53 protein-coding genes, 3 pseudogenes and 1 riboswitch (2 of these 57 cut by a window edge) are annotated in these 56810 nt (G+C 67.4%); of the genes and pseudogenes, 40 read left to right on the top strand and 16 right to left on the bottom strand.

The window, feature by feature from the left end:
- The 11 genes from pspM to NC4_RS32915 all read left to right on the top strand — a co-directional run.
- On the top strand, positions 1 to 674 hold the end of the coding sequence (gene pspM / locus NC4_RS43540) for a phage shock envelope stress response protein PspM (protein ID WP_245722100.1). 697 nt of this gene lie to the left of the window's left edge; only the last 674 of its 1371 coding nucleotides appear in the window; its start codon lies off the left edge, out of view; the stop codon is at positions 672 to 674.
- A 243-nt stretch (positions 675 to 917) separates the two neighbouring features.
- The gene (locus tag NC4_RS32955) at positions 918 to 1856 is read left to right on the top strand and encodes an NADP-dependent oxidoreductase (protein WP_067546640.1); all 939 of its coding nucleotides are present in this window, start codon (positions 918 to 920) and stop codon (positions 1854 to 1856) included.
- A 150-nt stretch (positions 1857 to 2006) separates the two neighbouring features.
- On the top strand, positions 2007 to 2180 hold the full coding sequence (locus tag NC4_RS41225) for a hypothetical protein (RefSeq protein WP_169814918.1): 174 nt from the start codon (positions 2007 to 2009) through the stop codon (positions 2178 to 2180).
- A gap of 187 nt (positions 2181 to 2367) precedes the next feature.
- A complete protein-coding gene (locus NC4_RS32950) occupies positions 2368 to 3489 on the top strand; it encodes a sugar ABC transporter substrate-binding protein (protein ID WP_067546637.1) in 1122 nt (373 codons plus the stop codon).
- Between the two features lie 83 nt (positions 3490 to 3572).
- Positions 3573 to 4346, top strand: coding sequence for an ATP-binding cassette domain-containing protein (locus tag NC4_RS32945; protein ID WP_067546438.1), 774 nt, complete (start codon positions 3573 to 3575; stop codon positions 4344 to 4346).
- Between the two features lie 53 nt (positions 4347 to 4399).
- Entirely contained in the window at positions 4400 to 5824 is a 1425-nt protein-coding gene (locus NC4_RS32940; RefSeq protein WP_067546435.1) for a sugar ABC transporter permease, read from the top strand.
- A gap of 25 nt (positions 5825 to 5849) precedes the next feature.
- Positions 5850 to 7001 (top strand): ROK family transcriptional regulator, encoded by a 1152-nt coding sequence (locus NC4_RS32935; protein ID WP_067546432.1) that lies wholly within the window; start codon positions 5850 to 5852, stop codon positions 6999 to 7001.
- 101 nt (positions 7002 to 7102) lie between these two features.
- Positions 7103 to 7816: a PIG-L deacetylase family protein gene (locus NC4_RS32930; protein ID WP_067546429.1), complete on the top strand. Its 714-nt coding sequence runs from the start codon at positions 7103 to 7105 to the stop codon at positions 7814 to 7816.
- A gap of 172 nt (positions 7817 to 7988) precedes the next feature.
- The gene (locus tag NC4_RS32925; RefSeq protein ID WP_067546634.1) at positions 7989 to 9158 is read left to right on the top strand and encodes a glycosyltransferase; all 1170 of its coding nucleotides are present in this window, start codon (positions 7989 to 7991) and stop codon (positions 9156 to 9158) included.
- A gap of 60 nt (positions 9159 to 9218) precedes the next feature.
- Complete coding sequence (locus NC4_RS32920) at positions 9219 to 9410, top strand: DUF3046 domain-containing protein (protein WP_067546631.1); 192 nt, start codon at positions 9219 to 9221, stop codon at positions 9408 to 9410.
- A gap of 137 nt (positions 9411 to 9547) precedes the next feature.
- Positions 9548 to 10144 carry an aminoglycoside 3'-phosphotransferase gene (locus NC4_RS32915; RefSeq protein WP_157555369.1) on the top strand — a complete coding sequence of 199 codons (597 nt, stop codon included), beginning with the start codon at positions 9548 to 9550 and terminating at the stop codon, positions 10142 to 10144.
- 5 nt (positions 10145 to 10149) lie between these two features.
- On the opposite strand, the gene NC4_RS32910 is transcribed toward NC4_RS32915, so the two are convergent.
- A complete protein-coding gene (locus NC4_RS32910; RefSeq protein WP_067546426.1) occupies positions 10150 to 10671 on the bottom strand; it encodes a CGNR zinc finger domain-containing protein in 522 nt (173 codons plus the stop codon).
- A 153-nt stretch (positions 10672 to 10824) separates the two neighbouring features.
- Between NC4_RS32910 and NC4_RS32905 the strand changes: the two genes are divergently transcribed.
- The 3 genes from NC4_RS32905 (at position 10825) to NC4_RS32895 (ending at position 12703) form a co-directional block, all read left to right on the top strand.
- Positions 10825 to 11277 carry a VOC family protein gene (locus tag NC4_RS32905; RefSeq protein WP_067546423.1) on the top strand — a complete coding sequence of 151 codons (453 nt, stop codon included), beginning with the start codon at positions 10825 to 10827 and terminating at the stop codon, positions 11275 to 11277.
- A gap of 77 nt (positions 11278 to 11354) precedes the next feature.
- Positions 11355 to 12239, top strand: coding sequence for a pyridoxamine 5'-phosphate oxidase family protein (locus tag NC4_RS32900; protein WP_067546626.1), 885 nt, complete (start codon positions 11355 to 11357; stop codon positions 12237 to 12239).
- 11 nt (positions 12240 to 12250) lie between these two features.
- Positions 12251 to 12703 (top strand): nuclear transport factor 2 family protein, encoded by a 453-nt coding sequence (locus NC4_RS32895; protein ID WP_067546420.1) that lies wholly within the window; start codon positions 12251 to 12253, stop codon positions 12701 to 12703.
- A 153-nt stretch (positions 12704 to 12856) separates the two neighbouring features.
- On the opposite strand, the gene NC4_RS32890 is transcribed toward NC4_RS32895, so the two are convergent.
- Positions 12857 to 14236: an MFS transporter gene (locus NC4_RS32890; RefSeq protein WP_245722099.1), complete on the bottom strand. Its 1380-nt coding sequence runs from the start codon at positions 14234 to 14236 to the stop codon at positions 12857 to 12859.
- A 130-nt stretch (positions 14237 to 14366) separates the two neighbouring features.
- Between NC4_RS32890 and NC4_RS32885 the strand changes: the two genes are divergently transcribed.
- From NC4_RS32885 to NC4_RS32855, 6 genes are all read left to right on the top strand, one after another.
- Positions 14367 to 15389 (top strand): Lrp/AsnC family transcriptional regulator, encoded by a 1023-nt coding sequence (locus NC4_RS32885; protein WP_067546413.1) that lies wholly within the window; start codon positions 14367 to 14369, stop codon positions 15387 to 15389.
- Positions 15390 to 15549: 160 nt separating this feature from the next.
- Positions 15550 to 16587, top strand: coding sequence for a recombinase RecA (recA, locus tag NC4_RS32880; RefSeq protein ID WP_067546410.1), 1038 nt, complete (start codon positions 15550 to 15552; stop codon positions 16585 to 16587).
- A 591-nt stretch (positions 16588 to 17178) separates the two neighbouring features.
- Positions 17179 to 17817: a recombination regulator RecX gene (gene recX, locus NC4_RS43535; protein ID WP_439957579.1), complete on the top strand. Its 639-nt coding sequence runs from the start codon at positions 17179 to 17181 to the stop codon at positions 17815 to 17817.
- Between the two features lie 155 nt (positions 17818 to 17972).
- A complete protein-coding gene (locus tag NC4_RS32865; protein ID WP_067546401.1) occupies positions 17973 to 19196 on the top strand; it encodes a cytochrome P450 family protein in 1224 nt (407 codons plus the stop codon).
- A 59-nt stretch (positions 19197 to 19255) separates the two neighbouring features.
- The gene (locus NC4_RS32860) at positions 19256 to 19885 is read left to right on the top strand and encodes a hypothetical protein (RefSeq protein ID WP_157555368.1); all 630 of its coding nucleotides are present in this window, start codon (positions 19256 to 19258) and stop codon (positions 19883 to 19885) included.
- Between the two features lie 229 nt (positions 19886 to 20114).
- Complete coding sequence (locus tag NC4_RS32855; RefSeq protein WP_067546396.1) at positions 20115 to 20417, top strand: DUF6342 family protein; 303 nt, start codon at positions 20115 to 20117, stop codon at positions 20415 to 20417.
- 214 nt (positions 20418 to 20631) lie between these two features.
- On the opposite strand, the gene NC4_RS32850 is transcribed toward NC4_RS32855, so the two are convergent.
- The 5 genes from NC4_RS32850 to NC4_RS32830 form a co-directional block, all read right to left on the bottom strand.
- Positions 20632 to 20913 (bottom strand): hypothetical protein, encoded by a 282-nt coding sequence (locus tag NC4_RS32850; protein ID WP_067546392.1) that lies wholly within the window; start codon positions 20911 to 20913, stop codon positions 20632 to 20634.
- A 156-nt stretch (positions 20914 to 21069) separates the two neighbouring features.
- Complete coding sequence (locus NC4_RS32845) at positions 21070 to 21972, bottom strand: amino acid ABC transporter permease (RefSeq protein ID WP_067546388.1); 903 nt, start codon at positions 21970 to 21972, stop codon at positions 21070 to 21072.
- Complete coding sequence (locus NC4_RS32840; protein ID WP_067546385.1) at positions 21969 to 22649, bottom strand: amino acid ABC transporter permease; 681 nt, start codon at positions 22647 to 22649, stop codon at positions 21969 to 21971. Before NC4_RS32840 ends, NC4_RS32845 begins: the two co-directional genes overlap by 4 nt.
- Before the next feature lie 95 nt (positions 22650 to 22744).
- Complete coding sequence (locus tag NC4_RS32835) at positions 22745 to 23578, bottom strand: glutamate ABC transporter substrate-binding protein (protein ID WP_067546383.1); 834 nt, start codon at positions 23576 to 23578, stop codon at positions 22745 to 22747.
- A 31-nt stretch (positions 23579 to 23609) separates the two neighbouring features.
- Positions 23610 to 24338, bottom strand: coding sequence for an amino acid ABC transporter ATP-binding protein (locus NC4_RS32830; protein WP_157555380.1), 729 nt, complete (start codon positions 24336 to 24338; stop codon positions 23610 to 23612).
- A gap of 280 nt (positions 24339 to 24618) precedes the next feature.
- Between NC4_RS32830 and miaB the strand changes: the two genes are divergently transcribed.
- Together miaB and NC4_RS32815 are read left to right on the top strand one after the other, a co-directional pair.
- On the top strand, positions 24619 to 26148 hold the full coding sequence (gene miaB, locus NC4_RS32825; protein WP_157555379.1) for a tRNA (N6-isopentenyl adenosine(37)-C2)-methylthiotransferase MiaB: 1530 nt from the start codon (positions 24619 to 24621) through the stop codon (positions 26146 to 26148).
- A gap of 483 nt (positions 26149 to 26631) precedes the next feature.
- On the top strand, positions 26632 to 27213 hold the full coding sequence (locus tag NC4_RS32815) for an Rv2732c family membrane protein (RefSeq protein WP_067546620.1): 582 nt from the start codon (positions 26632 to 26634) through the stop codon (positions 27211 to 27213).
- A gap of 61 nt (positions 27214 to 27274) precedes the next feature.
- Here the strand turns inward: NC4_RS32815 and NC4_RS32810 are convergent, their stop codons facing one another.
- Together NC4_RS32810 and NC4_RS32805 are read right to left on the bottom strand one after the other, a co-directional pair.
- Positions 27275 to 28060: a phosphatase gene (locus NC4_RS32810; RefSeq protein WP_084529996.1), complete on the bottom strand. Its 786-nt coding sequence runs from the start codon at positions 28058 to 28060 to the stop codon at positions 27275 to 27277.
- Positions 28061 to 28660: 600 nt separating this feature from the next.
- Positions 28661 to 30085, bottom strand: coding sequence for a DUF349 domain-containing protein (locus tag NC4_RS32805; RefSeq protein WP_067546372.1), 1425 nt, complete (start codon positions 30083 to 30085; stop codon positions 28661 to 28663).
- 174 nt (positions 30086 to 30259) lie between these two features.
- On the opposite strand from NC4_RS32805, the gene NC4_RS32800 reads away from it, so the two are divergent.
- From NC4_RS32800 to NC4_RS32770, 7 genes and pseudogenes are all read left to right on the top strand, one after another.
- Positions 30260 to 31045, top strand: a complete 786-nt coding sequence (locus tag NC4_RS32800) for a class III extradiol ring-cleavage dioxygenase family protein (RefSeq protein WP_067546369.1) — start codon at positions 30260 to 30262, stop codon at positions 31043 to 31045.
- Entirely contained in the window at positions 31042 to 31962 is a 921-nt protein-coding gene (gene miaA, locus NC4_RS32795) for a tRNA (adenosine(37)-N6)-dimethylallyltransferase MiaA (protein ID WP_245722098.1), read from the top strand. The genes NC4_RS32800 and miaA overlap by 4 nt, the downstream gene beginning before the upstream one ends.
- A gap of 12 nt (positions 31963 to 31974) precedes the next feature.
- Positions 31975 to 32790, top strand: coding sequence for a TrmH family RNA methyltransferase (locus tag NC4_RS32790; protein WP_067546362.1), 816 nt, complete (start codon positions 31975 to 31977; stop codon positions 32788 to 32790).
- Between the two features lie 5 nt (positions 32791 to 32795).
- Positions 32796 to 33713, top strand: a complete 918-nt coding sequence (gene dapF, locus NC4_RS32785; protein WP_174566912.1) for a diaminopimelate epimerase — start codon at positions 32796 to 32798, stop codon at positions 33711 to 33713.
- Positions 33714 to 33775: 62 nt separating this feature from the next.
- Positions 33776 to 35278: a GTPase HflX gene (gene hflX / locus NC4_RS32780; RefSeq protein WP_067546359.1), complete on the top strand. Its 1503-nt coding sequence runs from the start codon at positions 33776 to 33778 to the stop codon at positions 35276 to 35278.
- Positions 35279 to 35641: 363 nt separating this feature from the next.
- A pseudogene (locus tag NC4_RS32775) lies at positions 35642 to 37399 on the top strand (alpha/beta hydrolase).
- A 77-nt stretch (positions 37400 to 37476) separates the two neighbouring features.
- Positions 37477 to 38355 carry a lysophospholipid acyltransferase family protein gene (locus tag NC4_RS32770; protein ID WP_067546356.1) on the top strand — a complete coding sequence of 293 codons (879 nt, stop codon included), beginning with the start codon at positions 37477 to 37479 and terminating at the stop codon, positions 38353 to 38355.
- A gap of 14 nt (positions 38356 to 38369) precedes the next feature.
- Here NC4_RS32770 and NC4_RS32765 read toward each other — a convergent pair whose 3' ends face one another.
- On the bottom strand, positions 38370 to 40448 hold the full coding sequence (locus NC4_RS32765; RefSeq protein ID WP_067546353.1) for a M13 family metallopeptidase: 2079 nt from the start codon (positions 40446 to 40448) through the stop codon (positions 38370 to 38372).
- A gap of 304 nt (positions 40449 to 40752) precedes the next feature.
- On the opposite strand from NC4_RS32765, the pseudogene NC4_RS32760 reads away from it, so the two are divergent.
- Positions 40753 to 41889, top strand: a pseudogene (locus NC4_RS32760) (acyl-CoA dehydrogenase family protein).
- On the opposite strand, the gene NC4_RS32755 reads toward NC4_RS32760, so the two are convergent.
- A complete protein-coding gene (locus NC4_RS32755) occupies positions 41861 to 43057 on the bottom strand; it encodes an MFS transporter (RefSeq protein WP_169814916.1) in 1197 nt (398 codons plus the stop codon). The pseudogene NC4_RS32760 and the gene NC4_RS32755 sit on opposite strands and share 29 nt — an antisense overlap.
- A gap of 53 nt (positions 43058 to 43110) precedes the next feature.
- Here NC4_RS32755 and NC4_RS32750 point away from each other — a divergent pair, with 53 nt between their 5' ends.
- The 6 genes and pseudogenes from NC4_RS32750 to NC4_RS32730 all read left to right on the top strand — a co-directional run bounded on the left by NC4_RS32750 (position 43111) and on the right by NC4_RS32730 (position 48352).
- On the top strand, positions 43111 to 43761 hold the full coding sequence (locus NC4_RS32750; protein ID WP_067546350.1) for a FadR/GntR family transcriptional regulator: 651 nt from the start codon (positions 43111 to 43113) through the stop codon (positions 43759 to 43761).
- Between the two features lie 39 nt (positions 43762 to 43800).
- Positions 43801 to 43970: riboswitch (M-box (ykoK) riboswitch) on the top strand.
- Between the two features lie 214 nt (positions 43971 to 44184).
- Positions 44185 to 45465 (top strand): annotated as a pseudogene (gene mgtE, locus NC4_RS32745) (magnesium transporter); the annotation flags it as partial.
- 70 nt (positions 45466 to 45535) lie between these two features.
- Positions 45536 to 45652 (top strand): magnesium transporter, encoded by a 117-nt coding sequence (locus NC4_RS44895; protein ID WP_369690811.1) that lies wholly within the window; start codon positions 45536 to 45538, stop codon positions 45650 to 45652.
- Between the two features lie 57 nt (positions 45653 to 45709).
- On the top strand, positions 45710 to 46645 hold the full coding sequence (locus NC4_RS32740; protein ID WP_067546347.1) for a glycoside hydrolase family protein: 936 nt from the start codon (positions 45710 to 45712) through the stop codon (positions 46643 to 46645).
- Between the two features lie 258 nt (positions 46646 to 46903).
- Positions 46904 to 47929 carry a lipase family alpha/beta hydrolase gene (locus NC4_RS32735; RefSeq protein WP_067546344.1) on the top strand — a complete coding sequence of 342 codons (1026 nt, stop codon included), beginning with the start codon at positions 46904 to 46906 and terminating at the stop codon, positions 47927 to 47929.
- Positions 47930 to 48001: 72 nt separating this feature from the next.
- Positions 48002 to 48352: a hypothetical protein gene (locus NC4_RS32730; protein ID WP_439957577.1), complete on the top strand. Its 351-nt coding sequence runs from the start codon at positions 48002 to 48004 to the stop codon at positions 48350 to 48352.
- Here the strand turns inward: NC4_RS32730 and NC4_RS32725 are convergent.
- From NC4_RS32725 to NC4_RS32715, 3 genes are read right to left on the bottom strand one after another with little or no spacing between them, the layout of a single operon-like run.
- Positions 48349 to 49485 (bottom strand): 2Fe-2S iron-sulfur cluster-binding protein, encoded by a 1137-nt coding sequence (locus tag NC4_RS32725; protein ID WP_067546338.1) that lies wholly within the window; start codon positions 49483 to 49485, stop codon positions 48349 to 48351. The genes NC4_RS32730 and NC4_RS32725 overlap by 4 nt on opposite strands.
- A 12-nt stretch (positions 49486 to 49497) precedes the next feature.
- Positions 49498 to 50985, bottom strand: coding sequence for a phytoene desaturase family protein (locus NC4_RS32720; protein ID WP_067546335.1), 1488 nt, complete (start codon positions 50983 to 50985; stop codon positions 49498 to 49500).
- The gene (locus tag NC4_RS32715) at positions 50982 to 51398 is read right to left on the bottom strand and encodes a nuclear transport factor 2 family protein (protein WP_067546324.1); all 417 of its coding nucleotides are present in this window, start codon (positions 51396 to 51398) and stop codon (positions 50982 to 50984) included. Before NC4_RS32715 ends, NC4_RS32720 begins: the two co-directional genes overlap by 4 nt.
- 122 nt (positions 51399 to 51520) lie before the next feature.
- Between NC4_RS32715 and NC4_RS32710 the strand changes: the two genes are divergently transcribed.
- The 3 genes from NC4_RS32710 to NC4_RS32700 all read left to right on the top strand — a co-directional run bounded on the left by NC4_RS32710 (position 51521) and on the right by NC4_RS32700 (position 53615).
- On the top strand, positions 51521 to 52108 hold the full coding sequence (locus tag NC4_RS32710) for a PadR family transcriptional regulator (protein ID WP_067546321.1): 588 nt from the start codon (positions 51521 to 51523) through the stop codon (positions 52106 to 52108).
- Between the two features lie 85 nt (positions 52109 to 52193).
- On the top strand, positions 52194 to 52769 hold the full coding sequence (locus NC4_RS32705) for a hypothetical protein (RefSeq protein WP_245722097.1): 576 nt from the start codon (positions 52194 to 52196) through the stop codon (positions 52767 to 52769).
- 96 nt (positions 52770 to 52865) lie between these two features.
- A complete protein-coding gene (locus tag NC4_RS32700; protein ID WP_067546318.1) occupies positions 52866 to 53615 on the top strand; it encodes an MBL fold metallo-hydrolase in 750 nt (249 codons plus the stop codon).
- 4 nt (positions 53616 to 53619) lie between these two features.
- On the opposite strand, the gene NC4_RS32695 is transcribed toward NC4_RS32700, so the two are convergent.
- Both NC4_RS32695 and aztA read right to left on the bottom strand, forming a co-directional pair.
- Positions 53620 to 54315, bottom strand: coding sequence for a potassium channel family protein (locus NC4_RS32695; RefSeq protein WP_084529993.1), 696 nt, complete (start codon positions 54313 to 54315; stop codon positions 53620 to 53622).
- Between the two features lie 37 nt (positions 54316 to 54352).
- A complete protein-coding gene (aztA, locus tag NC4_RS32690; RefSeq protein WP_067546315.1) occupies positions 54353 to 55030 on the bottom strand; it encodes a zinc ABC transporter ATP-binding protein AztA in 678 nt (225 codons plus the stop codon).
- 51 nt (positions 55031 to 55081) lie between these two features.
- On the opposite strand from aztA, the gene aztB reads away from it, so the two are divergent.
- A protein-coding gene (gene aztB, locus NC4_RS32685) for a zinc ABC transporter permease AztB (protein WP_067546312.1) crosses the window boundary here: on the top strand, positions 55082 to 56810 show its 5' portion. The gene runs 272 nt beyond the window's last position; only the first 1729 of its 2001 coding nucleotides appear in the window; the start codon lies at positions 55082 to 55084; its stop codon lies off the right edge, out of view.

The following is a 56810-nucleotide window of genomic DNA, read 5'->3' as shown; positions in this document are numbered from 1 at the left end:
GGCGGGCGCGGCGGCGGAGTCTGCGGTTGGGGACCGCGTCCGGGCTGACCACCGCGGGAACCGTTGGCCTCGTGTTGATTTCGGCTCCGGCCTGGGCGGTGATCGTGGTCGGCGGCGGAGCGGTGGCCCTGGTGACCGGGACGGCGGTGACCGTCCGGCGGTACCTGGAGTTGCGCAAGGAACCGTTGCCGCAGGCGTCGTTCGTGCCGAAGAAGTTGCCGCCGGTGCGATCTGCCGCACGGGCGGCGATCAGCCGGTTGGTGCGGGCCGAGCGGGCCTTGCACGGGCTGGGCGGTCGGATCGCCAAGTCCGGGCGACTACCCGCCGATGATTTGATCGACACCCTGGACACGGCGTCGTCCGGCGCCGCCGCGCTGCATGCCCTTGCCGCCGATGTGGTCGCCATGGAACGGGCTGCGGAGGTATTGGGCTCGGCGAAAGCGCCACTGGTCGAACACGTTCGGGCCGCCTCGGTCCGTCTGGACGACGGTGTCGTGGAATTCGAGGGCATGGTCGCGGCCGCTGCCCGGGTGCTCGCCGTCCCCGAAAGCGCGGCGGTGGCCGACGATCTCGGCTGGGCCATGGTCGGCCTGCGCGACGCGGCCGACCGCCTCGACGGCTGGGCCCAAGCGCTGAGCGATCTCGCCGACGACCGCTACCGCGCCAATCCGTGAGCCGGACTAGCGGTAGCCGTTCATATTGGCCCATTGGTCGACCGAACCGATGAGTAGGCCGGTGGTGGCCGCCGCGCGGAGGATGGGGACCAGGACGCTCCAGGCCAGGTACTCGGTATCCATCGTGACCTCCTGTTCGGCCGAAATGTATCCAGTCTGCGCGTTGGGCGCTCGGTGTGAAGTGGGATCGGCTCAACCATGGGCGAACTGGGCGGGTTCGGGGCGGGCGTAGGCTGTGGCGGTATGACCGCAGCTGTTGTCGCCACCGCTTACGGTGGTCCAGAAGTGTTGTCACTCATCGAGGTTGCGGTGCCGCCGCCGGGGGAGGCTACCGTCGAGGTGCGCGCGGCGGGGGTGAATCCGTTCGATTACAAGCGCTTCAGTGGCGCGTTCGGCAGTGATCCGGCCGCGCTGCCCATGCGATTGGGCGGGGAGGTGTCCGGGGTGGTGACCGCGGTGGGCGGGGACGCGACCGGGCGCGCCGGGGCGATCGCGGTGGGGGACGAGGTGCTCGCCCGGGTGGATGGCGGGTACGCCGGTGCGGTGAATGTCGCGGCTACGAAGGTCATCCCGAAACCGGCGGAGGTGAGCTGGGAGGTCGCGGCCGGGCTGCAAGCCGTCGGGGGCACGGCGGTGCATCTGGTCGCGGCGACGAAGGTCGGGCCGGGGGACACCGTGCTGGTACACGGTGCGGGCGGCAGTGTGGGCTCGCTGGCCGCCCAGCTGGCGGCGGCGCGTGGTGCCACGGTCATCGGCACCGCCTCTGCGGCGCACCATGATCGGCTGCGGGGATACGGCGTACTGCCGGTCGCCTATGGTCCGGGGCTCGCCGACCGGGTGCGCGCGCTGGCGCCGGAGGGCGTCGACGTCGCGCTCGATACCGTCGGCACTGATGAGGCCGTGGCGGTCTCGCTCGAACTGGTTCCCGACCGCTCCCGGATCGCCACCATTGTCGCGTTCGGCGCGGCGGCGGAGCACGGGTTTCAGGCGCTCGGCTTCGCACCCGGGGCGGATCCGGGCGTGGAGATCCGCTCGAACGCCTGGCGCGAACTACTGGAGCTGGTCCGCGCGGGCAACCTCGACCTCGTGATTGCCGCGACCTACCCGCTGGCCGAAGTGGCTGCCGCGATCGAGTTCGTCATGGCCGGGCATGCTGGTGGCAAGGTCGTGCTGCTGCCCTGATTGGTTGACCATCCTGACCGCCGACCTCGGGGACAACCCTGAACTTACCCCGATTTCGCCGCTGACCCGGTGCTTTTCCGGTGCGACGGCGGCAGTATGGATGGTGTCGGATCGCGCTGACGGCGGTTCGAGACCTACGGGAGGCATTCAATGCTTTGGAAGATCATCGGCGTCGTCGCGCTCGTGTGGATCGCGTTCGCGATCATCGGCGCGCTGATCAAGGGTCTGTTCCCGATCCTGATGATCAGCGCGGTCGTATTCGGCCTGTACCTGCTGTACAAGGCGGTGTCCAACTCGGACAAGACGACGATCGGCAAGTTGTAGCCGCGTTTCGCAGGGGCCGTGCGGTGTCAAGGACACCGGACGTCCCCTGCGCATGTCAGTCGAACCGGTTTGCCTGATTTGCCCTCCGGCCCGACCCGTGTCGCATATGTTGTTGCCCACAACATATCGATAAGCGGTCGTCACAGTCGTATCCGTGACACGACCGCGGCTCGGGAAGGTCACCGTGATGAGGACGAAACGCCCGCTCTTCTACGCCGCCGTGGCGCTGGCACTGTCCGGAGCAATGACGCTCACGGCATGCGGGTCGAACACCAGCAGCAATGACAAGTCCGATTCACCCTCCGGTGGCGGCGGCCCGACCGTGGGCGTGATCCTGCCGGAGACCGCCACCTCGGCCCGCTGGGAATCCTTCGACAAGCCCATGCTGCAACAGGCCCTGCGCGCCGAGGGTTTCGACGCCGATGTGCAGAACGCCCAGGGCGACGTACAGAAGTTCACCACCCTCGCCGACGGCATGATCGCCAAGGGCGTGAAGGTCCTGATCATCGCCTCCATCAATAGCGAGGTCGGCAGCGCGGTCGCGTCCAAGGCCAAGAAGGCGGGCATCCCGACCATCGACTACGACCGCCTCAACCTGGGCGGATCCTCGGACTACTACGTGTCTTTCGACAATGTGAAGGTCGGTGAACTGCAGGGCCAGGCCCTCGCCGACGCCCTGAAGTCCAAGCCGGGCGCCGAGGTCATCGAGATCGAGGGCGCGCCGACCGACAACAACGCCACCCTGTTCCACCAGGGCCAGCAGAACATCCTCAAGCCGCTCTACGACGCGGGCACGCTCAAACTGGTGCGCTCCCAGGCCATCGACGGCTGGGACAACCAGAAGGGCGGCACCACCTTCGAGCAGATCCTCACCGGCAATGGCGGCAAGGTCGACGGCGTGGTCGCGGCCAATGACGGCCTCGCGGGCGCGGTCATCACCGTGCTGAAGAAGAACGGCCTCAATGGCAAGGTCCCGGTCACCGGCCAGGACGCCACCGCCGAGGGGCTCAAGGCCGTACTGCGCGGCGATCAGTACATGACCGTGTTCAAGCCGATTCTGGGCGAGGCCCAGGCCGCCGCCAAACTCGCCGCCGCCCTGGCCAAGGGCGACAAGGCGGCCGCGGACGCACTGGCGGTGAACGTGAGCCAGGATCCCAAGGGCAAGCGCGACGTGAAATCCGTTCTGCTGCAACCACAGACGGTGACCCGCGCCGACGTGAAGGTCGTGACCGACGCCGGTTTCGTGAAGGCGGCCGATATCTGCGGTGGCGATCTGGCATCGGCCTGCACCGAGCTCGGTATTCGCTGAGGGTTGGGCGTGATCGGTCAGGCCCGGAGGCGGCAGCGCAGCGTCACCACGCAGGGCCCCGATCGCGCCGGAAAGGACACAATATGAGCGAGCCGCTACTTCGAATCACCGGGCTGAACAAGAGTTTCGGCGCGGTCCATGTTCTGCACGATGTCGATTTCACCGTGCCCGCGGGCGAGGTCACCGCACTGGTCGGCGACAATGGCGCGGGCAAGAGCACCCTGGTGAAATGCGTTGCCGGGATCCACGGTTCCGATTCCGGTGAGGTGCGCTTCCGGGGCGACCCGGTGCACCTGCGCGGGCCCAAGGATGCCGCCGAACTCGGCATCGAGGTGGTCTACCAGGATCTGGCCCTGGCCGACAATCTCGATATCGTCGCGAATATGTTCCTCGGCCGCGAACGCGGTAAGCCGTGGCTGCTGGACGAGGCGAGCATGGAGGAGGCGGCTCGCCGCACCCTGGCCTCACTGGGGGTGCGGACCGTGAAATCGGTGCGCACCCCGGTGTCTTCGCTGTCCGGCGGGCAGCGCCAGACCGTGGCCATTGCGAAAGCGGTGCTGTGGAACAGCAATCTGGTGCTGCTCGACGAGCCGACCGCCGCGCTGGGCGTCGCCCAGACCCGTCAGGTCCTCGATCTGGTGCGGCGGCTGGCCGAACAGGGCCTGGGAGTCGTACTGATCAGCCACAACCTGGCCGATGTCTTCGAGGTCGCCGACCGGATCGAGGTGCTGTACCTGGGCCGCATGGCCGCCCAGGTGCGCACCGCCGACGTCACACACGGGCAGGTGGTCGAGCTCATCACCGCGGGCCGCTCCGGCGATCTCGGACTGGCGCGACCCGAGGCGGTGGCGCTGTGAGCGAGAGTTCGACACACCAGGAAGAGACGGCCGGGAGCGAGAAAGTCACTGCAATGTCCCAAGTTCCGGCACCGGCCGCGGCCAGTACCACCGCAGTCGCGGATTTCGGCATCGACACCACGACGCTCTCGACCCGGGAAGCGTTCGGCGACTATGTATCCCGGCTCCGCGCCGGTGAGATCGGTTCGCTGCCAGCGATTCTCGGGCTGGTCGCGCTGGTCGTGCTGTTCTCGGTGATGTCGGATGTGTTCTTCTCGCTCAACAACATCGCCAATCTGCTGGCGCAGGGCGCGGGTCAGACCATCATCGCCATCGGCATCGTGTACGTACTGCTGATCGGCGAGATCGATCTGTCGGCGGGCACGGCCTCCGGTGTGGCGGGCGCGGTGCTGGCCATGCACTACGTCGAGGACGGAAATCTCATGTCCGGCATGGGACCCACCGTGTTCTTCATCTTCAACGCCTTGTTGCTGCTGGGCGCGGTGCTGGCCGGGCTGCTGCGGATCTGGCCCGGCGTGGCCATGTCGCTGCTCGGCGTGGCCATCACCGTCATCGGGTTCAAGGCCAATCCGTGGGTGGAGATGCTGCTCGCGGTGTGCGTGGGCGCGGCCATCGGCTGTATCACCGGATTCCTCATCGCCAAGATCGGCATGCCGTCGTTCGTGGTGACCCTGGCCCTGTTCCTGGCCTGGCAGGGCGTGATCCTGCAGCTCATCGGCGAGGGCGGCGTGCTGGGCATCAGCTCCTCGCACGTGCTCGATCAGGTCGCCAACGGCAATCTGTCCACGGTCGGCAGCTGGCTGCTGTTCGTGGTGGCGGCCGGTGGCTATGCGGCGGTCACCTTCGGCGGGCATTTCCTGCGCAGGCGGCGCGGGCTGGTCGCCCAGCCGACGCCGCTCATCGTGGCGAAAGTGCTGGCGCTCACCGCCTTCGCGGCCATTGTGACCATACTGCTCACCGTGAACCGTTCACCCAACGATCTCATCGAGATCTCCGGCGTGCCGTATGTGGTCCCGATCGTGCTGGCGCTGCTGGTGATCGGCACCTACGTGCTCAATCGCACTACCTACGGCCGCCACATCTATGCCGTCGGCGGCAATGCAGAGGCCGCCCGCCGCGCGGGCATCAACGTAACCCAGTTGCGGGCAAGCGTTTTCGTCATCTGCTCGGCGTGCGCGGCGGTCGGCGCCATCGTCTACTCGTCGAAGGTCGGATCGGTGGATCCGCAAGCGGGCGGCCTGAACACGCTGCTGTTCGCGGTCGGCGCGGCGGTGATCGGCGGCACCTCGCTCTTCGGCGGCCGCGGCCGGATGGCCGACGCGGTGATCGGCGGCGCGGTGCTGGCGGTGGTCTCCAACGGCCTCGGCCTGCTCGAACAGCCCGCCGCCGTGGTCTCCATTGTGACCGGTCTGGTGCTGCTGCCGGCGGCCACGGTCGACGCGTTGTCGAGATGGCGCGCGGCGGTGGCGCAACGGTGAGCGCGGCAGTGGTATTGCTGAGTCCATGACCGTCGCCCGACCGGACGAGGTGCGCCGCTTCAACCGGTCGAGCCTCCTGCGCCTGCTGCATATCGGAGGCCCCGCCACCCGCGCCGCGCTCGCGACCGAACTGGGCCTCAACCGCTCCACCATCAAAATGCTCGTGGACGCGCTCGCCGAGAGCGGATTGGTGGAGGAGCGGGTGCCGCGGCTGGCGCGCGGGGCCGGCCGACCGTCGCTGCTGGTACTGCCGCAACCGCATGCCGCGGTGGTGTTGGCGGTGGATGTGCAGGTCGAGCACGCCGGTATCGCCATGATCGGTTTCGGCGGGCAGATCCTGGGCCGCAACAGCTGGAATCTGCATGGGCGCCAACGCGAACCGGACGAGGTCATCACCCATATCGCCGAATCCGCCACCCTGCTGGCCGCGGATCTGGGCGTGCGGCCCGTGGCCGCCGGGATCTCGGTGCCCGGCGTGGTGCGGCGCGCGGACGGCCTGGTGCACACCGCCTCGAACCTGGGCTGGGCCGAGGTGGCGCTGGGCACGCGCATGACCGGTGTGCTCGGCGTTCCCGTGGTGGTCGGCAATGACGCCGAATTCGGCGCCCTGGCCGAACACGCGCGCGGCGCCGGGCGCGGCGCCGACGACGCGGTCTTCGTCTCCGCGGATGTCGGCGTCGGCGGCGGGCTCATCTCCCAGGGCTCCCTGTTGCGGGGATCCGCGGGCTATCTCGGCGAGATCGGCCGTATGATCGTGCGCCCCGGCGGCCGCCCCTGCCACTGCGGCAATGAGGGCTGCTGGGAAACCGAGGTCGGCGAGGCGGCGCTGTGCCGTGCGCTCGGCCTGTCCGAGCACGGTCCGCGCGGCGCGATCGTGGCGGAACTGCGCTCCCTGCAAGGCGATTGCGAACCGCGGCTGACCGAATACCTGGATTGGCTGACTCTCGGCCTGGTGAATGTGGTCAATATTCTCGGCTCCGAACTCGTCGTCCTTGGCGACCTCTTCACCGCCCTACCGGATTCCGCGGTCACCCGGGTTCGCGATCAGGTCCGCGCCCGCAGCATGGTCAGCCGCGCCCTGGGTGGCGTGCGTATCAAAAAATCGCGCCTGGGAGCCGATTTGAAGGTCCTCGGCGCCGCCGAAGCCGCCTTCGAGGGCATCCTCGGCATGCTCTGAGCCGGGTATCCCCGCAGCGGCGGGGGGTGCGGCGAACGCGGACCGGGAATCGAATCGGCGTCCCCGGGATTGAACGGGGCGCGCTGGTGTTGAATTCAGACATGGAGCAGCTTCCCGAGGATTGGCAGCGCGGCATCGTGATCGCCGCTCACCCCGACGACATCGAATACGGTGCGGCGGCCGCCGTCGCGCGCTGGACGCGTCAGGGCAAGGACATTCGCTACGTGCTCGTCACCAGCGGTGAGGCAGGCATCGCGGGACTCCTGCCCGCCGAATCCGCCCCCCTGCGCGAAGCCGAGGAGCGCACCGGCGCCAAGATCGTCGGCGTCACCGAGGTCGAATTCCTCGGCTACCCCGACGGCCGCGTCGAGGAGAGCATCGCCCTGCGCCGCGACCTGGCCGCCGCCATCCGCCGCCACCGCCCCGACATGGTGATCCTCTTCAACTTCAGCGACACCTGGGCCCGCGGCTACGCCAACAGCGCCGACCACCGCGCCACCGGCCGCGCCGCCCTGGACGCCGTCTCCGACGCGGGCAACGAATGGATCCACCCCGAAATCGCCGACCTCCCCATCCATTCCCCCCGCTGGGCCGCCGTCTACGGTGTCCCCGACGGCAGCCACGCGGTAGACGTCACCGAAACCATCGAACCCGCCGTCGAATCCCTCATGGCCCACGCCCGCTACCTCGAAGCCCTCAGCCCCGACCCGGTAGCCGACCAAGCCCGCGCCGTCATCGACATGACCGCCGGTCCCAAGGAAGGCTTCCCCGCCGCCCACGCAGTCTCCTTCGAGCTGTACCACTTCTCGGAGTGATCCCGCCCGCGAGTAATCCGCAGTGCACACCCTTTCCTGCGGGTTCACACCCCCTATAGAGGGTGTGAACCCGCGGTAGGGGGTGTGAAGCCACGGTGGTCACGTGGGTGGGGGCCGACTCGGAAGGTACGGGCCGGGGGTTGAGGGCGGGGTGGTGTGGCAGGGTATGGGCGTGCGAGTAGCGGTGGTGGCCGGGCCTGATCCGGGACATGCCTTTCCGGCGATCGCGTTGTGCCTGCGGTTCCTGGCGGCGGGGGACGAGCCGGTGCTGTTCACCAGCCCGCGGTGGTTCGATGCGGCGCGGGATGCCGGGATCGGCGTGCGGCGGCTCAAGGGGCTGGCGCCGCGGGCCGAGGACGACGATGCCGATGCCGATGCCGGGGCGCGGATCCATCAACGGGCGGGGCATATTTCGACAGAGATCCTGCCGGATCTGAGCGCCATGCTGCCGGAACTGGTGGTGTCCGACATTCTCACCGCCGGGGGCGGTATGGCGGCGGAGCGGCTGGGGCTGCCGTGGGTGGAGTTGTCGCCGCATCCGCTGTACCTGCCGTCGAAAGCGCTGCCGCCCATTGGAAGTGGGCTCGCGCCGGGGGAGGGGGTGCGGGGCCGGGCCCGGGATTCCATGCTGCGCACGCTGACCGCGCGAGCGATCCGGAAGGGCGAGGTGCAGCGGGAGGAGGCGCGCGCGAGTATCGGTCTGCCGCCGCAGGATCCGGGCCCCACCGCGCGGCTCATCGCCACCCTGCCCGCCCTGGAGGTGCCCCGCCCCGACTGGCCGGAGAACGCCCACCTGGTCGGACCGCTGCTCTGGGAGCCGACCGAACACATCCTGGACCTGCCACCCGGTGACGAACCGCTGGTAATGGTCGCCCCCTCCACCGCGCACACCGGCGTCACCGGCATGGTCGACGCCGTCCTCGAGGCCCTCGACGGCGCGGGCGTCCGAGTGGCCGTCTCCATGCTCGACACCCCGCCCACCGACCTCCCACCCTGGGCCACAGCCGGTTTGGGCCGCCAAGACGAAATCCTCCGCCACGCCTCCGTCGTCATAGGCGGCGGCGGCCACGGCCTACTCGCCAAATCCCTCCTCGCCGCCGTCCCGATCGTCACGGTCCCGGGCGGCGGCGACCAATGGGAACTGGCCAATCGCGCCGCCCGCCAAGGCAGCTCGATCCTCATCCGCCCCCTCACCCCCGAATCCATCCGCGAAGCCGTCGAACAAATCCTCACCGACCCGTCCCACAAAACGGCCGCCGTCTCAGCCGCCGAGGGCATCACCGTCGTAACCGACCCCATCCAGGTCTGCCACGAGGCCCTGGAATCCACCCGCACCACCTGACCCCCCTTCGGTTGCCGGTGGTTTTCGGGGCGGGTGGCGGGGTGGCGTAGGCTCGCGGCCGTGCGGTTGACGGAGTTCCAGGAGCTGTTGCATACCGAGTTCGGGACGGCGCGAGGGGATGCGCTGTTGACCGATCATGTGTTGGCGTCGATGGGGAGGACGGGGGCGCAGGCCATCGAGGCGGGGATTGATCCGCGGGATGTGTGGCGGGCGCTGTGTGCGGAATTCGACGTGCCGCGGGCACGCTGGTGAGAGACGAGATTGCTGCTGTGGGATCAGACTTTGTTTTGCCGACGTCGGCGGTCGAGTTGTTCGGGCCTGCGCCGGTGTTTTCCGATGACCACGAGGGGGCCAGTGGGGGTGTGGTCAATGTCAATGGGATCTATTGGATGAAAACGGGTTCCGACGCGGTGCTCGAGCATGCTCGGCTGGACGGGCAGGGCGTGCCGGTGCCGAAGGTGGCGCTGTTCGACGCCGAGGTGCTGGTGCTGGCCGATGCGGGGGTGCCGAGTCTGGCTTCGGCGGAACTGGATTCGCCGGGGGCGGTCATGGGTGAGGTGCTGCGGAAGCTGCATGCGCTGCCGATTGCCGAGTGCCCATTCGACGCTCGGCTCGACGTGATGTTGGTGCAGGCGCGGCGGCAGGTGGACGAGGGTCTGGTCGACGACGAGGATTTCGACGACGACAATCGCGGGCGGACGCCGGAGGACGTGCTCGAGCAGCTGGTCGCCGAGCGTCCCGAGAGCGAGGATCTCGTTGTGGTGCACGGGGATTACACGCCGTCCAATGTGCTCGAGGGCGGCATGCTCATCGATATGGGGCGGCTCGGTGTGGCCGACCGGTATCGCGATATCGCGCTGGCGCTGCGGGATCTGGACGACGACTTCGGGCCGGAGGAGGTCGAGGCGTTCCTCGCGGCCTACGGGCTGAGCGAGGTCGACGAGCGGCGCGTGCGCTACTACCGGCTGCTCGACGAATTGTTCTGAGCCGCTTACTCGCCCGGCTGTGTCTTCTTGGCGTAATGCCGGGTGGCCTTGGCGCGGTTGCCGCAGGTGGCCATGGAATGCCAGCGGCGGGTGCCGTTCTTCGAGGTGTCGTGGAACCACAGCACGCAGTTGGGGTGCGCGCACTGTTTGATGCGGTCGGGGGCGGCCAGCAGGGCCAATAGGTTGTCGGCGGCCAGCCAGGCGGGGAGCCAGTGCGGATTGCCGATATCGGGGGTGTCGGTCGGCCCGGTGGCGGTGAGGCTGCGGCGGATGCGGCCGTGGCCGAGGACGGCATTGAGGGCATCGGGGGATTGACCGCGGGCCACCTGCAGGATGGCTTCGCGGGCCGTGATCACGGCGCGCAGGGTCGGCTCGTCGGCCGGGACGGTGAGGTCGTTGTCGGCCAGCCACCGACGTAGGCCGTCCACATCGGTGAGCAGGTCCTGCGGTCCGTCCGGGGCTATCCAGCGGGTGTTGAGCAGGTCCAGGGCGAGTGGTTCGCCGAGGTGGGGGCGTGGTTCGGGCACGTCTGAGGGTAACCGGCGCTGGTCCGTCATCGGGGTAACGCCTCCTCTCTAATCGGTCAAAACAATTATGAGGGTTGACAGTGGGATTGCCATATCGCTAGCTTCTAACCTGTCAAACAAACTGCAACGGTTAAATCTTCCAGAGGGGTCACCATGACTGCACCTGCGCTCGCCACCGGCCACATCGGGCTGAACGTCACCGATCTGGATCGGTCGGTGGACTTCTATCGGCGCGCTCTCGGATTCGAAACGCTCGGCGCCGGCGGGGAAGGGGAGCGGCGCTTCGCCTTCCTCGGCGCGGACGGCAAGCTGCAGGTCACTTTGTGGCAGCAGAGCGACGGGCAGTTCGATGTGAAAACCCCCGGACTGCATCACCTCTCCTTCCAGGTCGACAGCATGGACGAGGTGCGGGCGGTGGAATCGGTGCTGAAGGAACTGAATGTGGCCTTCGCCCACGACGGCGTCGTCGCGCACGGTGAAGGCGCGGCCTCGGGCGGCATCTTCTTCACCGATCCGGACGGCATTCGTCTCGAGGTGTACGCGCCCGCCGGGGCCGAGGCCGCGCCCGCACCGAGCGGGGCCGCGCCCACCTGCGGCTTCTTCTGAGCCGGAAGTATTCGGCCGCACCGTAATTCGCAGTCAGAGGGCCGTCGCCTCAGGCGGTGAGCCGACAGGAGCACACCATGACAGTCGTCTACCATCCCGGTGAACTGGCCGTGCAGGAGCGCATGGGCCAGGCCGATATCGCACAGCGCGTCGGGCGCATGATCCGCGCTGACATTCCGGCCGCCGCGGCGGAATTCCTGGCCGCCCAGCCGACGGTTGTGGTGGCGGCCGCCGATGACGCCGGGCGATTGTGGGCGAGCCAGCTCGTCGGCCCGGCCGGGTTCGCCCGCGCCGCCGGCGCGCGCACCATCGTGGTGGACGCGCTGCCGGTGCCCGGTGATCCGCTGGCCGAATCGTTGCGCACCACACGGCATATCGGCATGATTGCGCTGCAACCGCAGCGGCGCAGGCGGATGCGGGTCAACGGGGTCGCCGAACCCACGGCGGCGGGCCTGCGCGTCACGACCGATCAGGTGTATTCCAACTGCCCGAAGTACATCTCGCGCCGTGGCATCGAGAGCTGGTCGGAGGGCGGTGCGGTGACGGTCCTGCGGGCCACTGAGCTGGATCCGGCGCAGCAGCAGGCGCTTTCGGTCGCGGACACGTTCTTCATCGCCTCCGCCGATCGCGACGGCAATGCCGATGCCTCTCATCGCGGCGGTAATCCGGGGTTTCTGCAGGTACTTTCGCCGACCAGGCTGCGCTGGCCCGACTACCGCGGCAACTCCATGTTCATGACGCTGGGCAATATCGCCGCCGGTCCCCGCTGCGGTCTGCTGGTCCTCGACTGGCGTACCGGCGCGACCCTGCAACTCACCGGCACCGCCGAAATAACCTGGGACGAAGCCACGTTCACTCCAGGCGCACAATGCTCCATCGACTTCACCCTCACCGAGGTGGTCGAAATCTCCGGCACCCCCCTGCGCTGGAGCGACCCCGAACTCTCACCCGTCAACCCCTGAAAGGACTCGTCATGCGCCCCCCACTGCCGCCCTTCGACCTGAATTCCGCCCTGGCCAAGGTCCGCGCCGCCGAAAACGCCTGGAACACCCGCGACCCCGAAACCGTAGCCAACGCCTACACCGAGGACTCCATCTGGCGCAACCGCGACGAATTCCTCACCGGCCGCGCCGAAATCGTCGACTTCCTGAAGCGCAAGTGGGCCACCGAGAACGGCTACGCCCTGCGCAAGGAACTCTGGGCCTTCCGCGAGAACCGCATTGCCGTGCGCTTCCAATACGAATGGCACGACGAGAACGGCCAGTGGTACCGCAGCTACGGCAACGAACTCTGGGAATTCTCCCCCGAGGGCCTCATGTCCCGCCGCGAAGCCAGCATCAACGACGTGCCCATCGCCGAATCCGCCCGCCGCATCTTCGGGCCGCGCACGGCCGAGGAAGAGAACGCCGCACTGCCGATCGAGTGAGGATGCCCCCGCTGGGCGCCCGCATAGCGCCAAGCCTGCCGGATCGAGGCGCGTGGTGTGCGCTCGGCGAGGAGCCTGCGTGCGCTCGGCGAGGAGCCGGTGCCGACCCAGCTGCGCGGGGTGGGTCGGCACCGGCGTATCGGAGTGCAGGGCTTAGTCGGCCGGAACCAGAACGGCTTGCGGGTTCGGCGGTGTGGTCGCCTGCCGGGCCCGCTGGAACAGGACGAATGCCGCCAGCCCGAACGTGATGCCGACCGCGCTCGCCACCGCGCAGGCCGCACGCAATCCGTCGACGAACTCCGCCGGGGTCATGCCCGCGGCATCATCGGTCGCCATTCCGAAAACGGTGCCGAGCACCGCGATTCCCAGGGCCATGCCCAGTTGGCGGGCCGTGTTCACCGCTCCGGCGGCCGTCGCGCTCTGGTGCGGCGGCACCGCCGCCATACCCACCGACACCAATGCGGGGGAGTTGACGCCGACCCCGATGCCGATCACCACGAAGGCTGGAGCCATTGCGGTCCAAGATGATCCGGCGTCGATGAGCAGCAATAGCCCACTGCCGACGTCGATGACGATCAGTCCGGCGCCGATCGTCCACCGGGGAGCCAGACCGTGCAACCGGCGCCCGAAGACCCCGGCCACCAGGAATGCGACCACGGCCATCGGCAGCATGGCCAGTCCAGAGTGCAGCGGGGACAGCCGCAACTGCTGCTGCAGCCACAGCGCGAGCAGCGGTGCGGACGCGAATGCGGCGAACATCTGCCCGGACGCGCCGAGCAGGGTGGCCGCGAAGGTCCGGTTGCGCAGCAGCGCCAGTGGGAACATCGGTGCGGCGGAACGCGATTCGATATATCCGAAGCCAAGCAGCGCTGCCGCGCCGATACCGAGCGCGGCCCCGGCCTGCCCGTCGCCCCAACCGTGCTCACCGGCGCGAATGATGCCGAACACGATGGTGGTCGCGGCCACCGCGAAGGCCGCCATGCCCGGCACGTCGACCGCGTGCTCCGGATGCCGCGGCGAACGCGGAAAGACCTTGGCGGACAGGACGATCGCCACTGCCGCGATGGGCAGATTGACCAGGAAGATCCATGGCCACGACAACCATTCGGTGAGCACGCCGCCCAGCACCGTGCCGAGACCGGAAGCCGCGCCCGCCATCGCGCCCCACGCCCCGAAGGCGACGCCACGGTCGCGGCCGGTGTAGGTGGCGTGCAGCAACGACAGCGTGGTCGCGAACATCGCCGCGCCGCCGATGCCCTGGAGCACCCGGGCCGCGACCAGCATCGGCCCGGAACCGGCGAGAGCGCAGGCCAGCGATGCGACCGCGAACACGGCCAGCCCGGTGAGGTAAACGGGTTTCGCGCCCACCCGGTCGGCGAGTGCGCCCGTCACGAGCAGCAGCGCTGCCAGCGCGAGCGCGTAGCCGTCCATCACCCATTGCAGGCCGGACAGGCCGGTGTCGAGATCCGTGGCGATCTCGGGCAGCGCCACCGTGACGATATTGGCGTCGACGAGCAGCATGAACGTGCCCATGCACGCCGCAAGTAAGGGAAGCCATCTCCGCATGGAAACCTCCGGAAGGGGTTGAACGATTGCTCCTTCAAGAGTTGTGCGGGTATGGATTTCCTCATAGCCAGGCAAGGATTCTCGGTAGAATCCTCCTATGGAATCCGGTAGACCGGATGATTCCTCCATCCTGGATGTTCTCGACAAGCAAATCGTCCACGCGCTGATCGCGGACGCGCGCATCCCCTTCTCCCGGCTCGGCGGCATTCTCGGCGTCTCCGAGCAGACGGTGGCGCGGCGCTACCGGTCGCTGCGGCAGCGCGGCATCATTCACGTGTCCGGGCAGGTGAACGTGATGCCGCTCGGGCACGCGCGCTGGCTGCTGCGCATGAACGTGACGCCCAGCCGCGCGCTCGCCCTGGCCGAATCTCTTGCGCGCATACCGGATTTGAGCTGGGTGTCACTGCTGTCCACCGGTTCGGAGGTGAGCTGTGTGGCCCGGCCGCGCTCGGTGGAGCGCCGGGATGAACTGCTGCTGCGGTTGATTCCGCGCGCGAGTCAGGTGCTGGGGGTGCGGGCGCACGAGGTGTTGCGGCAGTTCCCTTTCGAGGAGGAGTGGCCGCGGTGGGGGTATCTGCTCTCCGCGCAGCAGTTGCGGGAACTGGGCCCGCGCCCGGCCCCGTGGGAGCCGTCCGGGCCGTCCGCGCCGGTGGCGCTCTCGCGCGACGACGAGGCAATGCTGGCGATTCTGGCGCGCGACGGGCGGGCGCCGTACGCGCAGCTGGCCGCGGTCACCGGCTGGAGCGCCGCCCGGGTGGCGCGGCGCATGACCGAACTGGTCGCCTCGGGCGTGCTGTACTTCGATCTCGACTTCGCTTTGGAGCGAATGGGTTACACGGTGCGCGCCATGCTGTGGCTGCGGGTGCGCCCCGCGGATCTGGAGGCGGTCGGGACCGCCGTCGCCGGGCATCCCGAGGTCGCCTTCGCGGCGGCGACCACAGGGACGGCGAATCTGGTGATCTCGGTGGTGTGCGGCGATACCGCGCACCTCTATCGCTACATCACCACCGGTATCGGGGCGCTGCCGGGCATTGTCGATATCGAGGTGACGACCGCGCTGCGCATCTTCAAGCAGTCGCAGACCCTGGTGGACGCCGACCGGATCGCGGTCGGGCGCTGACCCCGGAAATCTCGTCGAAAACTTCGCTGGCGTGTCGCGGGGCGTGGTGTTTACCTCGAACACGTGTTCGTTTAAGCTGTCGTCGGAACTTGTCGGTGCTGCCCTCTAACGTGGGCGCCAACCACAGAACGAGACACACCCATCAGAAGGGGATCAGACGATGGCACCACAGGCTTTTGACCGCGACAAGGCGCTCGAGCTGGCGTTGGCCCAGGTCGAGAAGAGCTTCGGCAAGGGCGCGGTCATGCGCCTGGGCGAGGAGGCTCGGCAGCCGATCTCGGTGATTCCGACCGGCTCCATTTCTTTGGACGTCGCGCTCGGCATCGGCGGTCTGCCGCGTGGCCGCGTCGTCGAGATCTACGGTCCGGAATCCTCGGGTAAGACCACCGTCGCCCTGCACGCGGTCGCCAATGCGCAGGCCGCCGGTGGCGTCGCCGCCTTCATCGACGCCGAGCACGCGCTGGATCCCGATTACGCCCGCAAGCTCGGTGTCGACACCGACGCACTGCTTGTATCCCAGCCCGACACCGGTGAGCAGGCGCTCGAAATCGCCGATATGCTGGTGCGTTCCGGCGCCATCGACATTATCGTCATCGACTCCGTGGCCGCCCTGGTGCCGCGCGCCGAGATCGAGGGCGAGATGGGTGACAGTCACGTCGGTCTGCAGGCCCGCCTCATGAGCCAGGCCCTGCGCAAGATGACCAGCGCGCTCAACAACTCCGGCACCACCGCCATCTTCATCAACCAGCTGCGCGAGAAGATCGGCGTCATGTTCGGTTCTCCCGAAACCACCACCGGTGGTAAGGCGCTCAAGTTCTACGCCTCCGTCCGTTTGGACGTCCGCCGCATCGAGACCCTCAAGGACGGTTCCGATGCGGTCGGCAACCGCACCCGCGTGAAGGTCGTCAAGAACAAGGTCAGCCCGCCGTTCAAGCAGGCCGAGTTCGACATCCTCTACGGCGTCGGCATCTCCAAGGAGGGCTCCATCATCGATATGGGTGTCGAGCAGGGCTTCATCCGCAAGTCCGGTTCCTGGTACACTTACGAGGGCGATCAGCTCGGCCAGGGCAAGGAGAACGCCCGCAAGTTCCTCCTCGAGAACACCGACGTCCGCGACGAGATCGAGAAGAAGATCAAGGAAAAGCTGGGCATCGGCGCCGACATCACCGCCACCGACGAGGCCCCGGCCGACTTCTAATCCATGCCCGATCGGGAAACCCCCGGGCCCCGGCCACATTCGCCGGGGCCCACCGGCCCCCGCCTCGACGCGGTAGAACGCCTCCGCCGCGAACTCGAAGCCCTCGAATCCCGCCGCACCAAACGCCCCCGCCCCACCCGCGCCCGCGATTCCTGGGACACCACCGACTCGTCTTGGGACACCGGCGACCTCGAGTCCACCTCCGCGTGGTCACCCGCCACCCCGGGTCCCGCCGACCACGGCCAGCCGGGCTACGCGCCGGAAGGCGACGACGCAGGCCACGAGTCCGCCAAGTACGACCCGACCGACTACGAGTTCGCTAACCGCGAGTCGGCTGGTCATGATTCCGACGACCAGCGGCCCCCCGGCCGTCGCCGATCCGGCCCCGCCGCCGACCATGACAGCGAGCCCGCACCCGGCGCAACATCCGCCGAGGACTTCACCCACGGCAACCCAACTCCGAAACCCGACCGCACCCACCAACGTTCGCCCCACGGGCGACGCCGATCGCCGGGGCAGTGGCGAGAGGAAGCGCCCGCTGACCCCGGCGAAGGCGAACGCCTCCCCGCTGACGACTGTAATGACGAGTCCCTGGGTGACAGTGGCGATGAAGCAGGACAATCATCGTCGCGCGGCCGTGAAACGCGGGCCGAGCGGGCCGCTCGGCGGCGGGCCGAGCGTACGGAGCGTTCGCGGGCGGCTCGGACGGCGCAGTTCGGTGATGCGGAGACCGGTGGTGCCGAGGCGCAGGCCAAGGAGGTTTGTCTTCGCTTGTTGGGCGATCGTGCCCGTAGTCGGTCCGAGCTCGCGGATCGACTTGCTACCAGGGGTTTTACGCCGGAGGTGGCGTATCGGGCGCTGGATCGGTTGAGCGAGGCGGGGCTCATCGATGACGCTGCCTTCGCTCAACAGTGGGTGCATTCGCGGCATACCTACTCCGGCAAGGGGAAGAAGGCGCTCGCGCAGGAGTTGCGGCGCAAGGGGGTTGCGCAGGAGGACTCCGAGGAAGCGTTGTCCGCTATTACCGCTGATGACGAGCAGTCTCGTGCGACCGAGCTGGTTCGTCGCAAGCTCCGGTCGATGCCTCGGGAGTTGGACCGGGAGAAGACGATTCGGCGCTTGGTCGGGATGCTGGCTCGTCGTGGATACAACTCCTCCACCGCCTACTCGGTCGTCAAGGCCGAACTCGCCGATGCGGGGCAGGATTTCGACTCGTCAGAACTCGACTGAACGAGTAAGTCGGCTCCCGGTCCGGGTTTTCGCCGCCTTCGGTGTGCCAGCTGCGAAAACGGCGGCATGCCAACAGTTTCGGTAGCGTGGTCTGCAGCACAGCCTGTGCGATCCGAGCTGTTGGAGCGGCCGCGGTGGCCGGAGGGAGAGACGGCATGGTCGAGAGCGATATCGCGGGACCGATCGAAGTACTGGACGAGGACTTCTATACCGATCCGCACCGGTACTACGACCGCTGGCGCGAGCGCGGCCCGGTGCATCGCGTCCAGCTCATCAGCGGGTCCCAGGTCTGGGTGATCGTCGGCTACGCCGAGGGCAGGGCCGCGCTGTCCGACCCGCGCCTGCGCAAGAACGCCGCCGACCTGTACGAACTCTTCCGCCAGAGAAACGTTCACACCCTGTCGGATTCGAACGCCCAAACCCTCGCCGCCCACATGCTCAACAGTGATCCGCCCGAGCACACCCGCCTGCGCAAACTGGTCTCCCGCGCCTTCCTGCCCCGCCGCGTAGCCACCCTGCGTCCCCGCATCGAGGAGATCACCACCACCCTCCTCGACGACATGGCCACCCACGACGAAGTCGACTTCATGCAGGTCTTCGCCAACCCCCTCCCGGTCACCGTCATCTGCGAACTCCTGGGCGTCCCCTTCGGCGAACGCGCCGACTTCCAGGAATGGACCAGAATCCTGGTCAGCTCCGGCGGCACCATCGACGAACGCGCCGCCGCCACCCTGGGCATGTCCGACTACCTCGGAAAACTCATGGTCGCCAAACGCGCCCACCCCGGCGAAGACCTCCTCTCCGAACTGGTCCAGCCCACCCCCGACGGCGACCGCCTCGACGAGCAGGAACTGGTAGCCATGGCCTTCCTGCTCCTGGTAGCAGGCCACGAAACCACGGTGAACCTGATCGGCAACGGCACCCACGCCCTCCTCCGCGACAGACCCCAATGGGATGCCCTCCGCGCCGACCCATCCGCCGTCCCCGCCGCGATCGAAGAATTCCTCCGCCACGACGGCCCCGTAGGCTGGACCACCCTCCGCTACACCCACGAGCCCGTCCACATCGCCGGAACCGACATCCCCTCAGGCGAATTCGTCTACGTAGCCCTCTCCGCCGCCAACCGAGACCCCGCCCGCTTCCCCAGCACCGCCACCCTCGACGTCACCGCGAACGCCACCGGCCACCTGGCCTTCGGCCACGGCATCCACTTCTGCGTAGGCGCCCCCTTGGCCCGCCTGGAAGCCGACATAGCCTTCAAATCCCTCCTCTCCGGCTTCCCCTGCCTAACCCTGTCCGACACCACCTTCGAACCCGCCTGGCAAAACAGCCTCCTCATCCGAGGCATGTCCGAACTCCCCGTCCGCCCCCACGGCTGAGCCGCGCCCCAACGATTTCGACGCACCCGAACCGGGCTGCCAGAATGGCGACGTGTCAGATGCGATCGCAGCGGCGCTACGCGTTCTCACCGCGGCATTCGCGCCGCCCGGTGCTCGACCGCTGCCCGCACTGCGGTCCGCCCATTCGAGTAGCCGACCACGACCTCTTCTGGCTCAGCATCAAACTCGGCAATACCGTCGGCGACCGCACCGACTTGAAAGCCCTGCTCCCGCTACTGCTCGAAAGACTGACCACGTCGAACGAGCTGGACGCGACCATCGTGCTGGGCAAGCTGCCCCGTGCGCAATGGCGCACCTGGCCACCCGCCGAGCAGCGTGCAATCGAGGACTACCTCGACGCGGTGTGGAACTCGCTACTCGCCGAGTTCCCCGCACGGCTCGGATCGCTGGCGGATCCGGCCGAGTTTCTCGCGGCGGTCGTGGTGGCGAACATCGAACCCGGCAGATTCCTCGCCGTGTGGGAAGCAACGGAGAATCAACCAGCGGACCGCCATCTTGCCGCGCTGGTGAATCAAAGCTTCGCGGCGCCCGCGCTGCCCGCCACGCTCATCGCATGGTTGGGCCGAGATGCGGTGCGGCAGCGCCTGCTTCGCGCATTCGAGCGGGATCATGCGACACCGTGGGCCGAATCCCTCGCGCAGGCCTATGACGCCTACGGGTGGACGTAGCCCGGCAGAATGCGACCGGTCTGTATATCCGTATCGAGATCGACTGCTGAACAGTGTATTTCGTGGATTTCGGCGTTGAATTCACATCGGTCGGCAGGTTGCGAAAGCTATAGTGTGATTGCGGCGCAATGTAATTCACCTGCATGCTCCGGCAATCGTGGATCGCTGATGCTTCACTGCTGTTCGGAGGAGCGTGAAATCCGGCTAGCGATACAGGGAGTGAATCATCATGGCTGACGTGGATCTTGGGCTGGCCACCGATTGGGATGAGGGCGATACGCATGGGCGTATCAAGCTCCGGACGAATCAGGTTTATCCGGATTCGCCGAAGAAGGACGTGCTGATCAGTTCGCCGGTCAGTATCGAACTCTCGGTGAACACGAACTACAGCACCAGTCAGGAAGCCGACAAGATCTTCTTCACGACGCATCACGGTAGTCAGAAGAAGATCATCGCGATTCTGGACTCGGACGGGAATCTGCAGATCGTGGGCCGCCTGATCGAATCCGTGCAGGATCTGAAGTATCGGTAGTCAACCGATCCGGGGATCGAGCGCTCGGTGGTACCCGAGATCGAGTTCGGTTGCGGAGACACGTCCAGCGCTCGACATCTTGTCCAGCAATACCCCCGCGTTTCCGCGGGGGAGGAGGGGTTGGCCCCCACCTTCGGGCTGCAAAGAAAGGAAGTATCCGCGACCTTCGCACCGGGTACCGCGATCGAGGTTAGCACGAACCGAACGCCCACCCTCAGTGCATGATTCGGCCTGAGCGCCGATTGCCCGGTCGGCTGGGGCCACGGTTCTCACCCCGCCGCGGCGGGCGCTGCGCCGCCAGCCGCGGCAGCGGATCGCGCACCGCGCCTCCGCCACGCCGTTCGCCCGGCTCCCCGAGCCGCTTGCGCGCCTCGATCATCCACACCACCCCCAGCGCCCCGATGAACGCTGTGAGCCCGGCCAGCACCGGCGTGACGACCGTGACCGCGAACAGCCCAATGACGAATCGTTTCCGGTCACCGGCATCCCCGCTCATGAATCCCAGTATGCGAGCCCGATCTCTTCGTGTCCGCCGTCTACCGACATTGGCCCCAACCGGTAACCGGAAACGGGCTGCTCCGGAAGGTGTGGACAGCACTGCGGGCGCGGAGCTCTGCGCTCCGCGCCCGCAAGGCATTCCGGCTGTGGCCGGTTATTTCTTGGTGTCGTCTCCGGTCAGGACGATGTCCATGCCCGGTGGGGTGATGGTGGCGTCGGCGCCCAGCACGGCGCGGCTGCCGCGTTTGCGGGTGCGGAGCCGCTTCTCCAGCCAGGTGGCGAAGACGGTGAGGGCGTAGTTGAGGGCGATCATGATGATCGCGATCACCAGCAGGGCGGGGATGATGTTCTGCTCGGCGGCGCCGAGGCGCTGACCGGAGCGGACGATCTCCAGATAGGTGATCTGGTAGCCGAGGGCCGAGTCCTTCAGGGCCACGACCATTTGCGAGACCAGGGCGGGCAGCATGGCGGTGATGGCCTGGGGGAGCAGGATGGTGGTCATCACCTGGGTCTTGCGCATGCCCAGGGCTACGGCGGCTTCGGTCTGGCCCTTGGGGAGCGACCGAATGCCGGAGCGGACGATCTCGGCGATGACCGAGGCGTTGTAGATGGTCAGCGCGGTCACGACCGCCGCCAGCGCGAGCTGCGTGGAGGGGAAGACGTTGTAGTCGGAGAAGACCGCGAACAGGAAGATCATCAGGATCAGCACCGGAATGGCGCGCGCGAACTCCACGATGGTGCCCGCGACGAGCCGCACCCACGCGTGATCGGAGAGCCGCAGCACGCCGAAGATCATGCCGAACACCAGCGCGAACACGATCGAGATGACCGCCGCCACCACGGTGCCGCGCAGACCCGGCAGCAGGTAGGTGTTCCAGATCTCCGCTTCCAGGAACGGCTTCCACTTGTCCGCGGAGAACTGTCCCTTGTCGGCAAGACCCGAGTACGCGAAGTAGGCCAGCAGCGCGAGCCCCACGACCACCGCCACCGAGTAGGCGCGATACCGCAGTTGCGCCCGAGGCCCCGGCGCGTCGTAGAGAACCGAAGCCGCGGTCATCGTGCCACCTCGTATCGTTTGGCCAGCCAGCCGAAGAACAGACCGGTGGGCAGGGTCAGCACCACGAAGCCCAGCGCGAAGATGGCGCCGATGGACAGCAGCGCCGCCTCGTTCTCGGTCATCTCGGCCATGAGCAGCGCCGCCTCACCGACACCGATGGCGGCGGCGATGGTGGAGTTCTTGGTGAGCGCGATGAACACCGACCCCAGCGGCGCGATGACCGCCCGGAAAGCCTGCGGCAGCACGATGAGTCGCAGATTCTGGGTGAAGGTCAGCCCCAGCGAGCGGCCCGCCTCGGACTGCCCGAGCTGCACGGTATTGATGCCCGACCGCAGCGACTCACACACGAAAGCCGCTGTGTAGATGCTCAATCCGACAATCGCCCAGCGAAAGTTGTTGTCCGCGATATCGGTCGGCCCCTCCGGCGCGAGCTTGAGCCCCAGGGTCGAGTACAAGCCCAGCGAACAGAACACGATGATGAGCGTGAGCGGGGTATTGCGGAACACGGTGACATACGCGGTGCCCAGCCAGCGCGCCACCGGCACCGGCGACACCCGCATGGCCGCGACCAGCGTGCCGAGGATCAACGCCCAGAACGCCGAGTACAGCGTCAGTTGGATGGTCACCCAGAATGCGTCGAGCAACCGGTCGTCATATTCAGAGATCAAGTCGAACACGACAGTCGCGTCCCTCCGATCGAAATGCCATGCGGGCCGGGCGGTGTGGCCGACGGGATCACCGTGGCCGACACCGTCCGGCCCGCGTTGTCAACTCAGTACCGATCAACCTTCGGGGCTTCCGGGACGGTGAACCCGGTGCCCGCGAAGTTCTTCTCCAGCGCGGCCTTCCAGGCGCCGCTGGTGATCATGGCCTCGATGGCGTCGTTGATCTTGTCGCGCGACTCCTTGTCGCCCTTCTTCAGACCGATGCCGTACTTCTCTGTGGTGAAGGTATTGCCGACCACCTTCAGCACGCCCGGCGACTGCGCCGCGAAACCACGCAGGATGGTCTCATCGGTGGTGAGCGCATCCACCGAACCGGACTTCAGCGCCTCCACGCACAGCGAGTAGGTGTCGTACTCCTGCAGCTGAACATCCTTGGCGTACTTGTCCTTGATGTTCTGCGCCGGGGTGGAGCCCTTCACCGAGCACAGCTTCTTACCGCTGTTGAGCGATTCCACGCCGGTGATGTCGGTATTGTCCGAGCGCACCAGCAGCGACTGACCCGTGATGTAGTACGGGCCCGCGAAATCGACCTTCTCCTTGCGCTTGTCGGTGATCGAGTAGGTGCCGACCACATAGTCGACCTGCCCGTTCTCGATCAGCGTCTCGCGCTGCGGGGTCGGCGCCTCGACGAACTTGATGTTCTCCGGCTTCACGCCCAGCTGCTCGGCGACGTACTTGGCGACGTCGACATCGAAACCGCTGTAGGAGCCGTCCTTGTTCTGCAGCCCGAGGCCGGGCTGGTCGAACTTGATGCCGATGGTCAGCTTGCCGTCGGCGGCGTTCTGGCTCGCGGTCTTATCGCTGCCGCCGCCGCACGCGGTGGCGGCCAGCGCCAGGGCGATCGCCCCGACAGCGACCCGGAGCGCTTTGTTGAACCTCATCGGGAGTCCTTATCTTTCGTGAAACGAACGGTCAGTGGCTGAGGATCTTGCCGAGGAAATCCTTGGCGCGATCGGATTTCGGTGCGGTGAAGAACGAGTCCGGATCGGTGTCCTCGACGATCTGGCCGTCGGCCATGAACAGCACCCGATTACCGGCGCGGCGCGCGAAGCCCATTTCGTGGGTGACCACGACCATGGTCATCCCGTCCTTGGCCAGCTGCACCATAACCTCGAGCACCTCGGACACCATTTCCGGGTCGAGCGCGGAGGTCGGCTCGTCGAACAGCATGACCTTCGGATTCATGGTCAGCGCGCGGGCGATCGCCACGCGCTGCTGCTGACCACCGGACAACTGAGCCGGATACTTGTCCGCCTGATTGGCGATGCCGACCCGCTCGAGCAGTTCCATACCGCGCTTGCGGGCCTCGTCCTTGCCCTGGCGGCGCACCTTCACCGGCGCCAGCATGACGTTCTCGATGATGGTCTTGTGCGCGAACAGATTGAACGACTGGAACACCATGCCCACGTCGGCGCGCAGCTTGGCCAAGGCCTTGCCCTCATCGGGCAGCTTCACCCCGTCGATGGCGATATCTCCGGAGTCGATGGTCTCCAGTCGATTGATGGTGCGGCACAGTGTCGACTTGCCGGATCCGGATGGTCCCACCACGATCACGACCTGCCCCTTGGGCACTTCGAGATTGATGTCACGCAGAACGTGCAGCGAGCCGAAGTGCTTATCCACTTTCCGCATCGAGATCATCGGCGCGGACTTGTCCGTGGGAATGGCAGCGTCGGTCATGACCTGTGACCTTAGAGGGCTCATGCCCGAAATGCTCAACTTTCGCCTGTCGAACGAAAGTGTGCCGCGACTCGACACTAGTCCGTAACCCCGGATTGACGCGGAAGTGATGGGAGAGACGCAGGTCACCTCCCGGATAGCAACGACCGACGGTGGTTGAGGACCACTCTCGCACAGCCATTACCCTGGTTGGGTGAATTCGTTGGGGCAGGTTTCAGCACGTAGCGCGGTCGGCGACGCGGTGGTGGGCGAGCAGGATGCCCGGACCTACGAGGTCCGCACCTACGGCTGCCAGATGAACGTGCACGATTCCGAACGCCTCTCGGGCCTGCTCGAGGATGCCGGATACGTCAAGGCCACTCCCGGCGACACCACTGACCTCGTGGTTTTCAATACCTGCGCGGTGCGCGAGAACGCCGACAACAAGCTGTACGGGACGCTGGGGCACCTCGCGCCCATCAAGGCGGATCGACCCGGTATGCAGATCGCCGTCGGCGGCTGCCTCGCCCAGAAGGACCGCGACACCGTCGTCAAGAAGGCGCCCTGGGTGGACGTCGTGTTCGGCACCCACAACATCGGCTCGCTGCCGGTGCTGCTGGAGCGGGCCCGCCACAATGAGGAAGCCCAGGTCGAGATTATCGAAGCCCTGGAAGCCTTCCCCTCCACCCTGCCCGCCAAGCGCGAATCCGCCTACGCCGGGTGGGTGTCGATCTCGGTGGGCTGCAACAACACCTGCACCTTCTGCATCGTCCCCGCCCTGCGCGGCAAGGAGGTCGACCGCCGCCCCGGCGATGTGCTCGCCGAAGTGCAGGCCCTCGTCGACCAGGGCGTCCTGGAGGTGACCCTGCTCGGCCAGAACGTCAACTCCTACGGCGTCTCCTTCGCCGACCCCACCGAGGAGCGCGACCGCGGCGCCTTCGCCAAACTGCTGCGCGCCTGCGGCCATATCGAGGGCCTCGAGCGCGTCCGCTTCACCTCCCCGCACCCGGCCGAATTCACCGATGACGTCATCGAAGCCATGGCCGAGACCCCCAATGTCTGCCCGCAACTGCACATGCCGCTGCAGTCCGGCTCCGACCGCGTACTCAAGGCCATGCGCCGCTCCTACCGCAGCGTCAAATTCCTCGGCATCATCGAGAAGGTCCGCGCCGCCATGCCGCACGCGGCCATCACCACCGACATCATCGTCGGCTTCCCCGGCGAGACCGAAGAGGACTTCCAAGCCACCCTGGACGTGGTCCGCCAGGCCCGATTCACCAGCGCCTTCACCTTCCAGTACTCCATCCGCCCCGGCACCCCCGCCGCGACCATGCCCGACCAGCTCCCCAAAGCCGTTGTGCAGGAACGCTACGACCGGCTGATCGCCCTCCAGGAGCAGGTCTCCCTGGAAGGCAACCAGGCCCTCATCGGCACCGAGGTGGAACTCCTCGTCGCCGAGGGCGCGGGCAAGAAGAACGCCGCCACCGCCCGCATGAGCGGCCGCGCCCGCGACGGCCGCCTGGTCCACTTCCGCCCGCCCGCCGACCTCGCCCCCGGTTCGGAAATCCGCCCCGGCGACATCGTCACCGTCACGGTCACCGGCGCGGCCCCCCACCACCTCATCGCCGACAGCGCAGTCCACACCCACCGCCGCACCCGCGCCGGTGACGCCCACGAACGCGGCATCACCCCCAAAACGGCCCCCATCGGCGTAGGCCTGGGCCTCCCCCGCATAGGCGCCCCCGCCCCCGAACCCGTGTCCTCCGCCTGCGCCTCCGATTGCGGAGCATGATGGGACCTGCACCCCAGGCATGATCGAAAGACTCCAGCTGGACAGGCGATCACCGGGAAATGGTGGCGGCATCGTGCGAGTAGCCCCCGCCACCAGTTCCCGGTCGACGCTGTTTCAGATGGAGCCCACGGGATTGCCCGCCCCGCTGCAGGATTCCTGCCCGACCCAGGACCACACGCCATGACTGAGCAGCAACCAACCGGTCCGGACGACGCGGACCGTTCCGACGACCCTGCGGCCAGGATTGGCGACGAAGTGGTTCGACCCAGCGATTCCGTTCCGGCCGACCAGCCAAGGGAGCCGGACCACGACGGCGAATCCGCAGTCCGGCAGGGAACCTCGGCGACAGCGGCCGATGACGCAGCGGAGCCGCAGTATGCGGCGCGGTCGGGTGGCCCCGGCGCGGCTGGTGAGGGGCCGGGAGATTCGGCGGCACAATCCGATTCGGCGTCCGATGTGGCGCCCGAGGCGAACGAGGAGAGTATGAAGGCGGCGGAGGACAGTCAGGACTTCGATCAGTTCCGTGCGGATCTCGAGGCCGTGGAGCGCAGGATCGCGGGGGAGATCGACCCCGGGGTGCGGGCCATGGTGGTGGCGGGGGCGGTGTTCGTGCTGCTGCTGTCGCTGGTGCTGCCGCATGCGGGGGAGGCGCGCGGGTTCGATGTGCTGATGTACGACGCGGCGGCGATCAAGGAGCACATCGGGCTGCCGTCGCGGGTGTTCGTGTGGTTCGTGACCGTGTTCGGGATCGGGTTCTCGCTGGCGGCGCTGCTGACTAGGCGGTGGGTGCTGGCGTGGATCGCGGTGGCCGGGACGGCGATCGCGAGTGTGTTCGGGGTGCTGTCGATTTGGCATCGGCAGACGCCGGGGCTGGGGAACTACGAAGGGGCCGGGCCGGGGATCGGGCTCGTTGTCGCCACGCTGGCGGCCATGGTGCTGACGTTCCATTGGGTGCGCGTGGTGTGGAGCCGGACCGCTGTGCACCTGGCGGCCGAGGAACAGCGGCGGATCGCCGCCGCGCAAGCGGAGGAGCACGACCACCGGAAGCTCTTCGGGGAGAAGTAGTCTCACGCGAACAGGCCCGACGGCACCGAATGCGGTTGCCGCCGGGCCTGTGTCGTTCCGATCAGCCTTGCGCGAGGATGTATTCGCCCAGTAGGTCGTACTGATCCTCGTCGATGCCATCGTCGAGTGGGACCGCTACGGCAACCGTGCCCTCGTCCTCACCGGCGAACAGCGCGGGGTCGTTGCAGTCGGCGAAACCGATGGCGTCCAGACCGGATTGGGCGGCCCTGCCACACCAACCGCGGTCGGCGACCACCAGATCGGGCAGGGGTTCGCCACGGCGGGTCAGGTCTGCCAGGACCAGCTGGATCGGGCGCGGGGAGTGGGTGTGGATCGGGACGCCGCCGTCGGCGAGTATCCCGACGTTCAGGAAGGACTCGACTTCCACCCGGCGCACCATCCCGTAGCGGTTCTCGGCGTCGTACCCCAGCCCATCACCGACGGGGGCAACTGTTCCCCCCGCCTCGATCAGCGCCGCCGCCAACCGCTGATACAACCGCGCCAGTGTGCGCGGGTGGCCGGTCGCGAACAGGACTCGCTGGCGCGCTTGCACCGCTTTCGCGAATCGGGCCGCATATCGGTCGAGCGCGTCGGCCGTCAGCTCGGGATCGATGGTGTCGACGCCGCGGCGATAGTTGAGGCGTGGGTCCACGCCTACTTTGCGAACCATCAGATCGAGGACGGTGTCGGGGGTCCACATGCCGAGATCCAAGCCGAACTGATAGTGCGGATCTCGGCGGGCCATTCGGGCGTAGTGCTCGAGGTTGTTCTCGCGCGGTGTCGCAACCCGCCCCGCCATGCGCGTCGCCAGGAGATGCGCGACGAGCTGTTCCCGATTTGGTGCCATGGAGCCGAGGTTAACCCGGGCCAGGGCAGGACTTCCCCCTCAGCGAAGACGTTCTTGTCGCCCGGGGCCTACGTAGCCGGGGCGCGTGGAATCCTGCCGGTCCCAGCGGGGTTCGGGAGAAAGCAAGACAAGACCAACAGTGCTGGGCACGTCGCCTGCCGTACCCGACCTTGGCTCCCCCATTGGGAGCCGCACCTCCCGTCCCAGCCTGGCTGGATGGCTGTGGTTACGTCCAAAGACCAACGACAAAGATCAAAAGCTCGAGTTCACACCCCTTGTTGTGGTTTCACACCCTAAATTAGCGGCAACAAGGGGTGTGAACCAACGAGAAAGGGTGTGAACCGGCCTGAGGGCGATTGGTTTTGGGGCTTTTGTCTTTTTGCTTTTGTCTTTTGGGGTTTTGTCTTTGAACGTAACCACGGCCAGGCCCCCTGTACGGGGCGTGAGGGTACGGCTCCCGAAGGGGGAGCCAACGCCGGGTACGGCAGGCGAGGTGACCCATCTATTGGGTTTGTTTTGCGGACGCGAAAAGAGCGACCGGCTTGGCTGGATGCAGGCTCACCGGAGCACCGACAGACCGCGGATCGAAACCAGCAAGCGTCAGCGCTGACTGACCGCACCTTCTGCGGCATCGGCCCACTCACGCCACTGCTTGGCCTGCTCACGAGCCTTCTCGGCATCGCGTTTCTTACCCGCAGCCTCGGCCTTGGCAGCCTGCTCCTCGAATTGCGCCACGCGTTCCCGGAACTGGGCGGCGCGGGCCATGGCCTCCGGATCGGTACGCCGCCACTGAGCATCCACGGCATCGCGAACGCGCTTTTCCACCGCGCGCAAACGGGCTTCCAAGTCGTGGATGCGTTCCCGGGGAACCTTGCCGATGGCGTCCCACTTTTCCTGAAGATCGCGCAGCGCAGCGCGGGCGGCGTCCAGGCCCGATTCCGTATCGATGTGTTCGTAATGCGCGAGTAGTTCTTCCTTGGCGGCGGCGTTGTGCTCGAATTCGGCGTCGCGTTCGGAGGCGTGGGTGTTGCGGGCAGCGAAGAAGATGTCCTGGGCCGCTTTGAAGCGCTTCCAGAGTTGCTCATCGGCCTCGCGGGGCGCGCGGCCCGCGGCCTTCCATTCGGCGAGGAGGTCGCGGAAGACGGCTGCGGTGCCAGACCAGTCGGTGGAGCCGGAAAGGTCCTCGGCGCGGACGCAGAGTTCTTCCTTGCGGGTCTTCGCGGCGGCGCGCTCGCGGTCGAGTTCGGCGAAGTGGGCGCCGCGGCGGCGGTTGAAGGCTTCGCGGGCCTTGGAGAAGCGGCGCCAGAGCGCGTCGTCGACCTTGCGGTCCACGCCGCGAATGGTCTTCCACTCGTCGAGGATTTCGCGCAGGCGATCTCCGGCGACCTTCCACTGGGTGGATTCGGCGGCGATCTGCTCGGCTTCGGTGGCCAACGCTTCTTTGCGCTCGGTTTGCTCGTGCCGCGTGCGCTCCTTCTCCTCTTTGGCGTGCGCGGCCGCCTCGTCGGAGTGTTCGATGATGGCCTGCAGACGCTGCGACAGACCGTCGATATCGCCGATGACGGCGGCGGTCGGCAATGTTTCGGCAAGCGCGGTGGCGGCGGCCTTGGTCTTGCGGGCGTCGGTGCCCGCGGCGAGGCGGGCTTCGAGCAGGGCGACCTCGGTGGCCAGATCGTCGAAGCGGCGGCCGAAGTGGGCCAGGCCCTCGGCGGTGTCACCGGCCTGCCAAGAGCCGATGACGCGTTCGCCGTCGGTGGTCTTGACCCAGGCGGTGCCGTCCTCGTCGACCCGTCCCCACTGGCTGGGGTCGATCACGGTCGGGACCACGACCGGATGCGGATGCGGGGTCGCCGGGCCGGGAGTGGGCTTGACGGCATGTGGTTTCGGAGACTCCGGTTTGGGACCCGGGGCGCCCGGGCGGGGGCTGGCGGCGGCTGCCGGGGAGGGGCGCTTGGCTGCGCCGGGCTGCGGCGTCGGGGCCGACTCCGGGTGGGTAGCCTTCTCGTTTCCGCTGTTGTCGGTCATTGCTCCTCGTCCCTGCCGCGCGTCACGGCTGCCTGGTTACGCCCTAGCTCATCTGCCTAGCTCATCCCATTCAACCAGGCTGAGATGGGAAATGCTGTCTTTGAGCCCACCTCGGCGGCGCGGTGTTCGGGCGGGGTGGGGCTGGTGAGGTGCGTTAGCGCTACGGTTGACGGCGTGTTCTGTGTTGCGTCGCTGGTCCCCTCACCACCCGTGCTGGTACCCGAACTCGGGGGCGGGACGGGCGACGCCGAGGTGACCCGGCTGCGGGCGGCCGCACTGCGGGCCGCGGCAGCGCTCGCGGGGCGCGCGACCAGGTGGATCGTGGTCGGCGCGGGCGAAACCGAGCGCGTGATCGGCGTGAATGCGGTGGGCACATTCCGGGGATACGGCGCCGATGTGCGAGTTGGTTTGTCCGGAACATTCCAATTTGGCGGCGATAGCAACAATTCGGTCACTGCCGTGGCCGAGGCCGACGCGCCCGCCGATCCGGCGCTGCCGCTGCCGGTATTGATCGCTGGCTGGTTGCGCGAGCAGGTCGCCCCGGCTGCTGTGGCCGAGGCCCGTCTCCTCGACGGTGCGACCGCACCCGCCGACTGCCTGGCCTTCGGCGCGCGGCTGCGTAGCGAGCTCGATGCCGAGACCGAGCCGTCCGGCGTGCTGGTGGTCGGCGACGGCGCGGCGACCCTCTCGCTCAAGGCGCCGCGCTATTTCGACGAACGCGCCGAGGGCGTGCAGGCCGAGATCGATCGCGCGCTGAGCGCGGGGGACCGGCAGGCCCTCGCGGCCCTGGACCCGCGGCTGTGCGCCGAACTGGATGTCGCGGGCCGCCCCGCCCATCAGGTGCTGGCCGGGCTGTTCCAGGCCGACGCCGCCGACCCCCAGGTCGAAACCCTCTACGCCGCAGCCCCGTTCGGCGTCGGCTACCACGTGAGCGTGTGGCGTCCGGGAGGCGCGGCGTGATCACCCCCGTCGCGGTGGTCGGCCCCACCGCCACCGGAAAGTCGGATCTGGCCCTGGATCTGGCCGAACGCCTGCACGGCGAGATCGTGAATATCGATGCCATGCAGCTGTATCGCGGTATGGACATCGGCACCGCGAAACTCCCGCTGCCCGAACGCCGCGGCATTCCGCATCATCAGCTCGATGTCCTCGATGTCACCGAAACCGCCACCGTCGCCGCCTATCAGACCGCCGCCCGCGCCGATGTGGAGGCGATCATGGCGCGCGGCCGCACGCCGGTCATCGTCGGCGGCTCCATGATGTATGTGCAAGCGCTGCTCGATGATTGGGACTTCCCCGCCACCGATCCGGAGATCCGCGCCAAATGGGAGGCACTGCTCGACGAACGCGGCGTCGTCATCGTCCACGAGGCGCTGAAGCAAGCAGATCCGGTCGCCGCCGCCACCATCCTCCCCACCGACGGCCGCCGCATGGTCCGCGCGCTGGAAGTGGTCGAACTGACCGGCCAGCCTTTCGCGGCGTCGGCCCCGCAGATCGGTGAACCCCGCTGGGGCACAACGATCATCGGCGTCGACCGCGAAACCGCCGAACTCGATGCCCGCATCGAACTGCGCACCGCGACAATGTTCGAATCCGGCCTGCTCGATGAGGTCCGCACACTCCTCGAGCAGGGCCTGCGCGAAGGCCAAACCGCCCGCCGCGCCATCGGATACGCACAAGTCCTCGCCTATCTCGACAACGAATACGACCTGAAGGAAGCACAGGAGCGCACCTTCATCGGCACCCGGCGCTATGTTCGACGACAGCGCTCGTGGTTCCGCCGGGATCAACGGGTGCGATGGGTGGACGGCGCCGATCCCGAATTGTTGGCGACGGCGCTGGCGCTCATCGGCTCCTCGACGACGAGGGATGAATAGGACACCCGCTCAGTGGCACGCCGCGCGAACACCGATTCGGTCCAGGTCTGGCAGGCGTATCTGAACAGCCGCGCCAAACGTCTTCGCGACCAGCGCTTCCTGGTGCACGGCATGCGGCCGATCACCCGGGCGTTGGAGTACCGGTGGCCGCTGGAGACCCTCGTCTACCGGTTGGGCGCGCCCGAACCGTCCGCCTGGGCGCGGGAGATCCTCGCCGCCGGGGGCGTGCCGAGCGTCGGACTGGTGCCCGAGGTCATGACCGAACTCGCCGAGCCGTCCGAATCGGTGCCGGAGCTGGTGGCGGTGGCCATCGCGCAGCGCCGGGAACTCGACGACTTCGCCCCCGGCACCCCGGAGGAGCCGCCCACCGTCGTGGTGATCGACCGCCCCGCCTCGGCCGCGGGACTCGGCGCGCTCATCCGCTCCGCGGTCGCCTTCGGCGCGAGCGGGGTGATCATCACCGGCGCGGGCGCCGACCACTACGACCCGCAGTGCGTCCGCGTCTCCGACGGCGCGCTGTTCGCCGTCCCCATTCTGCGCGCCTCCGGTCCGGCGCAGGTGAGCGCGTTCCGGGACCGTCAGCGCGCCCGCGGCATCGACACTCGTCTCGTCGGCAGCGACGACCACGGCGGCATTGCCCTCGACGATTTCGAATTCGGCGGCGCCACCGTCCTGGTCCTCGGCGAGGACAGCGAAACCCTCGCCAGCAGCTGGCGGCAGGTGTGCGACGAGCTGGTGTGCATCCCGACCGACGGCACCCTGGGCGCGCCGTCCGCGGCGGCGGTGGCACTCTACGAGATCTCCCGGCAGCGCCGGACGATACGGTGATGACTATGCAGAACGACAGCGCGGCGGGTATCGAATTCACCAAGGGGCACGGCACCCAGAACGATTTCGTCATCCTGCCCGATCCGGACGCCTGGCTGGAGCTGACCGAGGCGCGGGTCGCGGCCCTGTGCGATCGCCAGCGCGGGCTCGGCGCGGACGGCGTGCTGCGGGTGGCCCGCGCCGGTGCGCTGCTCGAAAACGGTTCGCTGAACGGACTTCCCGAGGGCGTGAGCGCCGCCGACTGGTTCATGGACTACCGCAATGCCGACGGTTCCATTGCCGAGATGTGCGGTAACGGCCTGCGGGTTTTCGCGCACTACCTGGTGGCCAACGGCCTGGAACAGCGCGCGGAGTTCGTCGTCGGCAGCCGTGCCGGGGCCCGCCCGGTGGTCGTCCACCACGCCGATCCGGTGCACGGTGAGGTCACCAACACCATGGGCAAGGTCAAGGTTCTCGGCGGCTCGACCGCCGCCGTGGACGGGCGGCAGTTCACCGGCGTCGGCATCGACGTCGGCAATCCGCATCTGGCCTGCGTCGATCCGAGCCTCACCCCGCAGGACCTGGCGGCTCTGGATCTGACCCGCGCCCCCGGCTTCGACCACACCCTGTTCCCGCACGGCGTGAACGTCGAAATCCTCACCAGCCTGACCGTCGGCTCCGACGGCCGCAAGGGCGTGGACATGCGCGTCTACGAGCGCGGCGTCGGCGAAACCCGTTCCTGCGGAACCGGAACCGTCGCGGCCGCGGCCGCCGCCCTGCTCGGCGACGGTTTCGACCTGACGAGCGATACCGGCCACGTCGAGGTCCGTATCCCCGGCGGCGAGGTCACCGTCACCATCGAGAACGGCACGGCGTTTCTGCGGGGTCCCTCGGTCCTGGTGGCCACCGGCCGCATCGCCGCCAAATGGTGGCAGGACGCCTGACCCGGCACGCCCAGAAATAACCGAATGCGGCTTCTCGTTGGTCCGTGGGACCATGGAGGCGTATGAGTAAATCAGAAACTTACGAGTTCACTCCCGCCGAGGAGATCAAAGACGACGCCGAGACCGGTTGGTCCGCGGCGCCGACCGTCGGCGAAATGCAGCTGGAAGAGCGCAGTTCGCTGCGCCGCGTCGCCGGGCTGTCCACCGAACTCACCGATATCACCGAGGTCGAGTACCGGCAGCTGCGACTGGAACGCGTCGTGCTGGTCGGCGTCTGGACCGAGGGCACCGCCGCGCAGGCCGATGCGAGCATGTTCGAGCTGGCCGCCCTCGCCGAGACCGCGGGCTCCCAGGTCCTCGATGCGCTGATCCAGCGCCGCGACAAGCCGGACCCGGCCACCTACATCGGTTCGGGCAAGGCCGACGAACTGCGCGGCGTCGTGCTCGACACCGAGGCCGACACCGTCATCTGCGACGGTGAGCTGACTCCCGCGCAGTTGAACGCGCTGGAGAAGGTCGTCAAGGTGAAGGTCATCGACCGCACCGCCTTGATCCTGGACATCTTCGCCCAGCACGCCACCTCGCGTGAGGGTAAGGCCCAGGTCTCGCTGGCCCAGATGGAATACATGCTGCCGCGACTGCGCGGCTGGGGTGAGTCCATGTCCCGGCAGGCCGGTGGTCGTGCCGGTTCCAATGGCGGCGTGGGTCTGCGTGGTCCCGGTGAGACCAAGATCGAAACCGACCGTCGTCGCATCCGCGAGCGGATGGGCAAGCTGCGGCGCGAGATCCGGGAGATGAAGACGGCGCGCGACACCAAGCGGGCGCGCCGGACCTCGAGCGGGATTCCGCAGGTCGCGATTGTCGGGTACACGAACGCCGGTAAGTCGAGCCTGATGAACACGCTGACCAATGCCGGAATCCTGGTGCAGGACGCGCTGTTCGCCACCCTCGATCCGACGACGCGCAAGTCGGCGCTGGAGGACGGGCGCGAGGTCGTGTTCACCGACACGGTCGGCTTCGTGCGGCATTTGCCGACCCAGCTGGTCGAGGCATTCCGGTCGACGCTGGAAGAGGTCACCGGCGCGGATCTGCTGCTGCACGTCGTCGACGGCTCCGACCCGCTCCCGAGTGAGCAGATCAAGGCCGTGCGCGAGGTGATCACGGACGTGCTCCGGGAGACCAAGACCCAGGCACCGCCGGAACTGCTGGTAGTCAACAAGATCGACGCCCTGGATCCGATGGAGCTCACCGAGATCCGCGGCTGGCTGCCGGACGCGGTGTTCGTATCGGCCCGGACGGGGCAGGGGATCGACGAACTGCGCGACCGGCTGGACCATGTGCTCGGCGGGCTGGATGTCGAGGTCAGCGTGCTGGTGCTGTACACACGGGGTGATCTGCTGGCGCGGATTCACGCCGATGGGCGGATCATCAGCTCGGAGCACGACGAGTCGGGGACGCTGGTCCGGGCGCGGGTGCCGCGGTCGCTGGCGGGACCGCTGGCGGAGTATGCGCACGCCGGAGAGGATCCGGCAGGGGCGGACGCAGCCGAGGTGGTTGACGCGTAGTAGGGCAGGATTTAGTTCACTGTGGAGAAGGCCCTGGGCAGACAGGATGTTGCCCGGGGCCTTCTGCTTGAAAAAGGTCTTGGCTGTGTTTAATTTGCCCTCCGCTTCGCTCCGGGCGGGGTTTGGGCCGTCTCGATTTTTCCCTCCCTCCGCGCACGCCGGAGCTCCTCCGCTTCGCTCCCCCGCTCCGACGCACGCTCCACTCAGTCCAAAATCGAGACGGCCCAAACCCTGACGGTGGATGCATCGACTGGCTTGTCGCCTGGTTGTTGACGGTTCGCCTTCGGCGAGCGGACTGAATGATCCACAGGTAGTGGTGTGTCACTCGCTGATCAGTGGTCTGCGCCGGGTGACACTCGCCTAATGGCTGAACCGGCGCGGTCACCGAATGCGTTGTCGTCCCGCCTACTGGCGGTTCTGCGCGCTGCCGAACGAGCAGTTCGCCCCAACTATGTCGGGCTCCTGGTGGCCGCGATCTTCTTCGCGTGGTCGGTGTCGCCGTCGCTGGTGCCGCGCAGCTGGATATTTCAAGGTCTCGTCAGCGGTGTCACGGCGGCCATCGGTTACGGCGTGGGGTGCGTGCTGGAGTGGATATTCCGGCGCTGGATCCGCCCGCGGCTGCCCGAGACGCCGGCGCGGATCGCGGCTCTGGAGAATCAGCCCCAGGGTGTTCGCGATGCCGTCAAGGCCGTGATCGTGCTCGGCTGCATTGTGGGCGCGGCGATCATTCTCGCTCGCTCGGCGCGCTGGCAGCGGGACCTCGAAGTGCTCATGGGCATGGATCCGACCACCACCTCCGGCTATCTGCGGACCGAATTGGTCGCGGCGGCGACGGTCGCGTTCGTGGTCGGGCTCTTTCGCCTGGTGCGCTGGGCTTTGCGGAGCGCCATCCGGATTCTCAACATCCGGTGGCGGCTGCCGCGGGTGGTGGCGGTGCCCGCCGGTGTGGCGCTGGTGGTCGTGGCCGCCGTGCTGCTGTTCCAGGGCGTGCTGGTGAAAGTCTTCTTCGATGCGGCCAATTCGGCGTTCAGCCTGCGCAATGGCCACACCTCGGCGAATGCGGCGCAACCGCAACTGCCCGAACGGTCGGGGAGCCCGGAATCGCTCGCACCGTGGGACACCCTCGGTTCGGAGGGCCGCTGGTTCGTGTCCTACGTGCCGACCAAGGAACGCATCGCGGCGGTGACCGGAAAGCCCGCACTGGATCCGATCCGCGTCTACGCCGGTCTGCAATCGGCGCCCACCCCCGAGGACATCGCGAATCTCGTCGTGCGCGAATTGGACCGCACAAAGGCTTTCGAACGAGAAATTCTGGTCGTCGTCACGACCACCGGCACCGGGTGGGTGGATTCCACTACCGCCGAGGCCATCGAATTCATGTACGGCGGAAATACCGCCATCGCCGCCACACAGTATTCGTACCTGCCCAGCGTGCTGTCGTTCTTGTCGGACAAGAACAAGGCGTCCGAGGCAGGCCGCCTGCTGGTGCATGCCGTGCACACGCGCTGGGCGCAATTGCCGCCGGAGTCGCGGCCCAAGCTGCTCGTCTACGGCGAAAGCCTCGGATCCCAAGGCTCGGAAGCCGCTTTCACCGGTCTCGACGACATTCGGTCATTGGTCGACGGCATCATGTGGGTGGGCCCGCCGAATTCCAACCGCATCTGGAGTTCGCTCGAACAACGCCGCGATCCAGGCACTCCGGAGATTCTTCCCATCTAAGCCGACGGCCTCATCGTCCGATTCGCCGCCGACGCCGCCGATTTGAACCGTCCTCCCAGCACCTGGCTGAAACCGCGCATCGTCTATCTCCAGCACGCCTCGGACCCCATTGTCTGGTGGTCCCCCGATCTGCTGTTCGAGCGCCCGGACTGGCTGGCCGAACCCCGGGGCCCGGACGTGTCGAAGTCCATGCGCTGGTGGCCGATCGTCACCTTCTGGCAGGTGAGCGCGGATCTGGCGCATGCGCAGAAGGTCCCCTCCGGCCATGGCCACCGCTACGGCACCCTCGTTCTGGACGGGTGGGAAGCCGTGGCCCCGCCCGCGGAGTGGAATCCCGATCTGGAGGACCGGATTCGCCAGGCCCTGAACGAGGATTACGACTGGGAGATCGCCCACAAATAGGGTGCGGACCCACAGTCGGTGCCCCGCACTGAATTTCGTTACGATGCCGTTATCGAATTCAGTGCAGGGAGGGTGTCTTGACTCGAACCGACAATCAGCCGTCCGACAAGGGGACTCCGCGCGGCCTCACCGATGGTGCGCCGCTGCATGTCGAATTGACCGATACCGATCGGCGTGTCATCGATGTGCTGACCGCGCCCTCGCGCGCCTGGTTCAGTCCGCGCTTCCACGGGCTGGAGAACATTCCGGCCGACGGTCCGGTGCTGCTGGTCGGCAATCACACCCTCGCGGGCGGGACGGATGCGCCGCTGCTGGCGCACGAGGTGCTCGTCAAGCGCGACCGGCTGGTGCGGGGGCTGGCCGAGAACGTGCTCATCGATGTGCCGGTGCTGCGGGACGGGCTGCACCGCCTGGGGATCGTGCGCGGCAACCGGCACAACTGCACGACCCTGCTCGAACAGGGCGAGGCCGTGGCGGTCTTCCCGGGCGGGGGCCGGGAAGCCATGCGCGGCAAGGGACAGAAGTACAAGCTGCTGTGGGAGGGCCGCACCGGTTTCGCCCGCATGGCCATCGAAACCGGCGCGCCCATCGTGCCCATGGCCATGATCGGCGGCGACGATATCTACGACATCGTCTTCGACGGCGACGATCCGGTCATGCGCCCGCTGCGCAAGCTCGTCGTGGGCCTGGGCCTGCGCGCCAGCCTGACGCCCCCGCTCATTCGCGGCGTCGGCCCCACCCTGCTGCCCAAGCCGGAACGCTTCTACTACTCGCTCGGCACGCCGATCGACACCAGCCCGTGGCGCGATGCCGACGATCCGGAAGAGGCGGCGCTCGAACTGCAGACCGTGGTCCGCAAGGCCCTCGAGGGCGAACTCGACTTCCTGCTCGCCGAACGTGACAAGGACCGCGGGCGCAGTCTGCTCGGCCGCACCCTGTCCGCGGTGGGCCTGTAGCACCGGCCGCCCGATCACATGGTGACCCGCAGATCCGGGGCCAAGTACATGCGATCGGCGGGCAGAACGCCGAAGGCGGTGTGGAACTCGGGCATATTGCGGGCTACCTGGTTGACGCGGAATTCGGCCGGAGAGTGGGAGTCCAGCGCCACCAGGCTCGCGGCGTACTCTGTGGTCGCGGCGTGCCGCCACATGCGGGCGTAGGCGAGGAAGAGCGGGCGGTAGTCGGGGTCGGCGACGCCGCGGCGCTGTTCGGCCAGCCGGAACGCCGCCAGCGCGGTGGTGAGACCGCGCAGGTCGGCGAGGTTCTCGGTGACGGTGAGCTGGCCGTCGACATGCTGTTCGGGCGTCAGCCCGGCGGGGACGAGCGGATCGTACTGGTCGACGACGAGCGCGGTCTTGGCGTCGAAGGCGGCCTTGTCCTCGGGCGTCCACCAGTCGCGCAGCGTGCCGTCGGCATCGTATTTCGAGCCGCCGCTGTCGAAGCCGTGGCCCATTTCGTGGGCGATCACCATGCCGATGCCGCCGTAGTTGACCGCCGGTTCGGCTTCGGGGTCGAAGAACGGCGGCTGGAGGATGCCCGCGGGCAGCAGGATGCGGTTGAGTTCCCAGCTGTAGCTGGCGTTCACGTCCGAGGGCGCCAGCATCGACCATTCGGCGCGGTCGGTGGGTCGAGTGAGTTTGCCCAGTTCCCAGCGGAATTCGTGACTGTCGACGGCGCGTAGGGCGGCGATGAGCGAGCCGCGCGGCACGGTCAGGCCGGAGTAGTCGCGCCAGCGCTCCGGATGGCCGACCACCGTGACCACCCGGTCCACCTTGGCGACCGCGGCGCGGCGGGTGGCTTCGGACATCCACGGCGTTTCCGACAACGCGGTCCGGTAGGCGGCGAGCAGATCGCGCACCAGTTCCTCGACGAGTTTCTTGGTGGCGGCGGGGAAGCGCTTGTCGACGTACTGGCGGCCGAGTGCGTCGCCGAGTCGTTCCCGCACGATCGGGACCGCCCCGCGCCAGCGTTCCGGCTGCTGCCGGGTGCCTTGGAGCGCTGTGTCGAAGCAGTCGAAGTGGGCGTCGGCGAACGGTGTCGCCAGTGCGGGCGCATAGCGCGCGATGAGCCGCAGCCGCAGATAGTCTCGCCACGCGGCGAGATCGGTGTCGGCCCACACGCGTGCGACCGCGGTGGCGTATCCGGGCTGATCCACGAGCACGGCGCCGAAGTCCCCGGGGCGCTCGGTCAGTCCGGAAAGCCAGGCGTCCCAATCGAATCCGGGCGCCAGCTCGGTCAGCTGCCGCCACTCGTACGGGTGGTACGACGAGAGCGATTCGATCAGCCGCGGCAGATCCACATGTCCGGCGGCGATCCGGGTCTCGAGCTCGAGAGTGCGGGCGGCGACGTCGCCCACGGCGGGTATCCCGGCCGCCTGGGCAATGCGCTCCAGGTAGCCGCGGTAGGCGTCGCGCTGCTCGGCGTACTGCGGCTCGCGGTAGTACGCCTCGTCCGGCAGACCCAGCCCGGACTGCATCAGATAGGGCCGATGCCGGGTCGAAGCCATGCGATCGGGCCAGATCCACACCTGGAAGAGCGTGGACACCCCGAGCGCGGTGAGCTTGCCGGTGAGGCGCGCGAGATCGGTTCGGGACTCAGCGCGCTCGATTTCACCCAGGAGGTCCGCCAGCGGCGCGATACCCGCCCGATCGCGGGCGGCGGTGTCCAGGAAACCCTCGTAGATATCGTGCAGGCGCTGCTCGTCGGTGCCGGAGGCGGCGCCGGACAGGGATTCGAGGACGGTCTTCAGCCGCTCCTCGGTGCGGTCGACGAGTTCCTCGAAGGCCCCGTAGGACGGTTTGTCGGCGGGGAGCCGGAAGTCGCGCAACCACGTGCCGTTGACATTGCGGTACAGATCGTCCTGGGGGCGGATCGCCGGATCCATGCCGGTCAGATCGGGGCCGACGGCCGGGCGGGGTGATTTCTCCGTCGTGCACGAGGCGATCGCGACCAGCAGCGGGACCGCGGCGGCCCCGGCCAGGAACCGTCGCCGGTCGAACCGGCCCGGGGCAGTGTGGTTGCTTCCCGTATTGCGTTCGCTCCCAGTCATATTCGTGACGCTACGGGTTCGGGAGCGATTCGTGATCGCGCTGCGTGATGATCGCCGATGCGCCCGTGGGGGTACGCCGCCCCTGAATCGCACCCTGATCCGTCCCCGAGCTGCCGCGACCCGGCTCATGCATCCCGACTATCGAGTAGGTTTACTCGGGCTCAGTGCACGTAACCCTTGGGTGAACCAAAAATATACCCAGTTCAAGCCGGTTCCCGGAGATTCGAAGTGAACGACCATTCGGGTTCCGTGTACGGTATGGGGCATAGGCGATGTGCCGATGTGGTCACTTCAGGAGGTTGGCGTGGAGCGCACTCTTTTCGAACCCGAACACGATCTTTTCCGGGAGTCGTTCCGAAAGTTTCTCGATCAGCATGTGGCGCCCCAACACGAGGAGTGGGAGAAGTAGGGCATCGTCGACCGCGCGGTCTGGCTGGAGGCCGGTAAGCAGGGCTTCCTCGGCATGGCCGTGCCAGAGGAGTTCGGCGGCGGCTGGGTGAAGGACTTCCGCTACAACGCCGTGGTCACAGAGGAGGTCCTGTACTCCGGCCTGGGTTTCGGCCTGCACAACGATGTCATCGCGGCGTATCTGCTGGAGCTGGCGAACGAGGAGCAGAAGGCGCGCTGGCTGCCCGGCTTCTGTTCCGGTGAGATCATTACCGCCATCGCCATGACCGAACCCGGCACCGGCTCGGACCTGCAGGGCATCAAGACCCGCGCGGTCAAGGACGGCGACGACTGGATTCTCAACGGCGCCAAGACCTTCATCACCAATGGCGTGAACGCCGATATCGTCATCGTGGTCGCCCAGACCGATCCGGAGAAGGGCGCGATGGGCTTCTCCCTGCTCGTCGTCGAACGCGGTATGCCCGGTTTCGAACGCGGCCGCAATCTGGACAAGATCGGCCTCAAGGCGCAGGACACCGCCGAGCTCTCCTTCACCGACGTGCGCGTCCCCGGCAAGAACCTGCTCGGCACCGAGGGTCAGGGCTTCATCCACCTCATGCAGAACCTGCCGCAGGAGCGCCTGTCCATCGCCGTCATGGCCGCCGCCGCCATGGAGGGCTGCCTGGAGACCACCATCCAGTACGTGCGCGACCGCAAGGCCTTCGGCAAACCGATCGGCGCCCAGCAGAACACGCGTTTCGTGCTCGCCGAGCTGGCCACCAAGACCACCGCCGTCCGCGTCTTCACCGACCGCTGCATCGAACTCCTCAACCAGGAGAAGCTCACCGCCGAAGAGGCCGCCATGGCCAAGATGTGGAGCACCGAGGAACAGCTCGACCTCATCACCAAGTGCCTGCAACTCCACGGCGGCTACGGCTACATGCGCGAATACCCGATCGCCAAGGCCTACATGGACGCCCGCGTCCAAACCATCTACGGCGGCACCACCGAGATCATGAAGGAAATCATCGGGCGCAGCCTGAAACTGTCCTGATCGGCGCCGGTTTCCCGCTGGTGAGTGCGATTCCGGCCACGAGCTGGGCTGCGGCGGTGATCGTGAGAGCGATCATCGGCGTCGTCCAGCCGCCGGTCGCGGCGTGCAGGACACCGACGGTGAACGGCCCGAGCGCCGCGACCAGATAGCCCAGGGATTGGGCGAGCGCCGACAGTGCGGCGTTCTCGGCGGGACCGCTGCCGCTGCTGCCGATCACCGCGAGAACCAATGGGAACGAACAGAATCCGAAGCCTGCCAGCGCTGCCCACAGGGTGGGCAGCGTGATCGGCGCGAGGATCAGCCCGCCGAATCCGGCGAGCATGGACAGCGATACGGCGATGAAGGCGGCGCGCAGCCGCTCCGGGCGACGGGTTATCGCGAGCAGTGCGAAAGTGGCTGGAATGCCGATGAATTGGCTGACCGCGAGCACGCCTCCCGCCCCGGCCTCGGACATCCCCGCATCCGACAGGACTCTGGGCAGAATGCCTATGAGGGCATAGCAATTCAACGCCTGTAGTGCGAAGTACGCGGTCACCAGCGCGCCGAGCCGAGTTCGCGCCATGTCCAGCAGGGAAACTCGCTCCCGGGGTGCGTCGTCCGCGCCGCCACTCGTGCGCGGCACGCACAACCAGACCGCCAGGGCGACCGCGGCGGGCAGTGCCCACAGGCCCAAACCAATTGTGGCGGAGCCGAATTCCCGCGCGAGCGGTACCGCGACGGCGGCCCCGATCGTCGCGCTCGCCGCCATGGTCGTGGTGTACAGGCCGGTCATGAAATGCACCCGGCCCGGGAAGTGGGTCCGGACCACCGACGGCAGGATCACGGCCGCGATCGCCAGCCCCGACATCCCGAGCGCCGTGCCCGCCAGCAATGCCCACGTCGCCGGTGTGGTGCGCAGTATCAGTCCGGCCGTCAATGCCACCAGCGCCATGGACATGGCGCCTTCGACGCCGTATCTCCGGCTCAGCGGGAGGGCGGCGGGACCGGCCAGGGCGAAGCACAGGGTCGGCAGGGCGGGTAGCAGCGCCACGGTCGTCGCACCGAGTCCGAGCGCGGATTCCAGGGCGGCCGTCAATGCCGCGGTGCTGGTGACACCGGCGCGCAGGTTGAGGGCGATGAGCACCACCCCGGCGACCGGAAGCCAGACGGCGCCACGTCGCGGAGTCACCGGGGTCGAGGTCGTCGCAATCACCGCTGCATCGCCCACTGCTGTCGACATCGGTGATCGAGCGTCTCCGCGAGCAGATCGTCTCCGGTGTCTGGCCCGTCGGCAGCCGCATCCCGCCCGAGAAGGACCTCATGGGTCAGCTCCAGGTGGCCCGCGGCACCCTGCGCGAGGCCATCCGCGGACTCGCCCACGCCGGTCTGCTGGAAGTCCGTCAGGGTGACGGCACCTATGTCCGGGCCACCGGCGAATTATCGGGAGCATTGCGGAAGATATACTCGGACAAGGCATTCGAGCACTTGATCGAGGTCCGCGAGGCCCTCGACCTGCAAGCCGCCCGGATGGCGGCCCAGCGGGCGACCGAGCAGGATCTCGCATCGCTCGACGAGTCGCTGCGCCGCCGCGCCATCGCCTGGCGCGAGCGCAATCGCGACGAATGGATCGAGGCCGACTGGGAGTTCCACACCCGGGTCGTCGCCGCCCACAATCCCGTCCTCGCCGAGCTGTACCGCAATTTCGCCGAACCACTGCGCGAGGCCATCGAGAAGTTCTGGGACGAACCGCATTACGACGGCGGCGCGCCCCAAGGCCACGAGGATCTCCTGACCGCATTGCGACGGCGCGACCCCGCGGAGGCCGCTCGGCAGGCGGCCGAGAACCTCACCGACAGCCTCGAATGGGCGCGCCAGCGCACCCCGCGACCCTGATTTGCGCATGCCCGAGACATGTGGTTAGTCTCTGCACCGCATGCACCTCGCTAGGTGAGGCGTCTGCACGGATACAGGCCACTGACCCCAAACGTCGAGAGACGCCCCGGGTCAGGACAGCTCCTCCCGGCTGAAGGGTTGAGCCCAAGTGGCTCCCGCATCGCGGGTTACGCCGTGCAGTGCCAAAGCTCTGTCGAGAGGGGTGCTCAGCCGCGGCCGATCCGTGCCCGGCTCTACTCCTGCGTGCAGTTCGGCGCCCGCGCGCGCCCCGACCGGCAGGAGGTGATGGCATGAGTCCGTATCCGAGTAGCGATGGGGCGTGCGATCACCCCCGCTCGTCGATTCCAGATTCCACCCGCTGATCGAATCCGTTGCCGCCGTGGCGGTTCCGGATCAACTTACGGCTGTCGATGAGGACAGTCGATGCGGGAGTCCCCATCTCCGCCCGCCGCTTTCGGCGGGTCGGCTGACGCTGTGTGCCCACTAGTGGCCGTTATCTTCTGCGAGGTCATCGTGAACCGTGAAGAAATCATGTTCTCCATCCGCTCTCTGACGCAGCATCCGGACCCCGGCGGGTTCGCGCGGTTGCTGCGCGCCTGCCCACCGGCCGATATTGCCGAGGCGCTCCGCGATATGCCGTCACCGGCGGTGGCGGCGCTGCTGCGGTCGGTGCCGGTCGATGAACAAGCACGCGTCTTCGTCGCACTGCCCGACGCGGAACAGGATTCGGTGCTGGCCGCCATGCCCTGGGACGACGCCGCCGCCTTGATCGGGCGGCTGCCCTCCGATGAGCGCGCCGACCTGTTCAACCGGCTGAATACCGAAGGCCGCCAGCGCCTGCTGCCACTGCTCGCCCGGGCCGAACGCGAGGACATCCTCCGCATGTCCGCCTATCCGGAAGGCACCGCAGGCGCCGCGGCCACCTCCGATTACGCCACGGTCGGCGCGCAGATGAGCGTGGGCCGGGCGCTCGCGGAACTGCGAAATACCTCACCGGCCAAGGAGAATATCGACATCGTCTTCGTTCTCGACGGCACCGGACACCTGCTCGGGACCGTGTACCTGCGCGATCTCGCACTCAGCGCCGAAGACACACTGGTCCGGCAACTCGTGCACACCGACCCGGTATCCGTTCGCAGTGATGATCCGGATGTCAAAGCGGTGGAATACATTCGGCGCTACGACTTGCTCGCCGTCCCGGTGGTACAGGCCGACAATCGCATGATCGGCATCATTACCGTCGACGACGCCATGGACCTCGAGCGAGCGCAGGACGCCACCCAATTGGCCCGCTACGGTGGCACATCCGCGGTCGGAGGACCCGATCTGGACCTGCAGGATTCACCGTGGCGCCGCATCTACGGCGTCCGGGTGTTCTGGCTCGCACTGCTCACCGTCTTCGGCCTCATCACCAGTACTTTCGTTGCGGCGCAAGAGGAAATGCTGACCCAGGTGATCGTCCTCGCCGCCTTCATCGCCCCGATCATCGATATGGGCGGCAACACCGGCAGCCAGTCGGCCACCCTGGTGATCCGCTCCATGGCGCTGGGTCAGATGCGACTGCGCTGGCGCGATATCGGCTTCGTCATCCGCCGCGAGATGGGTGTGGCCCTGGCTCTCGGCGCCACCATCGCCGTGCTGGAGGTGGTCCTCGCCTACTTCACCAAGGACAGCCTCTCGATGCCGGTTCTCGCGGTGGTCGGCCTGAGCATGCTCGCCCTGTACGGTCCTGGGCGGCGTGATCGGCGGCCTCCTTCCCTTCCTGGCCCGCCGCATGGGTACGGACCCCGCCACCCTCAGTGCCCCGCTCATCACCTCGATCATGGACCTGATCGGCGTCTTCATCTATTTCGGATTCGCCTATCTGTTCCTCGGTGATCTCCTCGTCTGAACCGGGTCCCGGTGTGTCGGCAACTCGTCGGCGAACCACCGCCGGATAATTCGGTGGGTGGAACTGAGCCGAAGATCCGTGCTGGCGTTGGCGGCGGGACTGCCGTTGCCGTTGGTCGTGTCCGGGCGGGCGCAGGGTGCGCCGACTGCGGCTCCGGCGGTCGAGCCCTCCGTCCGGTACACGATGACGGCATTCACCAATGCCAGTGAAACCGATTTGTATGTCTATGAATCCACGGATGCGACGACATTTCAGCCGGTGCGGGGACCGGCGTATACGCCGCCGGGTGGGTTGCTGCGGGATCCGAGTCTGATTCGGCACAAGGATGGGCGTTTTTATCTCACCTATACGACCGGGTGGGAGGGGCAGCCCATTGGATTCGCGCGCAGCGATGACCGGATCAACTGGGCTCACCTCTACGACTATCAGGTGAAGGTGCCCGGTGTGACCTCGACGTGGGCGCCGGAATGGTTCGTGGATCCCGGTGGGGAGGTCAGTGTGCTGGTTTCGCTGTCGGACGGGTATCGGTTCACGCCGCATCTGATGACGGCGACCGATGCCGAGTTGCGGTCGTGGACGCCGTTGACGCCGATGGCGGGGCTCGCGGCCAAGGATGACGTCGGCTACGGGTATATCGACACCACCGTGGTGCATCATCTCGGGCGGTATTACGCCTTCACCAAGAACGAGAGCACGAAGTATCTGGAACTCGCCGTCGCCGAACAGCTCGGTGGACGGTATTCCTTTGTGCAGACCGATGATTGGGCGGGGTGGGGGACACCGCGGGAAGGGCAGTCCGTCATCCGATTGCCCGACGGGGGCTGGCGCATATTCTTCGACGCCTACAACGACGGCAAGTACTACTTCAGCGACAGTCGCGACGATTTCCGGACCTGGGCCCCGCCCGCCGAGCTGCCCGGCCTGTCGGGCACCGTCCGGCATTTCACGGTGCTGGCCGAATCGCGCGGGGCCGGTCCGGCGCACAACGGCTGATATTCGGCATGGTCGAACGATAGAAACCGCAGGTGAACAAACCGTGACCGAAAACTGAGCGTACTCGGTTTTTCCCTGTCCCGACCGGCCGCTCCCATGCGGCGACCGGCCGTTCCTCCAGGTGCGTGAGAGTGCACACGGCGAATTTTCGGCAAATGAGTTCTAGCGTTTGCCTCAGCTACTCGCACGAAGTGGTGCGGCAGCGATTCCAATCCAGGCGTGCCCACGGCACTCTCGTTTCAGGAAAGCCGCGAGACAATGACAAGCATTCTTCGTTCGCCGCGCACCGCGGCAGTGGTCGTAGCGGTCGCGGTGGCCGGTCTCGGATTCACCGCCGGGGCGGCCAGCGCCGATCCGGGTCCGGACACCCACTCCTCCGATACCGTCGGCTACGGTCCGGAACTGACCGACGAGGCGGCCGCGTTCGCCTACGGTCTCGCCAATCCCGATGTGGCGCCGCAGGGTTCGAACAACTGGGACTGCAAGCCCGATGCCGCGCACCCGCGTCCGGTGGTGCTCGTACACGGGACCTGGGCCAGCGCCTACGGCGCGTACGCCTACATGTCGCCGCAGCTGGCCAAGGCCGGGTATTGCGTCTTCACCTTCAACTACGGCCGCGCCAATGCGCCCGGCGCCGGGCTCGTGCAGCCCACCATCGGCGCCACCGGCGATATCGAGGAATCCGGGCAGCAACTCGGCGTCTTCGTCGACCGCGTGCTCGCCGCCACCGGCGCCACGCAGGTGGACCTGATCGGGCACTCGCAGGGCGGCGTCGTGGCGCGCGAGTACCTGAAGTTCGACGGCGGCGCGAATGCCGACGATCCCGGCGCGAACAAGGTGAAGAAGCTCATCACCTACGGCGCCACCAACCACGGCACCACGCTCAGCGGTCTCGGCAGCCTGCTCGGCGTCTTCAAGGACGTCATGGGCCTGGACCTGGTCAACCCGACCGAAACCCTCATCGGCCAGGCGGGCGTGGAACAGCTCATCGATTCGCTGGTCCTCACCCGGCTCAATGACGGCGGCGACACCATGCCCGGCATCGACTACACCATCGTGGCCGACCAGTACGACGAGGTCTCCAGCCCCTATACCCGCACCTACCTGACCGCGGGGCCGGGCGCGACCGTGGATGACGTTCTCCTGCAGGACGGTTGCGCCGCCGACACCTCCGACCACAATTCCATGGTCTACTCCCCGCGCGCGGTCTCCATCGCCCTGCACGCCCTCGACCCGGTGGCCAATCCCACCCTGGCCTGCTCCGCCAACCCCTGGCTGCTCTGAGCCCGGATCCTGACATCCGCCCTTCACCCTGTCGCCGATAGGGTGAAGGGCGGATTCGGATCAGGAGGGTGTGTGGACTCGAAAGCGATGCTCGGCCGGGTGGTTCGAGGCTTCAATGGCGCGATGGTCGCGCTCATGCACGCGCCGGTGATCGGGCCGCGCATGCGTAAGGGCCTGGTGGAGATCACGTATCAGGGTCGGCGGTCGGGCAGGACCTTCCGTACGCCGGTGGCCTATTGGTGGACCGGGGACGCCATCACCATCGGTGTCGCCTTGCCGGACAAGAAGACCTGGTGGCGCAACTTCCTCGGCGAGGGCCATCCGATCACCCTGCACCTCGACGGCGGGGACCGTACCGGCCTGGCCGTGGCGCATCGGGACAAGGGCGGCGAGGTCACCGTCAAGGTGAAGCTGGAGGACTAGAGGTCGAGTTCCACATCGCCGAGCGGGTAGGCCACACAGGAGTGGGTGTAGCCGAACCGATCGTCGGAGGGCCGGAGTTTCGCCTCCGCGGCGGTGTGGACCTCACCTTTGACGACGCGTACCCGGCACAGACTGCATTCGCCGGAGCGGCAGGCGGCTTCGGGTCGAATACCGTTGTCCTCCAGAGCGTCCAGTAGCGGACGATTGCGCGGCGTGCGGAAGGACGTGTTCCTGACGGTGACCGTCACCTCGGCGGCCGCGTCCAAGCCCCCGGGCCAATGCGGCTGGACGGTGGGATCGCTGGGCGCGCTATTGGCCTCGAACCGGATTCGCTTGCGCGGCTGTCCGAGTGCGGTCAGCTGCTCGAGAGCGTACGGGTAGAGCGCCTGCGGTCCGCAGACGTACACCGTGCGGTTGTTCAGCTGTCCCGTAAGCGATTCGATGGTCTCGGCGGTGAGGAATCCGCTCGCCCCCGTCCAGTCGGTGTCGGGTTCGGCGATCACATGGTCGACGCGAATACCGGGATGCGCCGCGGCCAGCGCCTCGAGCTCATCGCGGAAGATGACGTCGGACGCGTCGCGCGAGCCGTAGATCAGATGAAATGTGCGGTCCAGGCCCAGATCCACGATCTCGCGGATCATGCTCACCGCCGGTGCGACACCCGAGCCGCCCGCCAGGAACACCAGATCGTCCCCGTGGAACAGCGGGTTGTGGTGGAAGGTCCCCATCGGCCCCGTCGTGGTCAGCTCCCGACCCGGCCGCACCTCGTCGATGAGCAGATTGCTGATCCGCCCGCCCGGCACACGGCGAACCGTGAGGTCGTAATGATCCAGACGCGCAGGGCTGGAAGAGATCGCGAGCGGGCGGCTGGTGCCGTCGATGAAGACATTGACGTACTGACCGGCCAGGAACGGCGGCAACGCAACCTGGCTCAGCTCTGTCATCCGAAAGGTTTTGGTGCTGACCGTCTCGTCGATGACCTCGGCCACGTTCAGCCGCAGCCGCTTTGGGTGATAGGCGTCGATGGTGGCGCGCGTCTCGGCCGAATGGTCGCGAGTGTCGGGAGCACGGTCCTCGATCTCGGCCAGAATCTCGGCCGCGCCGTCGAAACGCGTTGCGAGCGGGTGATTCACGATGTTCTCCGTTCAAGCGGCCTTGGTGCGAAGCAGGCGGCGGGCGACGCGCGCCCCCGCCTCGAGGGTGGGCTGGAAACCGCCCATACCGGACCAGGAACCGGCTAGATGCAGTCCGGGGACATGGGTCCGGCGTTCACTGTCGCGGAACAGCCAGCCCTCGGTGGCGTCCTGGTCGTAGCCGTAGATCGTCCCGCCGGGATGGCCGAGATAGCGCATCATCGTCAAAGGCGTTGCGACATAGACCTCTTCGATGGCATCGCGAATGCCCGGCGTGATCGTCTCGCACAGATCGAGCAGGGTCTCGGCATAGGCGAACTTGGTGCGCGCGTAGTCGGCCGGGGCCACGTTCTGCCAGACCTCGCCGTACTGCAATGTCATGAGGCTGACATGGGTGGCCCCGCTGGGCGCGAACCCGATCGGCGCGACATCGTAAGAACTGACACAGATTCCGCGCGCGGGCTCGAGGGAACGCCAGGACCGGTGCGTGCGGTCGTCGTCGGTGTCCCTGTTGACGAACGTCGTGCTGGTGGTGAACCCCAGCTCTGCGGGCGTCGCGTCCAGCCTCATGTGCAGCACGAATCCGGAAACGCCGATGCGCCTGGTGGACAGGATGTTTCGCACCTGCGCGGGCACCTCGATACCTTCGAGCATCCCGTACGTGACCGGCAGCGCGGCATTGGACACCACATCGGGCGCGGTCACCTCCGTGCCGTCCTCGAGCCGCACGCCCAGCACCCGCCCGCCCGCGGCCAGAATGGCCTCGACGCCGGTATTGAACCGCACCTCGCCCCGGGCCTGCACGAACGCCTCCAGGATCGCCGCCGACATGGCCTGCGATCCGCCGCGCACATGCCACGGTTTGAACTCGAAGTACGCGAACAACGTCAAGGCCAGATCCTGGAACGGCAGCCGGGACGGCGGCTGCCCCAGATAGGTCCAGTACATGCCGAGCGCGACCTTGATCCGCTCATCGTCGAAGTACTCGTCCAGCACGTCCGCGACCGGCCGCAGCCCGTACCGGAACAGCATCGGGTCGATCTCCTCGACCGGCATTCCGCGCATGGCGGCGATCTGCCAGAACGTCACCTGCTTCAACAGCTCGAAGAACTTCGCCACCCGGTCGCGATTACCCGGGAACTCCGCCTCGATGGCCTCGATCGCGCCGTCCCAATCCGCGGGCAGGGTCAGATCCACCCGCCCGGGAACCACCGCCCGATACAGATCGTGCTCCTGCACGAACTCCAGCTTGTCGGCAATCCCGAGCTGCTGGAACAGCCCGTCGCGCAAGGACATCGGCTGATCCTCGACACCGACGCCGGACAACTGGTGCAGCGCCACCTCGAACTCGAAACGACCACGGCGGAAGGAGGTTCCACACCCGCCGGGAATATTGTGCCGCTCCAGCAACAGGGTTCGCGCCCCCGCCCGCTGCAGGGTCGCGGCCGCCGTCAGCCCGGCATTGCCCGCGCCGATGACGATCGCGTCGTAATCGCTCATGCCCCGGCCGCCTCGCGCAGCGCCTGCTCGGTGGCCTCCTGCTTGATGCGCTCGAACTGCGCGCCCATGGCCTCGGCCAGCGCGGTCGCGGCCGACAGCGGCCGCACCATCACGGTGAAGTCGTCGATCTTGCCGTCCTCGTCGAAGTGCAGGAAGTCGCAGCCGGTCAGCTTCTTGCCGCCGACCTCGGCCTCGAATACGAAGGCGTGGTCGCGCCCGTCGGCATCGGCGATCTCGCGCACGTAGCGGAAGTTCTCGAACACGCGGAGCACCGCGCGCAGGATGGCCGCGGTAATGGCCTTGCCGGGATACGGCTGGAATGCCACCGGGCTGGTGAACACCACATTGTCGGCCAGCAGCGCCTCGACCGCCGCCGCATCCTGAGCCTCGACGGCCGCTCGGAAGGGGTGCATGATCCACCTAGCATAGTCAATTAGTTGAGTAAGTCGTTCGAACGCTAGCCCTGTGCATGCTCTGTGTCTAGAGCCAAATATTCAAAAAGTTGAATAATCACCTCGGGTGGTAACCTGGCCCGATGGCGCTACGACACGCGGTGCTGGCAGCCCTCCTGGAGGGCGATGCGTCCGGCTACGACCTGGCCAAAGGCTTCGACGCCTCGGCCGCCAACTTCTGGCCCGCCACGCCCCAGCAGATCTACCGCGAACTCGATCGCATGGCCGCCGACGGGCTCATCGAAACCCGCGTCGTCCAGCAGGAACGCCGCCCCAACAAGCGGCTGCACGCCATCACCCCCGCCGGTCGCGCGGCGCTGCACGAGCACATTGCCGAACCCGCCAAACCCACCGCCATCCGCGATGAGCTCATGGTCAAGGTGCAGGGCATGGAAACCGCCGACGCACCCGTCGTGCGCGCCGCCATCGCCGAGCGGTTGCAATGGGCCGAAGCGAAACTGGCCCGCTACGAACGACTTCGGGGCCGCCTGCTGGCCGGTCGCAGCGAACAGGCGTACCTCGCCGAGGTCGAGCGCATCGGTCCCTATCTGACGCTGCTGCGCGGCATCTCGCTCGAGCAGGACAACATCCGCTGGGGCGAGTTCGCGCTGTCGGTGCTCGGCAAGCGCGCGGCCGCGCGGCCGGTCCCGGACGGCGAATTAGCCGGGTAGTTGCGGTTTGGTGACGGTTCCAATCGGTTAACTGATAGCGAACTAGCATCGCGGATAGGTCGGGGTTGTCCTGCGGAGGCCCCAAATGCGTACCAGCCATAAAGCTCGTCTCTATGCCCTGACGCGGTGGATCGTTCCCGCTGGACTCGGGGCAGCGCTCGTGCTCGGCCCACCGGCCGCACCCGTCGCCCATGCCGACGCCGATTACGGCGGCGGCTGCGTGCTGTATACGGGCGACCGTGCGGCAACCATCGATTCGCTGCGCTTCCGGTGCAATCCGGCGCAGCAGGACGCCCTCTTCCGCGATGCCTCCCCGGGCGCGGTGCCGATGGGCGTGAAGAACGGCTGGGTCATCCGGCCGATCGATATGCAGTCCTGGGCCCCGGCGGTCTGGATCGGCAAGACCTTCTACACTGGCCCCGGCGGCGGCTATCTGATGAATCGGATCACCCCGGCCGGAATCGAGGGGTGGCCCGCGGACGTGTACCTGGGTCCGGCGCTGTTCGACGGCGGCCCGGCCTGGGTGCTGGACTACCGGCCGTCGCCGAGTCCGCAACTGTACGACGAGATTCGGGAGATGACCCCGGGCGTGTGGTTCGGCTATTCGTGGTCGCGGGAGGCGGGTGGACCGGCTCAGCTGCTGACCTTCGCCCTCGCCTGAGTGATACGCCTTTGATCGCACCGTTATTCGGTGCGGGGTCGCGGACGTATCCTGTTCGGAGAACTGGCGGGCAGGATTCGACCCTAGGGCGTGGCAATGCGGATCGAGCAGGTATCGGAGTCGGTGTACGCCGTCGCCGGAACGAATGTGAACTGGGCGTTGGTGACCGGCGAGTCGGGGGTGACGGTCGTCGACGCCGGATATCCCGCCGATGCGCACGATGTGCTCGCCTCGGTGCGGCAGATCGGGCACGATATCGCCGATATCGCCGCGGTACTGCTGACCCACGCGCATCTCGACCACATGGGCGGGATTCCGCTGCTGGTCGAGAAGGTCGGCATGCCCGTCTACACCGGGGCCGCCGAGGTGCCGCACGCGCATCGCGACTTCCAGCAGCAGATCACGCCCGTGGAGATGCTCGAGCAGCTGTTCGTTCCGGGCGGCGCCAAATGGGTGATGCAGACCGTGTGGGCGGTCAAGAGCGGGCTCATCACCAAGGTGCCGACGGCCACGGCGGTCGAGGATTCCGTGCTGGCGGCCCTGCCCGGTGGGTTCACCGCCATTCCGACGCCCGGTCACACCATCGGCCACACCTCCTACCTGATGCCTTCGGAGAAGGTGCTTTTCAGCGGTGACACGCTGGTGACCGGTCATCCCATCGTCGCGCACGACGGTCCGCAGGTGCTGCCGACCGTGTTCAACCACGACGAGGAGGGCGCGCGCACGGCGGCCCGTTCACTGGCCGCCTACGATGCCGAGATCCTGGTGCCCGGGCACGGCCGGGTCGCGCGGCAGCCGGTGGCGGTGCTCGCGAATTCGCTACTGCAGGAACGGGAACCGGAGTAGCCGGTCAGTCGTCGTCGCGAGCTGCGTGCGTACTGGACCATATTCCGACCAGCCGGGAGATGACGATCGCGAGAAACAGCGTGCCGAGCACGGTTTCGAACGAGGCCAGCGAGCGCGCCCACGGCGCGACGGGGACGATATCGCCGTAGCCGAGCGTCGCCAGCGTGACGAAGCTGAAGTAGACCATCTGCTGCCACTGCGGTGACACCCCCGGCGTGGCCGGGTCGGCGTAGCTGCCCGGGTGCAGGATTTCCAGGACGCCGCTCAATGCGCCGAAGAAGCCGCCGATGATCAGATAGGTGCTCACCGCACTCAGGATGAGATCGAGGCTCACGGCATTGCGGCGCCGGAAGACGAAGCGCCCCAGGGTGATCAACAAGGCGAGCATGAACACCGAGACCGCGATGAGCATGCTCAGGGTGGCGGCGCGGCTCTTCTGATCGATAGTGAACCACACGGCCAGCCCGAGGAAGATCACGCCCAACGGCACGATGAGATTCCCGCGCTCGCTCGCCTCGCGGGTGACGGCCGTGCCGTAGAAGACCATGCCGACGTAGAGCAGCATGTACAGCGCGGTCCACCATTCGCCGCACAGGGTGATGGGGTAACCGAACTGGAGTAGGATCACGATCACCAGCAGCAACGCGAGGCTGCGGGTGCTGTGGGCGACCCGGAATCGTCGGCGGTCCGCATTCGACACCCGACCATCGAAACAGGCCGACCGATGGCAACGGGTCTTATCGCACCCGTGTGTCCGCGGCCGGTTCGTCCGGTTCGGTCAATCGGCCCGCGCGCAGACTCAGCCGATGGTGCGCCCGCAGCGCGGCCTCGCGATCGTGGGTGGCGTGCACGACGGTGACGCCGTCCGCGGCCGCCGCCCGCAGTGCCGCCGCGATCTCCTCCTCGGAGTCGGAGTCGAGTCCGGTGGCCGGTTCGTCGAGCAGCAGCAGATCCGATTCCTGTGCGAGAGCCTGTGCGAGCAAGGCGCGTTGACGCTGTCCGCCCGACAGCGCGGTCAGCGGCCGGTGCGCGAGATCGGCGATGGCCATGCGCTCCAGGCACGCGTCCACGATCGCCTTGTCGGCTCGGGTGAGCCGCCGCCACGGTCCGCGCTCGGCCCAGCGGCCCATGGCGACCGTCTCGCGCACGGTGATCGGCAGGGTCGGCGGAACGCTCGCTTGCTGGACGGCCAATGCGGGTCGCCGGACTCCGGCATGCTCGATCGTCCCGGCGGTCGGTGTGATGACACCGGCGAGCACTCCGAGCAGCGTGGACTTGCCCGATCCGTTCGGACCCGCCACGGCCGTCACTCGGCCACGTGGAATCTCGGCTGTGACCTCGTGCAGCACCGCGGTGCCGCCGTATGCCGCGCACACCCGGTGGATCCGTAGCGCCGGGTCGGCCGGGCTGTGCATCACATCACCTCACTTGAAACGAAAATCGTTTTCAATATATCGTCCCGGTCCATGGAATGGCTCATCACTCCCTTCGAGGTCGGTTTCGTGCAGCGGGCGCTGTGGGGCGGGCTGCTCGTTTCGTGCGTATGCGCCATTGCGGGGAACTGGGTTGTGTTGCGGGGCATGGCATTTCTGTGGGACGCCATGGCGCACGGCATGCTGCCGGGGGTGGCGGTGGCCTCGCTGCTGGGCGGAAATCTGTTGGTGGGGGCGGCTTTCAGCGCTGCGGCCATGGCGTGGGGAGTGTCTGCGCTGGGGCGGAATCCGCGGTTCTCGCCGGATACCTCCATCGGATTGCTGTTCGTGGGGATGCTGTCGCTGGGTGTGCTGATCGTGTCGCGGTCCGGGTCGTTCGCGGTGGATGTGACCGGATTCCTGTTCGGGGACGTGCTGGCCATTCGCCCGCGGGATCTGGGGTATCTGGCGGTCGCGGTGGTGCTGGCGGGGGTGATCGCCGTGCTGGGGCATCGGGCATTCGTGGCGCTGGCCTTCGATGCGCGCAAGGCGCAGACGCTGGGCTTGCGGCCGCGGCTGGCGCATGCGGCGCTGCTGGGGCTGGTGACGCTGGCGATCGTGGCGTCGTTCCATCTGGTCGGGACATTGCTGGTGTTCGGATTGCTGATCGCGCCGCCCGCGGCGGCCGCATTGTGGGCCGATCGGATTCCGGTGATCATGGCCCTCGCCGCGGCGCTGGGCTGTTTCGCGACCGTGTCCGGGCTGCTGGTGTCCTGGCATGCCGGGACGGCGGCCGGGGCGAGTATCGCGGTGATCGCGGTCGGGCTGTTCTTCGTCTCGATGGCCGCGTCGTGGCTGCGCGAGCGGGTGCGGCTGCGTGGGGGAGGGGTGAATACCGTTGCCGCGCTGGCTATTGCGGCAGCCGTGCTGCCGCTCGCCGGATGCGGCGCCGCTGCGGTCGACGACACGGCCGACGAGCTGCCGCACGGGTATGTGCCCGGTGCGGAGGAGACGGCGGAGGAACAGCCGCGAGTCGTGCTGGCCGACAAGGGAACCGGGCGGGTTCAGGTTCTCGATCTGATCACCGAGCAGGTCGCCGAGATCGGCACGGTGGCGGGGGTCGAGGGACTGGCCCGCGATGATCGGTACGCGTTCGTGTCCGACGGTGGGCGGGTGCACATCGTGGACGGGGGCGCGTGGGTGGTCGATCACGGCGATCACATGCACTACTACCGCACGAATCCCCGGGAGATCGGCGTGCTCGCGCGCGCCGGGGTGACGGGGGTGCACGGTGATGTGGCGCTCACCGCCGTGCAATTCGGCTCGCGGACCGCGCTGCTGGATCGGGTCGCGCTGGATGCGGGCACGATCGTCGAGAAGTGTGTGGTCGACGGGCTCGCCGTGCCCTATTCGGAGAATCTCGTTGTGGTCCGGCCGGATTCGGGGCGGGCCGAGATTCGTGACCGTGACGACGCGGCCGTGACCCTGCTCGGCGAATCCTGCCCGGTTCCGCGGGGGTCCGCGGTCACGCGCCGGGGTGTCGTCTTCGGGTGCGCCGATGGGGCGCTGGTGGTTTCGCACACCGATGAGGGATTCGCCGCGACCAAGATTCCGTACCCGCTGCAGGTGCCCGACGCCGAGCGCGCCACCGTGTTCACGCATCGGCCCGGCAGCACCACGCTCGTCGCCCCGGCGGGCGCGCGGGGTGTGTGGGTGCTCGATATCCGCGCCAAGACATGGACTTTGGTGGAATCTGGACCCGCGGCGTCGGCGAATACGGCCG

The organism is Nocardia crassostreae, assembly GCF_001613405.1.
Taxonomy (GTDB): Bacteria; Actinomycetota; Actinomycetes; order Mycobacteriales; family Mycobacteriaceae; genus Nocardia; species Nocardia crassostreae.
The sequence above is the reverse complement of the archived record's forward strand: the minus strand, read 5'-3'. Positions and strand labels throughout refer to the sequence as shown.

Bases quoted from the DNA above. Each gene is read 5' to 3' on its own strand.
- NC4_RS32955 (WP_067546640.1), top strand. From the start codon at position 918: ATGACCGCAGCTGTTGTCGCCACCGCTTACGGTGGTCCAGAAGTGTTG.
- NC4_RS41225 (WP_169814918.1), top strand. From the start codon at position 2,007: ATGCTTTGGAAGATCATCGGCGTCGTCGCGCTCGTGTGGATCGCGTTC.
- NC4_RS32950 (WP_067546637.1), top strand. From the start codon at position 2,368: ATGAGGACGAAACGCCCGCTCTTCTACGCCGCCGTGGCGCTGGCACTG.
- NC4_RS32945 (WP_067546438.1), top strand. From the start codon at position 3,573: ATGAGCGAGCCGCTACTTCGAATCACCGGGCTGAACAAGAGTTTCGGC.
- NC4_RS32940 (WP_067546435.1), top strand. From the start codon at position 4,400: ATGTCCCAAGTTCCGGCACCGGCCGCGGCCAGTACCACCGCAGTCGCG.
- NC4_RS32935 (WP_067546432.1), top strand. From the start codon at position 5,850: ATGACCGTCGCCCGACCGGACGAGGTGCGCCGCTTCAACCGGTCGAGC.
- NC4_RS32930 (WP_067546429.1), top strand. From the start codon at position 7,103: ATGGAGCAGCTTCCCGAGGATTGGCAGCGCGGCATCGTGATCGCCGCT.
- NC4_RS32915 (WP_157555369.1), top strand. From the start codon at position 9,548: ATGAAAACGGGTTCCGACGCGGTGCTCGAGCATGCTCGGCTGGACGGG.
- NC4_RS32905 (WP_067546423.1), top strand. From the start codon at position 10,825: ATGACTGCACCTGCGCTCGCCACCGGCCACATCGGGCTGAACGTCACC.
- NC4_RS32900 (WP_067546626.1), top strand. From the start codon at position 11,355: ATGACAGTCGTCTACCATCCCGGTGAACTGGCCGTGCAGGAGCGCATG.
- NC4_RS32895 (WP_067546420.1), top strand. From the start codon at position 12,251: ATGCGCCCCCCACTGCCGCCCTTCGACCTGAATTCCGCCCTGGCCAAG.
- NC4_RS32890 (WP_245722099.1), bottom strand. From the start codon at position 14,236: ATGGGCACGTTCATGCTGCTCGTCGACGCCAATATCGTCACGGTGGCG.
- NC4_RS32885 (WP_067546413.1), top strand. From the start codon at position 14,367: ATGGAATCCGGTAGACCGGATGATTCCTCCATCCTGGATGTTCTCGAC.
- recA (WP_067546410.1), top strand. From the start codon at position 15,550: ATGGCACCACAGGCTTTTGACCGCGACAAGGCGCTCGAGCTGGCGTTG.
- NC4_RS32865 (WP_067546401.1), top strand. From the start codon at position 17,973: ATGGTCGAGAGCGATATCGCGGGACCGATCGAAGTACTGGACGAGGAC.
- NC4_RS32860 (WP_157555368.1), top strand. From the start codon at position 19,256: ATGCGATCGCAGCGGCGCTACGCGTTCTCACCGCGGCATTCGCGCCGC.
- NC4_RS32855 (WP_067546396.1), top strand. From the start codon at position 20,115: ATGGCTGACGTGGATCTTGGGCTGGCCACCGATTGGGATGAGGGCGAT.
- NC4_RS32850 (WP_067546392.1), bottom strand. From the start codon at position 20,913: ATGAGCGGGGATGCCGGTGACCGGAAACGATTCGTCATTGGGCTGTTC.
- NC4_RS32845 (WP_067546388.1), bottom strand. From the start codon at position 21,972: ATGACCGCGGCTTCGGTTCTCTACGACGCGCCGGGGCCTCGGGCGCAA.
- NC4_RS32835 (WP_067546383.1), bottom strand. From the start codon at position 23,578: ATGAGGTTCAACAAAGCGCTCCGGGTCGCTGTCGGGGCGATCGCCCTG.
- NC4_RS32830 (WP_157555380.1), bottom strand. From the start codon at position 24,338: ATGATCTCGATGCGGAAAGTGGATAAGCACTTCGGCTCGCTGCACGTT.
- NC4_RS32815 (WP_067546620.1), top strand. From the start codon at position 26,632: ATGAAGGCGGCGGAGGACAGTCAGGACTTCGATCAGTTCCGTGCGGAT.
- NC4_RS32810 (WP_084529996.1), bottom strand. From the start codon at position 28,060: ATGGCACCAAATCGGGAACAGCTCGTCGCGCATCTCCTGGCGACGCGC.
- NC4_RS32805 (WP_067546372.1), bottom strand. From the start codon at position 30,085: ATGACCGACAACAGCGGAAACGAGAAGGCTACCCACCCGGAGTCGGCC.
- dapF (WP_174566912.1), top strand. From the start codon at position 32,796: ATGCAGAACGACAGCGCGGCGGGTATCGAATTCACCAAGGGGCACGGC.
- hflX (WP_067546359.1), top strand. From the start codon at position 33,776: ATGAGTAAATCAGAAACTTACGAGTTCACTCCCGCCGAGGAGATCAAA.
- NC4_RS32765 (WP_067546353.1), bottom strand. From the start codon at position 40,448: ATGACTGGGAGCGAACGCAATACGGGAAGCAACCACACTGCCCCGGGC.
- NC4_RS44895 (WP_369690811.1), top strand. From the start codon at position 45,536: ATGGGTACGGACCCCGCCACCCTCAGTGCCCCGCTCATCACCTCGATC.
- NC4_RS32735 (WP_067546344.1), top strand. From the start codon at position 46,904: ATGACAAGCATTCTTCGTTCGCCGCGCACCGCGGCAGTGGTCGTAGCG.
- NC4_RS32720 (WP_067546335.1), bottom strand. From the start codon at position 50,985: ATGAGCGATTACGACGCGATCGTCATCGGCGCGGGCAATGCCGGGCTG.
- NC4_RS32715 (WP_067546324.1), bottom strand. From the start codon at position 51,398: ATGCACCCCTTCCGAGCGGCCGTCGAGGCTCAGGATGCGGCGGCGGTC.
- NC4_RS32710 (WP_067546321.1), top strand. From the start codon at position 51,521: ATGGCGCTACGACACGCGGTGCTGGCAGCCCTCCTGGAGGGCGATGCG.
- NC4_RS32705 (WP_245722097.1), top strand. From the start codon at position 52,194: ATGCGTACCAGCCATAAAGCTCGTCTCTATGCCCTGACGCGGTGGATC.
- NC4_RS32700 (WP_067546318.1), top strand. From the start codon at position 52,866: ATGCGGATCGAGCAGGTATCGGAGTCGGTGTACGCCGTCGCCGGAACG.
- aztA (WP_067546315.1), bottom strand. From the start codon at position 55,030: ATGCACAGCCCGGCCGACCCGGCGCTACGGATCCACCGGGTGTGCGCG.